At 35.8% G+C, this 57,671-nt stretch carries 58 protein-coding genes and 1 tRNA gene (2 of these 59 cut by a window edge); 42 read left to right on the forward strand and 17 right to left on the reverse strand.

All coding sequences use genetic code 11. The features are described from left to right. From rpsH to Q8S25_RS14245, 11 genes are all read left to right on the forward strand, one after another. Positions 1–183: the 3' end of a 30S ribosomal protein S8 gene (gene rpsH / locus Q8S25_RS14195; RefSeq protein ID WP_295186386.1), read on the forward strand. It extends 216 nt beyond the left edge of the window; 183 of the gene's 399 nt are visible here — the last part of the coding sequence; its start codon lies beyond the left edge, outside the window; its stop codon occupies positions 181–183. A 78-nt stretch (positions 184–261) separates the two neighbouring features. Next, positions 262–816 carry a 50S ribosomal protein L6 gene (gene rplF / locus Q8S25_RS14200; protein WP_305538782.1) on the forward strand — a complete coding sequence of 185 codons (555 nt, stop codon included), beginning with the start codon at positions 262–264 and terminating at the stop codon, positions 814–816. Between the two features lie 49 nt (positions 817–865). Beyond that, positions 866–1,216, forward strand: coding sequence for a 50S ribosomal protein L18 (gene rplR / locus Q8S25_RS14205; protein ID WP_295186390.1), 351 nt, complete (start codon positions 866–868; stop codon positions 1,214–1,216). A gap of 30 nt (positions 1,217–1,246) precedes the next feature. Continuing rightward, positions 1,247–1,768: a 30S ribosomal protein S5 gene (rpsE, locus tag Q8S25_RS14210; protein ID WP_026751413.1), complete on the forward strand. Its 522-nt coding sequence runs from the start codon at positions 1,247–1,249 to the stop codon at positions 1,766–1,768. 5 nt (positions 1,769–1,773) lie between these two features. Continuing rightward, on the forward strand, positions 1,774–1,956 hold the full coding sequence (gene rpmD / locus Q8S25_RS14215) for a 50S ribosomal protein L30 (RefSeq protein ID WP_295186393.1): 183 nt from the start codon (positions 1,774–1,776) through the stop codon (positions 1,954–1,956). Between the two features lie 122 nt (positions 1,957–2,078). Next, entirely contained in the window at positions 2,079–2,528 is a 450-nt protein-coding gene (rplO, locus tag Q8S25_RS14220; RefSeq protein ID WP_305538783.1) for a 50S ribosomal protein L15, read from the forward strand. 75 nt (positions 2,529–2,603) lie between these two features. After that, positions 2,604–3,950 carry a preprotein translocase subunit SecY gene (secY, locus tag Q8S25_RS14225; protein WP_295186396.1) on the forward strand — a complete coding sequence of 449 codons (1,347 nt, stop codon included), beginning with the start codon at positions 2,604–2,606 and terminating at the stop codon, positions 3,948–3,950. Positions 3,951–4,018: 68 nt separating this feature from the next. Next, on the forward strand, positions 4,019–4,846 hold the full coding sequence (gene map / locus Q8S25_RS14230) for a type I methionyl aminopeptidase (protein ID WP_305538784.1): 828 nt from the start codon (positions 4,019–4,021) through the stop codon (positions 4,844–4,846). Between the two features lie 3 nt (positions 4,847–4,849). Continuing rightward, a complete protein-coding gene (locus Q8S25_RS14235; protein ID WP_305538785.1) occupies positions 4,850–6,076 on the forward strand; it encodes an NAD(P)/FAD-dependent oxidoreductase in 1,227 nt (408 codons plus the stop codon). 80 nt (positions 6,077–6,156) lie between these two features. Further along, positions 6,157–6,585 carry a CBS domain-containing protein gene (locus Q8S25_RS14240; RefSeq protein WP_305538786.1) on the forward strand — a complete coding sequence of 143 codons (429 nt, stop codon included), beginning with the start codon at positions 6,157–6,159 and terminating at the stop codon, positions 6,583–6,585. A 122-nt stretch (positions 6,586–6,707) separates the two neighbouring features. Next, positions 6,708–9,278, forward strand: a complete 2,571-nt coding sequence (locus Q8S25_RS14245; RefSeq protein ID WP_305538787.1) for a zinc-dependent metalloprotease — start codon at positions 6,708–6,710, stop codon at positions 9,276–9,278. Positions 9,279–9,351: 73 nt separating this feature from the next. Here Q8S25_RS14245 and Q8S25_RS14250 read toward each other — a convergent pair whose 3' ends face one another. Both Q8S25_RS14250 and Q8S25_RS14255 read right to left on the reverse strand, forming a co-directional pair. Beyond that, a complete protein-coding gene (locus Q8S25_RS14250; protein ID WP_305538788.1) occupies positions 9,352–9,681 on the reverse strand; it encodes a hypothetical protein in 330 nt (109 codons plus the stop codon). A 37-nt stretch (positions 9,682–9,718) separates the two neighbouring features. Continuing rightward, positions 9,719–10,105 carry a hypothetical protein gene (locus Q8S25_RS14255; protein WP_305538789.1) on the reverse strand — a complete coding sequence of 129 codons (387 nt, stop codon included), beginning with the start codon at positions 10,103–10,105 and terminating at the stop codon, positions 9,719–9,721. A gap of 177 nt (positions 10,106–10,282) precedes the next feature. Here Q8S25_RS14255 and rpsA point away from each other — a divergent pair, with 177 nt between their 5' ends. The 9 genes from rpsA to Q8S25_RS14300 all read left to right on the forward strand — a co-directional run bounded on the left by rpsA (position 10,283) and on the right by Q8S25_RS14300 (position 17,228). Next, positions 10,283–12,175: a 30S ribosomal protein S1 gene (rpsA, locus tag Q8S25_RS14260; RefSeq protein ID WP_305538790.1), complete on the forward strand. Its 1,893-nt coding sequence runs from the start codon at positions 10,283–10,285 to the stop codon at positions 12,173–12,175. 143 nt (positions 12,176–12,318) lie between these two features. Continuing rightward, complete coding sequence (locus Q8S25_RS14265; RefSeq protein ID WP_305538791.1) at positions 12,319–13,125, forward strand: outer membrane protein assembly factor BamD; 807 nt, start codon at positions 12,319–12,321, stop codon at positions 13,123–13,125. Continuing rightward, positions 13,118–13,462 (forward strand): DNA-directed RNA polymerase subunit omega, encoded by a 345-nt coding sequence (locus tag Q8S25_RS14270; RefSeq protein WP_295186415.1) that lies wholly within the window; start codon positions 13,118–13,120, stop codon positions 13,460–13,462. Before Q8S25_RS14265 ends, Q8S25_RS14270 begins: the two co-directional genes overlap by 8 nt. An 86-nt stretch (positions 13,463–13,548) precedes the next feature. Then, entirely contained in the window at positions 13,549–14,475 is a 927-nt protein-coding gene (locus tag Q8S25_RS14275) for a DUF4835 family protein (RefSeq protein WP_305538792.1), read from the forward strand. Next, on the forward strand, positions 14,472–14,831 hold the full coding sequence (locus Q8S25_RS14280) for a DUF4296 domain-containing protein (protein ID WP_305538793.1): 360 nt from the start codon (positions 14,472–14,474) through the stop codon (positions 14,829–14,831). The genes Q8S25_RS14275 and Q8S25_RS14280 overlap by 4 nt, the downstream gene beginning before the upstream one ends. Beyond that, entirely contained in the window at positions 14,831–15,523 is a 693-nt protein-coding gene (locus Q8S25_RS14285; RefSeq protein ID WP_305538794.1) for a CoA transferase subunit A, read from the forward strand. The genes Q8S25_RS14280 and Q8S25_RS14285 overlap by 1 nt, the downstream gene beginning before the upstream one ends. 31 nt (positions 15,524–15,554) lie before the next feature. Next, positions 15,555–16,214, forward strand: coding sequence for a 3-oxoacid CoA-transferase subunit B (locus Q8S25_RS14290; RefSeq protein WP_305538795.1), 660 nt, complete (start codon positions 15,555–15,557; stop codon positions 16,212–16,214). A gap of 75 nt (positions 16,215–16,289) precedes the next feature. After that, positions 16,290–16,760: a redoxin domain-containing protein gene (locus tag Q8S25_RS14295; RefSeq protein ID WP_305538796.1), complete on the forward strand. Its 471-nt coding sequence runs from the start codon at positions 16,290–16,292 to the stop codon at positions 16,758–16,760. A gap of 108 nt (positions 16,761–16,868) precedes the next feature. After that, positions 16,869–17,228, forward strand: coding sequence for a T9SS type A sorting domain-containing protein (locus Q8S25_RS14300; RefSeq protein ID WP_305538797.1), 360 nt, complete (start codon positions 16,869–16,871; stop codon positions 17,226–17,228). 4 nt (positions 17,229–17,232) lie between these two features. Here Q8S25_RS14300 and Q8S25_RS14305 read toward each other — a convergent pair whose 3' ends face one another. After that, positions 17,233–18,408, reverse strand: coding sequence for a class I SAM-dependent rRNA methyltransferase (locus tag Q8S25_RS14305; protein ID WP_305538798.1), 1,176 nt, complete (start codon positions 18,406–18,408; stop codon positions 17,233–17,235). A 93-nt stretch (positions 18,409–18,501) separates the two neighbouring features. Between Q8S25_RS14305 and Q8S25_RS14310 the strand changes: the two genes are divergently transcribed. Both Q8S25_RS14310 and dnaJ read left to right on the forward strand, forming a co-directional pair. Beyond that, complete coding sequence (locus Q8S25_RS14310; protein ID WP_305538799.1) at positions 18,502–19,071, forward strand: nucleotide exchange factor GrpE; 570 nt, start codon at positions 18,502–18,504, stop codon at positions 19,069–19,071. Between the two features lie 15 nt (positions 19,072–19,086). Next, complete coding sequence (gene dnaJ / locus Q8S25_RS14315; RefSeq protein ID WP_305538800.1) at positions 19,087–20,256, forward strand: molecular chaperone DnaJ; 1,170 nt, start codon at positions 19,087–19,089, stop codon at positions 20,254–20,256. Here the strand turns inward: dnaJ and Q8S25_RS14320 are convergent. The 5 genes from Q8S25_RS14320 to Q8S25_RS14340 are packed head-to-tail and all read right to left on the reverse strand — an operon-like array spanning position 20,249 to position 25,736. Beyond that, entirely contained in the window at positions 20,249–21,997 is a 1,749-nt protein-coding gene (locus Q8S25_RS14320; protein WP_305538801.1) for a VWA domain-containing protein, read from the reverse strand. The genes dnaJ and Q8S25_RS14320 overlap by 8 nt on opposite strands. 47 nt (positions 21,998–22,044) lie before the next feature. Further along, a complete protein-coding gene (gene hpt / locus Q8S25_RS14325; RefSeq protein WP_305538802.1) occupies positions 22,045–22,587 on the reverse strand; it encodes a hypoxanthine phosphoribosyltransferase in 543 nt (180 codons plus the stop codon). Positions 22,588–22,589: 2 nt separating this feature from the next. Next, entirely contained in the window at positions 22,590–23,651 is a 1,062-nt protein-coding gene (locus Q8S25_RS14330; RefSeq protein ID WP_305538803.1) for a glucosaminidase domain-containing protein, read from the reverse strand. Positions 23,652–23,656: 5 nt separating this feature from the next. Continuing rightward, complete coding sequence (locus tag Q8S25_RS14335) at positions 23,657–24,295, reverse strand: O-methyltransferase (protein WP_305538804.1); 639 nt, start codon at positions 24,293–24,295, stop codon at positions 23,657–23,659. Beyond that, positions 24,282–25,736, reverse strand: a complete 1,455-nt coding sequence (locus Q8S25_RS14340) for a sodium:solute symporter (RefSeq protein ID WP_305538805.1) — start codon at positions 25,734–25,736, stop codon at positions 24,282–24,284. Before Q8S25_RS14340 ends, Q8S25_RS14335 begins: the two co-directional genes overlap by 14 nt. 78 nt (positions 25,737–25,814) lie before the next feature. Here Q8S25_RS14340 and Q8S25_RS14345 point away from each other — a divergent pair, with 78 nt between their 5' ends. Further along, a complete protein-coding gene (locus Q8S25_RS14345; RefSeq protein ID WP_305538806.1) occupies positions 25,815–26,354 on the forward strand; it encodes a TIGR00730 family Rossman fold protein in 540 nt (179 codons plus the stop codon). Here the strand turns inward: Q8S25_RS14345 and Q8S25_RS14350 are convergent. After that, on the reverse strand, positions 26,335–26,931 hold the full coding sequence (locus Q8S25_RS14350) for a hypothetical protein (protein WP_305538807.1): 597 nt from the start codon (positions 26,929–26,931) through the stop codon (positions 26,335–26,337). The genes Q8S25_RS14345 and Q8S25_RS14350 overlap by 20 nt on opposite strands. Positions 26,932–26,954: 23 nt before the next feature. Beyond that, positions 26,955–28,379 carry an FAD-binding oxidoreductase gene (locus Q8S25_RS14355; protein WP_305538808.1) on the reverse strand — a complete coding sequence of 475 codons (1,425 nt, stop codon included), beginning with the start codon at positions 28,377–28,379 and terminating at the stop codon, positions 26,955–26,957. Between the two features lie 121 nt (positions 28,380–28,500). Here Q8S25_RS14355 and pckA point away from each other — a divergent pair, with 121 nt between their 5' ends. Next, positions 28,501–30,105, forward strand: coding sequence for a phosphoenolpyruvate carboxykinase (ATP) (gene pckA / locus Q8S25_RS14360; RefSeq protein WP_305538809.1), 1,605 nt, complete (start codon positions 28,501–28,503; stop codon positions 30,103–30,105). A gap of 68 nt (positions 30,106–30,173) precedes the next feature. Here the strand turns inward: pckA and Q8S25_RS14365 are convergent, their stop codons facing one another. From Q8S25_RS14365 to trpS, 3 genes are all read right to left on the reverse strand, one after another. Beyond that, the gene (locus Q8S25_RS14365; protein ID WP_305538810.1) at positions 30,174–30,536 is read right to left on the reverse strand and encodes a hypothetical protein; all 363 of its coding nucleotides are present in this window, start codon (positions 30,534–30,536) and stop codon (positions 30,174–30,176) included. Positions 30,537–30,554: 18 nt separating this feature from the next. Continuing rightward, positions 30,555–31,190 (reverse strand): deoxynucleoside kinase, encoded by a 636-nt coding sequence (locus Q8S25_RS14370; RefSeq protein ID WP_295186454.1) that lies wholly within the window; start codon positions 31,188–31,190, stop codon positions 30,555–30,557. A gap of 62 nt (positions 31,191–31,252) precedes the next feature. Further along, entirely contained in the window at positions 31,253–32,263 is a 1,011-nt protein-coding gene (gene trpS, locus Q8S25_RS14375; protein WP_305538811.1) for a tryptophan--tRNA ligase, read from the reverse strand. Here trpS and recG point away from each other — a divergent pair. The 8 genes from recG to Q8S25_RS14415 are packed head-to-tail and all read left to right on the forward strand — an operon-like array spanning position 32,262 to position 44,094. Beyond that, positions 32,262–34,463 (forward strand): ATP-dependent DNA helicase RecG, encoded by a 2,202-nt coding sequence (gene recG, locus Q8S25_RS14380; protein ID WP_305538812.1) that lies wholly within the window; start codon positions 32,262–32,264, stop codon positions 34,461–34,463. The two genes, trpS and recG, sit on opposite strands and share 2 nt — an antisense overlap. 12 nt (positions 34,464–34,475) lie before the next feature. Next, positions 34,476–38,144, forward strand: coding sequence for a PKD domain-containing protein (locus tag Q8S25_RS14385; protein ID WP_305538813.1), 3,669 nt, complete (start codon positions 34,476–34,478; stop codon positions 38,142–38,144). After that, positions 38,144–39,169 carry a PorP/SprF family type IX secretion system membrane protein gene (locus tag Q8S25_RS14390; RefSeq protein WP_305538814.1) on the forward strand — a complete coding sequence of 342 codons (1,026 nt, stop codon included), beginning with the start codon at positions 38,144–38,146 and terminating at the stop codon, positions 39,167–39,169. The genes Q8S25_RS14385 and Q8S25_RS14390 overlap by 1 nt, the downstream gene beginning before the upstream one ends. A gap of 43 nt (positions 39,170–39,212) precedes the next feature. After that, positions 39,213–40,502, forward strand: coding sequence for an aminopeptidase P family protein (locus Q8S25_RS14395; RefSeq protein WP_305538815.1), 1,290 nt, complete (start codon positions 39,213–39,215; stop codon positions 40,500–40,502). Between the two features lies 1 nt (position 40,503). Beyond that, positions 40,504–41,265, forward strand: a complete 762-nt coding sequence (locus Q8S25_RS14400) for a phosphatidylcholine/phosphatidylserine synthase (RefSeq protein ID WP_305538816.1) — start codon at positions 40,504–40,506, stop codon at positions 41,263–41,265. Then, positions 41,262–41,510, forward strand: a complete 249-nt coding sequence (purS, locus tag Q8S25_RS14405) for a phosphoribosylformylglycinamidine synthase subunit PurS (protein ID WP_304759116.1) — start codon at positions 41,262–41,264, stop codon at positions 41,508–41,510. The genes Q8S25_RS14400 and purS overlap by 4 nt, the downstream gene beginning before the upstream one ends. Before the next feature lies 1 nt (position 41,511). Next, a complete protein-coding gene (rsmI, locus tag Q8S25_RS14410) occupies positions 41,512–42,177 on the forward strand; it encodes a 16S rRNA (cytidine(1402)-2'-O)-methyltransferase (RefSeq protein ID WP_305538817.1) in 666 nt (221 codons plus the stop codon). 54 nt (positions 42,178–42,231) lie between these two features. Continuing rightward, a complete protein-coding gene (locus Q8S25_RS14415) occupies positions 42,232–44,094 on the forward strand; it encodes a M1 family metallopeptidase (RefSeq protein WP_305538818.1) in 1,863 nt (620 codons plus the stop codon). A gap of 49 nt (positions 44,095–44,143) precedes the next feature. Here Q8S25_RS14415 and rsmG read toward each other — a convergent pair whose 3' ends face one another. Together rsmG and Q8S25_RS14425 are read right to left on the reverse strand one after the other, a co-directional pair. Next, a complete protein-coding gene (rsmG, locus tag Q8S25_RS14420) occupies positions 44,144–44,800 on the reverse strand; it encodes a 16S rRNA (guanine(527)-N(7))-methyltransferase RsmG (protein ID WP_305538819.1) in 657 nt (218 codons plus the stop codon). Next, the gene (locus tag Q8S25_RS14425; RefSeq protein WP_305538820.1) at positions 44,770–45,894 is read right to left on the reverse strand and encodes a glycosyltransferase; all 1,125 of its coding nucleotides are present in this window, start codon (positions 45,892–45,894) and stop codon (positions 44,770–44,772) included. Before Q8S25_RS14425 ends, rsmG begins: the two co-directional genes overlap by 31 nt. 37 nt (positions 45,895–45,931) lie before the next feature. On the opposite strand from Q8S25_RS14425, the gene tgt reads away from it, so the two are divergent. From tgt to Q8S25_RS14450, 5 genes are all read left to right on the forward strand, one after another. Continuing rightward, positions 45,932–47,071: a tRNA guanosine(34) transglycosylase Tgt gene (tgt, locus tag Q8S25_RS14430; protein WP_305538821.1), complete on the forward strand. Its 1,140-nt coding sequence runs from the start codon at positions 45,932–45,934 to the stop codon at positions 47,069–47,071. A 182-nt stretch (positions 47,072–47,253) separates the two neighbouring features. After that, a complete protein-coding gene (locus Q8S25_RS14435) occupies positions 47,254–48,345 on the forward strand; it encodes an LptF/LptG family permease (RefSeq protein ID WP_305538822.1) in 1,092 nt (363 codons plus the stop codon). A 97-nt stretch (positions 48,346–48,442) separates the two neighbouring features. Beyond that, complete coding sequence (locus Q8S25_RS14440) at positions 48,443–49,765, forward strand: citrate (Si)-synthase, eukaryotic (RefSeq protein WP_305538823.1); 1,323 nt, start codon at positions 48,443–48,445, stop codon at positions 49,763–49,765. 450 nt (positions 49,766–50,215) lie between these two features. After that, positions 50,216–50,887: a flavodoxin reductase gene (locus tag Q8S25_RS14445; protein WP_305538824.1), complete on the forward strand. Its 672-nt coding sequence runs from the start codon at positions 50,216–50,218 to the stop codon at positions 50,885–50,887. An 11-nt stretch (positions 50,888–50,898) separates the two neighbouring features. Next, positions 50,899–51,762 (forward strand): alpha/beta fold hydrolase, encoded by an 864-nt coding sequence (locus Q8S25_RS14450; protein ID WP_305538825.1) that lies wholly within the window; start codon positions 50,899–50,901, stop codon positions 51,760–51,762. Between the two features lie 229 nt (positions 51,763–51,991). Here Q8S25_RS14450 and Q8S25_RS14455 read toward each other — a convergent pair. Beyond that, positions 51,992–52,065: transfer RNA gene (locus Q8S25_RS14455), tRNA-Ala, on the reverse strand. A gap of 104 nt (positions 52,066–52,169) precedes the next feature. Here Q8S25_RS14455 and Q8S25_RS14460 point away from each other — a divergent pair. Further along, on the forward strand, positions 52,170–53,303 hold the full coding sequence (locus Q8S25_RS14460) for a site-specific integrase (protein WP_305538826.1): 1,134 nt from the start codon (positions 52,170–52,172) through the stop codon (positions 53,301–53,303). A 133-nt stretch (positions 53,304–53,436) separates the two neighbouring features. Here Q8S25_RS14460 and Q8S25_RS14465 read toward each other — a convergent pair whose 3' ends face one another. Then, positions 53,437–54,378, reverse strand: a complete 942-nt coding sequence (locus Q8S25_RS14465) for a hypothetical protein (RefSeq protein ID WP_305538827.1) — start codon at positions 54,376–54,378, stop codon at positions 53,437–53,439. 103 nt (positions 54,379–54,481) lie between these two features. On the opposite strand from Q8S25_RS14465, the gene Q8S25_RS14470 reads away from it, so the two are divergent. From Q8S25_RS14470 to Q8S25_RS14485, 4 genes are all read left to right on the forward strand, one after another. Next, on the forward strand, positions 54,482–55,219 hold the full coding sequence (locus Q8S25_RS14470; protein WP_305538828.1) for a hypothetical protein: 738 nt from the start codon (positions 54,482–54,484) through the stop codon (positions 55,217–55,219). 10 nt (positions 55,220–55,229) lie between these two features. Next, a complete protein-coding gene (locus Q8S25_RS14475) occupies positions 55,230–55,595 on the forward strand; it encodes a hypothetical protein (protein ID WP_305538829.1) in 366 nt (121 codons plus the stop codon). A gap of 86 nt (positions 55,596–55,681) precedes the next feature. Then, complete coding sequence (locus tag Q8S25_RS14480; protein WP_305538830.1) at positions 55,682–56,869, forward strand: AAA family ATPase; 1,188 nt, start codon at positions 55,682–55,684, stop codon at positions 56,867–56,869. A gap of 581 nt (positions 56,870–57,450) precedes the next feature. Then, positions 57,451–57,671 carry the 5' portion of a hypothetical protein gene (locus tag Q8S25_RS14485; RefSeq protein WP_305538831.1) on the forward strand. Its footprint extends 127 nt past the window's final position, so only the first 221 of its 348 coding nucleotides appear in the window; the start codon lies at positions 57,451–57,453; the stop codon falls past the right edge of the window.

Genomic DNA, 57,671 nt, shown 5'->3' on the forward strand with positions numbered 1-57,671 from the left:
GCTATCCGTTCTTTAGAAAGAGTTAGCCGTCCAGGATTACGTCAATATGCAAAGCCTGCTGAAATCAAAAGAGTAATCAATGGTTTGGGTGTTGCCATCCTTAGTACATCTAAAGGTGTTCTAACCGATAAGCAAGCGAAAGCTCAGAACGTAGGTGGAGAAGTGTTGTGTTATATTTCTTAAAATAAAAGGTTCCGACAATTAAGCCTCTTAGTCGTGGCTGAACACGGATCAATGTTCATAATAAATTAAAAATCGACTATGTCTAGAATTGGTAAACAACCGGTAGTAGTTCCGGCAGGTGTTACAATCACCGTAAGTGCGGATAATGTTCTTACTGTTAAAGGTCCTAAAGGCCAGTTAACACAGAATATTGATAGAGATATCACTATTGAGGTTAAAGAAGGTGAAGTTGTTTTCACCAGACCTACAGATCAAATTCGTCATCGTGCAATGCACGGTTTATACCGTTCATTAGTGAACAATATGGTTAAAGGTGTAACCGAAGGTTATAAGAAAGAATTAGAATTAGTGGGGGTAGGTTTTAAAGCCGCTAACACTGGAAACTTATTAGATCTTGCTTTAGGATATTCTCACAATATCATCATTGAGATTCCAAGTGAACTTAAAGTTTCAACTACCACTGAAAAAGGTCAAAACCCTAAAGTATTCTTAGAAGGAATTGATAAGCAGTTGATAGGACAAGTTGCTGCTAAGTTGAGAAGCTTACGTAAGCCTGAGCCATACAAAGGAAAAGGTGTTAAGTATGCAGGTGAAATTTTAAGAAGAAAAGCAGGTAAATCAGCAGGTAAATAATTAAACTAACAAATCCACCGGCCGAATCGGAGGTATAAAATAAACAACAATGGGTAAATTAATACAAAGGCAGAAAATCAGGTACCGCATCCGTAAAAAGATTGCAGGTACTGCTGTAAAGCCACGTCTTTCTGTATTCAGAAGCAATGCCGAAATCTATGCACAATTAATTGATGATGATAATGGTGTTACCATTGTTGCTGCATCTTCAAGAGACAAGGATATTGCTGCACAGAAGGTAACTAAAATAGAGAAATCTAAAATGGTTGGCGCTGCAGTAGCAAAAAAAGCATTAGCTCTCGGATTAACTAATTGTGTATTCGACAGAGGTGGAAATCTATATCATGGCCGTGTGAAGTCTGTAGCAGACGGAGCAAGAGAAGGTGGCTTGGTATTCTAAATTACTAACATCAATTTAATCGCTCAATAAATGTCTAAAGTAAGCGTAAATAAAGTAAAAGCGGGTGGCGACATCGAACTGAAAGATAAGGTAGTTGCTATTAACCGTGTGGTAAAAACCACAAAAGGTGGCCGTACATTTAGTTTCTCTGCTCTTGTAGTAGTAGGAAACGAAAATGGTATTGTTGGTCAAGGTCTTGGTAAAGCAAAAGAAGTACAAGAAGCAATTGCTAAAGGTATTGAAGATGCAAAAAAGAACTTGGTTAAAGTACCAGTTATGCACGGAACTATTCCTCACGAACAGTGGGCAAAAGATGGTGCTGCTAAAGTATTGATTAAGCCAGCTGCACACGGAGCGGGTGTAATTGCGGGAGGCAGCATGCGTTCTGTTTTAGAAAGTGCTGGAATTACCGACGTACTTGCTAAGAGCCTTGGTTCTGCTAATCCACACAACGTGGTTAAAGCTACCATTAAAGCTTTAAGCCTTTTAAGAGAACCAGTTCAGGTTGCAAAAGGCCGTAACATCAAATTGAGCAAAGTTTTCAACGGATAATATTTATGAAAAAGATAAAAATCACTCAAATAAAAAGCGGCATCGACAGATCTGAGCGCCAAAAGCAAACGCTTATTGCACTTGGTTTAAAAAAGTTGAATGCTTCTAAAGAAGTAGAAGCTACTCCACAAATACTAGGCATGGTTAACAAAGTTAGCCACTTGGTAAAGGTTGAAGAAGTTGCTTAATTAAGAAATTTTCAAGTCAGTAGTTTGGATATACCGCTTCATGCGGATATCTTTACTCCTGACTTTTATTTATTATAAACAATGCGAGGGGTGATACCCCGTAAGTTCAAAATCAAGTTAACATGAAACTACACAATTTAAAACCTGCTGAAGGTTCTGTAAAAAGAGAGAAAAGAATAGGTCGTGGTGAAGCATCTGGTAAAGGTGGTACATCTACAAAAGGTAACAAAGGTGGTCAAAGCCGTGCTGGTTACAAAAGTAAAATGGCTCACGAAGGTGGTCAAATGCCAATTCAGCGTCGTATTCCTAAGCGTGGATTTAAGAATATCAATAGAGTAGAGTACAAGGTATTCAACCTTGGTCAATTAGATCAGTTGGTAGAGAAATACGGTTTCACTGAAATTTCTTTAGAGAATTTATACATCAACGGTTTAATCAGCCGTACAGATAATGTTAAAGTATTAGGTAATGGCGAGCTGAAATCAAAACTCAGTTTCAAAATTAACGCCATCAGCGAAAAAGCAAAAACTGCTATTGAAGCTGCAGGCGGAACTGTTGAGATTATCAAATAATTTTAACGTAATTTGCCAGACGCATCGTGTATGCGTCTTTTGGTTTTAAGTTATAACGCCATTTAATTTAGTGAAGTGAAAAAATTAGTTCAAACTTTTAGGAATATTTGGACCATTGAAGAATTACGAAATAAAATTATCGTAACCCTTGCTTTGGTGTTAACTTATCGTTTTGGTACGCACATCGTTTTACCGGGTATTGATCCTAATAAAATTGAAGCTGCTGCCAACTCTGCAAAGAGTAATGGATTGCTAGGCATATTTGATATGTTTGCGGGTGGTGCTTTTTCTCAAGCATCAATACTTGCATTAGGTATCATGCCTTATATCTCTGCTTCTATCTTTATGCAATTGATGACAATTTTAGTTCCTCAATTACAAAAAGTTCAAAAAGAGGGGGAGAGTGGACGTAAAAAAATTAACCAGTGGACACGTTACTTAACAGTAATTGTAACACTATTTCAAGCAGGTGCATATGTTGCTTACTTAAATAGTCCTGGTTATGCTGAAGCAATTTTACCTGCATACAAGCCATTTTTCTGGTTTTCTACTGTAGTAACTTTAACTGCTGGTACTTTATTTGTAATGTGGTTAGGTGAAAGAATCCAAGACAAAGGATTGGGTAATGGTACTTCTATCATCATTATGGTAGGTATCTTAGCCCGCCTTCCTCAAAGCATCATACAGGAGTTTGGTGCCAAAGGTGTTAGTGGCGGTGGTGGTTTATTAATATTCTTGATTGAAATTGCTGTATTGGTTTCCATAATTATGGGACTAATTATTTTGGTGCAAGGTGTTAGGAAAATACCAGTTAACTATGCCAAACAAATTATTGGCAGCAGACAATTTGGTGGAGCCCGTCAATTCTTACCTGTTAAAGTAAATAGTGCAGGGGTTATGCCAATCATTTTTGCGCAAGCAATTATGTTCCTTCCAACTTTAGTTTCATTCACTAATTTGGATTCTGCATCTGGGATTGTTAAAATTTTCAATGACCATAGTAATGCTTGGTATATGTTAATATACTCTGTAATGGTAATTGGATTCACTTTCCTTTACACAGCACTTATTTTCAATCCTAAGCAAATTGCTGAAGATTTAAAACGTAATAATGGATTTGTACCTGGTGTTAAGCCTGGTCAACCAACTGCAGATTATATTGGTGCAATTATGGATAAAATAACTTTGCCTGGTGCTATATTCTTAGCATTGGTAGGTATTCTTCCTGGTTTTGCTCAAAGATTAGGTGTTACCCAAGGTTTCAGTACATTCTTTGGAGGTACCTCACTACTAATTATGGTTGGTGTAGTTTTAGATACTTTGCAACAAATTGAAACGTATTTGTTAATGCGTCAATACGATGGATTAATGAATAGCGGTAGAGTTCAAGGAAGACAAGGTGTAACTAGTACTACTATCTAATATCAAATAAAACAACGAACTTTGTAAACCTGTTTGGCATTGCTAAACAGGTTTACTTTTTATTACAAATGACCAGAAGAAATAAAGAAATGATTATCTATAAAACTGAATCGGAAATTGCACTAATGAAAGATGCTGCTATGTTGGTGAGTAAAACACTTACCGAAGTAGCTAAAGTGCTTAAGCCTGGTATGACTACATTGCAAATAGATAAATTATGTTCAGATTTTATTAAGCAACACAATGCCATTTCTTCTTTTTTAAATTACAGAGGATATCCATTTACTATTTGTGCATCGGTGAATGATGTGGTGGTGCATGGTTTTCCAAACGAAATTCCTTTAAAGAATGGGGATATTGTTTCAATTGATATGGGCGTAATACTCAATGGTTGGCATGGCGATCACGCTTATACTTTTATTATGGGTGACGCGGATTTAGACGCTATCAATTTGGTTAAAGTAACAAAAGAGTCTTTGTATAAAGGAATAGAGAAAGCGATCGTAAACAATCGCATTGGAGATATTGCATATGCAATTCAAGAACATACCGAAATTAAAAATGGGTATGGTGTTGTTAGGGAGTTGGTAGGTCATGGACTTGGAAGAAGTTTACATGAAGATCCTCAAATGCCTAATTATGGTAAAAGAGGATCTGGTCCTAAATTAAAAGAGAATTTAGTATTGGCAATTGAGCCAATGATTAATTTAGGTTCACGAGAGGTATATACCGATGATGACGGTTGGACAGTTAGAACAAGGGATGGCAAGCCTTCTGTTCACTTTGAACACGATGTATGTGTGAAGCGCAACAAAGCACTTATTTTATCTGATTATAGTATCATTGAAGCTGCTGAGAAATCCAATCCAAATTTGAATACCAGTTATTATTCATAGCGAATGAAAAACCTTATTGTGATTGGTGGAGGTGCTGCAGGTTTTTTTTGTGCAGTGAATGCCGCAAGATTAAATCCAAATCTTAAAGTTACCATTTTAGAAAAATCAAATAAGCTTTTATCTAAAGTTAAAGTTAGTGGTGGAGGAAGATGCAATACAACACATCAGCTTTTTGAAATACCTGAACTGGTAAAAAAATATCCAAGAGGTGAACAGTTTTTAAAAAAAGCATTTTACCAATTTAATACACATCATACTATAGAGTGGTTTGCCAACCGTGGCGTTGAATTGCATGCAGAAGCTGATGGTAGAATGTTTCCTGTAAGTAATAATTCTGAAACTATTATAGCGTGTTTGTTAAAAGAAGCAGATCAATTTAAAGTCAAAATTGAAATGCAAACTGAGGTAAAAAAAATCACTAAACTGGATACTAAATTTCAGATTGAAACGAATAAATTAGGACTAATTGAAGCAGATTATATCTGTATTGCTTCAGGTGGATTACCCAAGATGGAAATGTTTAATTGGATTAGTCAATTAGGACATGCCATACAATCGCCCGTACCATCACTTTTTACTTTTAATATGCCCAAGCATCCCATTACTTCATTAATGGGACTATCTGTTGGCAATGCTGTAATTAAAATAAGTGGAACCAAATTAAAAGAACAAGGGGCTTTATTGATTACCCATTGGGGACTAAGTGGTCCTGTTGTATTAAAATTGTCTGCATGGGGTGCAAGGCAATTGGCCAATATGGGTTATCAATTTTCTATTCAAGTAAATTGGTTAGGTGAAACCACTGATGCATTATTAAGATTGGATTGGTCATTTTATCGAGAGCAATTTTCTGCAAACAAAATAGGCAGCAAATATCCATTTGCTTTGCCTGCAAGGTTATGGCATTTTCTATTAGATGAGGCAGGTATTTCTGCAGATACTAGATGGGGCGAAATTAAAGCTGCAAATCAAAACAAATTGATTCAACTACTTACGAGTCATGTTTTCGATATTAATGGTAAAACAACATTTAAAGAAGAGTTTGTTACTAGTGGAGGAGTGCAGCTTTCGAATATTCATCCTCAAACCATGGAAAGTAAATTGGTTCCAGGCTTGTATTTTGCGGGTGAAGTAATGGATGTTGATGGAATTACTGGTGGATTTAATTTTCAGCATGCTTGGACTAGCGGCTTCAATGCAGCAACCGCAATTGCACAATCGGCTCAATAAGTTTTAGGAAATTCCCTTTTTAGCAGCAAGTATTGCATTTTAAAAATAAATGTCTTAACTTATAGCTAGAAAATTACCCTATGAGTAAAGTAAGTAATATCCTTGCTAGAAAAGGCACCAATGTTGCCAGTGTTAGCCCAAACACGTCTGTTATAGACGCATTGAAAATGATGGCAGAGAAAAATATTGGCTCTGTTGTTGTTTCAGAGAATGATCAATTTTTAGGCATCCTTACAGAAAGAGACTATTCACGAAAAGTTATTTTAATGGGGCGGAATTCCACCAAAACGCCAGTAAGCGAAATCATGAGTGCCGATTTTCCTGCTGTTGCAATGACTGATTCTATTGAACATTGTATGCAGTTGATGAGTGCCAGACATATTCGGTATTTACCAGTAATGGTAGACAATAAGTTGGCAGGAATTGTTAGTATGAATGATGTGGTAACTGAAACCATTTTAATTCAGAAGGAAACAATTACTCAATTGGAGAATTATCTTCAATCTTAATAATTCCATTCGTACCTGTTTATTTACTTCAACTAGGTGTTTTTTACCAATTATAAAACATTCTGTTAATTCATTCTTTTTTGTTAACAGAATGCATATTTTGTAAATTCTAAACAAATTATATGAAAAGATACTTCTTGGGCACTGCATTGCTTTTAGTAGGAGTTACTACAATGGTTCATGCACAACAACCGCCAACCCCAGCTGCAAAGCCTGCAGCTGATACCACCAAACCCGCTGCTCCAAAAAAGCCAACTGTTGCCGATAAAACAAAAGGCAATAAAAAAATTGAAGGGTTATTTACTGTTTACCAAGATACGGTAACTGGAAGCTTACAAATGTATATCCGCAAAGATCAATTAGAGAAAGAGTTTATTTATCAGAGCTTTTCTATCAGTGGCCCTACCACTTTATTTTTAAATCAAAGTATGCATAGAAGTACTGCGGTTTATAAAATAAAAAGAGCTTTTGACAAACTAGAGTTTTCTGAAGTAAATACCAACTTTTATTATGACCCAAATAATCCCGTTAGTAAATCTGCTAATGTAGATAAACCAGAAGCGGTATTCTTTAATGATAAGTTTAGTGTAGAAGACGAAAATGGATACTTAGTTAGTGTGGATGGTTTGTTTCTTACTGAAAAAATGGATCCGGTTAAACCTCAAATGGCACCGAGTCCTATGGCCATGTTCACCTTTAACTTAGGCGGCTTAAATCTTACCAAATCAAAATATGTAGACATCCGATCTTATCCAAACAATACGGATATTGTTGTAGACTTATCATACGATAATCCTACAACATTGGCATCAGGTGGTCCAGATGTAGTGGATCCAAGATATGTTCGGGTTAGAATGCAGCATAGCTTTTTAGAAATGCCTAAAAATGATTTTAGGGCAAGAAGAGATGATCCTAGAGTGGGTTATTTTATGCAGCAACGTACCAATATGACTAGTGTTGGTGTAACTCCTTATAAAGACATGATTAATCGTTGGTTTTTGAAAAAGAAAGACCCATCTGCTGCAATAAGTGAGCCTGTAGAACCCATTGTTTTTTGGGTAGAGAACACTACGCCTTTAGAATACCGTCAAACAATTGTTGATGCAGGCTTAAAGTGGAATGAAGCATTTGAAAAAGCAGGGTTTAAAAACGCCGTGCAAATGAACATCATGCCCGATGATGCTAAGTGGAACCCTGCTGATATTCGTTATAATGTAATTAGATGGGTATCTTCTGCTCAACCTTCCTATGGAGCAATTGGGCCAAGTTTTGTGAATCCAAGAACAGGTCAAATTTTGGGTTCTGATATTACCGTTGAATGGTATTCTGGAAGTGCAACTCCAATTAGTGATGAATTGTTTAATGGTCCTTCTATGCCACAATTGGTATTTCCAGGAATGGAGCACCAACATTTGTATAATTGCAATATTGGATCAGAATTAAAAATGCAATACACTGCTGGCTTAACTACATTAGAAACCATGGATGCTAGTGCTGCAGAAATAAAAGAAATGCACCAGCAATTTCTAATTTATTTAATCATGCATGAAATGGGGCATACACTTGGATTAAACCACAATATGAAGAGTAGCCAAATGTTGTCTCCAACAGAAGTGCATAACAAGTCTATTACTCGTAAAATTGGTTTGATTGGTTCGGTGATGGATTATCCGGCAATCAACGTTTCTTTAGACAGGTCTAAGCAAGGAGATTATTATACAACCAAAGCAGGTCCTTATGATATTTGGGCTATTGAATTTGGATATACTCCTTTTAATGAAACAGAAGAAGAAGCAATGCTCACCAAAATCTTATCTAAGAGTACCGATCCTAAATTGGCATTCGGTAATGATGGGGATGATATGCGTGCGCCGGGTAAAGCAATTGATCCTCGTATCAATGTTAACGATATGAGTAACGATGCTGTTGCATATGCAGAGGATAGATTTAAGTTGGTAAATAATATAATGGGTAAATTGATTCAAAAATATACCAAGCCTGGTCAATCTTATGCTGAGCTTCGCAATAGATATTTAATGTTGCAGGGTCAAAGAAGTGGTCAAATCAATGCCGTGAGCCGTTATATTGGTGGTGTTTATATTGATAGAAGTTTCCCTGAGCAAAATTCTACTAATAAGCCTTATACACCTACTCCTTTTGCAACACAAAAAAAGGCGATGGATGTGTTAAACAAATATGTATTTGCTCCGAATGCATTTGAAGCCGACACCCAATTGTTTCCTTACCTACAAATGCAACGTAGAGGGTTTAATCAACCTGGAAACGGAGAAGATTTCAAAGTGTCTAATACTTTCTTAGGTTTACAAGTTAATGGTGCATTGGCACATATCTTAAATCCAATTACACTGCAAAGAGTTAATAATACTCGCTTGTATGGAAATGAATACAGTGTGGTTGATATTATGAGTGATTTAGTAAAAGGAATTTTTGATGCAGATATCAATGCCAATGTAAACGTGTATCGCAGATATATACAAATCAGTTTTGTAAAGGGTGCGGTAGGATTAATTGCGCCTAATTCTACATTGGATGAAGTATCAAAGTCTGCTGCATTGTATACTCTGAAAAAGTTGAGAACAAAATTGGCTGCGGCGGTTTCACCAAATGAGGATACCAAAGCACATAGAGCTCATTTGCTGTTCTTGATAGATAAAGCTTTAAAGGCTGATTAATTTGAATAGATCAAATATAAAATCCCGTTCCGATTTATCGGAACGGGATTTCTTTTTATGCAAAGCTTTTGTATTATTGTTTTTTCTTTGTTGATGCTGTTTTTTTAGCGGTTGGTTTTACCAATTGTTTATTTTCTTTATAACGCATATCTGGGGTACCATCTGCTTTTCTTGGTCCTGGTGCAATAGCATTCAATTTTTCTTTATTGGCTTTGTAGCGCATGTCCATAGTTCCATCCGATTTAGTGGGATGTAAGACCTCATCATTTTTCCCATTTGGTTTAATGCCTTTTTGAAAGGATTGAATTTTCTTGATGTCTTCAGTACGTTGGCTTTTTTGTTGTGCTTGAACGGGCAAAAAAAAGGATGCCACTAAAATTAGCGGGATGCAAAATCGATACATAGTTGAATTATTTACCAACTAAAATACAGAAATGGGTTTAATATCTTTTGGGATAAGTTTGGGCAATCCTAGCTTCTTTTCTTTCTATATTATTAGAAGGAGTTTTATATCCAGGTGAACCAATTCTTTCTGCCGCACCACCTGGTCCAGCTCTGTATTTAGCTTCAGGGTTGGTATTGCTGGCGTTGTTTTGAAGAAACTGCATCCGCTTACGAATGCGGTCCATATTTTCTTTATTTCTTTTAGCTTTTTCAGCATCCGTTAAAACAGGGCCTATATTTTTTGCCTTTTTGCCCATTGACATAGCTTTGGCTCTTTCAGCTTTATTTGCAAGTATTTGGGCTTCCATGGCTTTTTTTTGGGCACGCATGGCTTTTTCAACCCTTGGGTCGTAAGATTGTGCATAAGAAAAAACACCGATCATGCACCCTAATAATAGGAATAGCGGTTTAATTTTCATAAGAAAATGGTCATTGGACTACTAAAATAAGTAAAAATTAATACAAATGCAATAGCTGGCAAGTATTTTAGGGCTTTTATAGGGTAAAATTTGGGAACTTTGATTAACTTTGCACCCCGATTAAAACCATCGGGTTATTGTATGATCTTATTTAACAAACAACTAAACGCAGATGCTCAGGAGAACGTTGCCGCTTCAGAAGAAGCCGTTACTGTTCCTACTGCGACAACAAATGCACCTGAAGTAGTTACCGCTCACGACGATTTCGATTGGACTATTGACAAAAGAAATGTTAGTCACTATGCAGAATCAGAGCGTGTAAAGTATGACAAAGTGTACGACAACACTTTTATTCAAATTGAAGATGGCGAAATCATCAACGGTAGCGTTGTTGCTTTAACTAAAACCGATGTTGTAGTAAACATTGGATTTAAGAGCGATGGTTTGGTTTCTTTAAATGAATTCCGTGATTTGCCAGGATTGGCAGTAGGTGATGAGGTAGAAGTAATGGTGGTAGAAAAAGAAGACCGCTCTGGTAATCTTCACTTAAGCCGCAAGTCTGCTCGTATTTACCGTGCTTGGGAAAGAATTGTGGAAGTTCACAAAACCGGTGAAGTTGTAACAGGTACTGTTACCAGCAAAACCAAAGGTGGATTGATTGTAGATGTGTTTGGTATGGAAACATTCTTGCCAGGATCTCAAATTGATGTGAAGCCTGTAACTGATTACGATCAGTTTGTTGGTAAAACAATGGAGTTTAAAGTAGTGAAGATTAACGAAACTATTAAGAACGCTGTTGTATCTCATAAAGCATTAATTGAAAGTGATATTGAAGCACAACGTGCAGAAATCATGAGTAAGTTAGAGAAGGGTCAAGTACTAGAAGGTATTGTTAAAAACATTACCGACTTTGGTGCATTCATGGACTTAGGTGGTTTAGATGGTTTATTGTATATCACCGATATTTCTTGGGGTAGAATTTCTCACCCAAGTGAAGTGGTTAAGATGGATCAGAAATTACAAGTGGTTGTATTAGACTTTGATGACGATAAAAAACGCATCAGCCTAGGACTAAAACAATTGACTCCACACCCATGGGATGTATTACCAGAAGGATTGGCTGAAGGTTCTGTTGTTAAAGGTAAAGTAGTAAATATTGAAGATTATGGTGCATTCTTAGAAATTCAACCTGGTGTTGAAGGTTTAGTGCACGTATCTGAAATCACTTGGGCTAACACACCAATTAATGCAAAAGAATTCTTCAAATTAGGAGATGAGCATGAAGCTAAAGTGGTTACTCTAGATAAGGATGCTCGTAAAATGAGCTTGAGCATTAAGCAAATGACTCAAGATCCTTGGAATACCATCGAAAATAAATTCCCTGAGAACAGCAAGCACAAAGGTTTAGTAAAAAACATTACTCCTTACGGTGTATTTGTTGAGCTAGAGCCAGGAATTGGTGGAATGATTCATATTAGCGACTTAAGCTGGTTGAAGCGTTTTAATCACCCAACTGATTATACCAAAGTAGCTGATCAAATTGATATTATCATTTTAAGTATCGATAAAGAAAACCGCAAGCTTCAGTTAGGTCATAAGCAACTAGAAGAAGATCCTTGGAATTCTTTAGAAGAAACATTTGCAATTGGATCTATCCATGAGGGTACTGTTACCCGTAAGGATGATAAAGGTGCATTGGTTCAATTACAATATGGTTTAGAAGGTTTTGCTCCTAACCGTCATTTAAACAAAGAAGATGGTACTCAGGTTAAAGCTGATGAAACTGCACAATTTGTAGTAATTGAATTTGATCGCAACGAAAAGCGCATTGTTTTAAGCCACGCTCGTATTTGGGAGCAGCATATTGCTGAAGAAAAAGAAGCAGCGAAGAAAGAAGCGAAAGCTGAATCTGATAACACTAAGAAAGCGGTTAAAAATATCCAGGCTAAAGTTGAAAAAGCTACCCTTGGAGATTTAGGCGCTCTTGCTGAAATCAAGGCTAAATTGCAGGAAGGAGAGGGTGATACTAAGTAATATCACCTGAAGTTGTAATAGAAAAGGCTGTCCGGTTGTAAAACGCTGGACGGCCTTTTTAGCTATTAATTAACGCCCGGTACCATCAACTTGAGAAAAACCCTTCTTAAATTGCTATTTTATACGTAATTTCGCCAACTTCTATGGGTAGAATTGTAACTATTTTATTGTTGACCGTTTTCTTGGCTTCGTCTTGCACTACAAAGTTTGCTAAAATAATGAAGAGCAAGGATTATGAGTATAAGTACAAAATGGCCGAGCAGTACTATGCCAACAAAAAGTACCAGGAAGCATTAAGGCTCTTTGAAGATATATTTCCGTATTTAAAAGGTACCCAGCGGTATGAAGATTTGTATTACAAATACGCCTATTCATATTACTACATTAAGGATTACCTGAACGCGGAAAATATGTTTAAAAGCTTTGTAGAAAACTTTCCTGCAAGCACTAAAAGTCAAGACTGCGAATACATGCGGGCTTATTGCTTTTATAAACAATCTCCTAAGGTAGAATTAGATCAAACTAATACTACTAAAACGATGGGTTTAATGCAGGCATTCATTAGTACGCATCCTACTTCTAATAGAGTAAAAGAAGCAACGGACATTATTGATTTGTGCAGAGAGAAATTAGAGCGTAAGGAATTTCTAAGTGCTGAGTTGTATTATAATTTGGGATTTTATAAAGCAGCTGCAATTGCTTTTAGTAATGTAGCAGATAATTTTCCTGATTCTAAAAAGTCAGATGAATACAAGGTGCTCATGATTAAGTCGTACTTCAAGTATGCTGAAATGAGTTATGAGGAAAAACAAAAAGAGCGTTACGAAAAAGTGATTTCTGAGTGCAATGAATTTGCGGATCGTTTCACTGATAGTAAATTTTTAGAAGAAGTTAGCAAGTATAAAACACAAACCCTTAACATACTTAAAAAAACGGGAAAAAATGAGTAAATTAAGAAGGCAAATGAGTGCCAACACCGCTAGTGTGGTAGAAACCAAAAGCCTAATCTCCATAAAAGAGAAAACAGGTAATCTGTATGAATCAATTGCTATTATTGCAAGAAGAGCCAATCAGATCAATATTTCCCTACGCGAAGAATTGCATAATAAGCTAGAAGAGTTTGCAAGCCATACTGATAGCTTAGAAGAAATTCATGAAAATAAGGAGCAAATTGAAATTTCCCGTGCGTACGAGAAAATGCCTAACCCTGCAATTCTGGCTACAACAGAGTTTATGGAAGGTAAAGTATACCATAGAAGAAATATTGATACCGACTTATTTAGATAAGCCAATTCTTTCTAAAATGATTTAAACGACAGTATAATACTGTCGTTTTTTGTTACTTTTAGTTTCTGTTCAAATTAACTTTAATTATGCGTAAGCACTTGTTTTTATTGATAGTTGCAGTTGTTTCATTGTTGAATACAGCAGTATACGCCCAAGAATTAAAAGCAAAAGTTACGGTAATGGCAGGGCGGGTTGCAACTACTGTAGATAGAAAAATATTTACTACACTACAAACCCAGCTCAATAATTTCATGAATAACAGAAAATGGACTGGGGATGTATTTAGAGAAAATGAAAAAATTGAATGCAGCTTTATTGTAAATATTGAATCGGCTGTTGAGCCTAATATTTATAAAGCTTCATTAACCGTACAAGCCGCTAGGCCCGTATTTAATGCGTCTTATCAAGCAGCGTTGGTCAATTTTATTGATCCTGAATTATTGTTTAAATATGTTGAATTTCAACCAGTAGAATTTAATGAAAACCGAGTACAAGGCACTGATGCTGCTGCTGCTAATTTAACAGCTGTGTTGGCTTATTATGCATACATGATTATTGGATTGGACTATGATTCTTTTTCTCCAAAAACAGGGGAACCCTATTTTAGAAAAGCACAGAATATAGTAAACAATGCTCCGGAAGGACAACGTATTGCGGGTTGGAGAATGTTTGATGGATTGAGAAACAGGTATTGGTTAAATGAGAATTTGATTAATACTAAATTCAATATTATACACGACGTAGTACATACTTATTATAGGTCTGGATTAGATAAGTTGATTGAAAGTGAAAATGAAGCAAGGGCAAATATATTACAAGCATTAATTCAATTAAGTGCATTTAATAAAGAGAATCCCAATACGATGGTACTTCAATTTTTCATGCAAGGCAAAGTGAATGAATTGATAGGTGTATTTAAGAAAGGGACTGCTGAAGAAAAGTTGAAAGCAATTGAAATTTTATCTCTATTAGATATACCTAATGCGAATAAGTATAAAGATGAATTAAAGTGAGAAAAAGAATTGGTTTATATTTTTTTGTGTTAGCTATTGCATGCGCTGGCGAAAAAATGCCCAAGCAGGTAATTCCCATTAATGATATGTCTAAAATCATGTGGGATCTCATGAAAGTGGATGAGTATTTTATAAGAATTACTGTAAAGGATTCTTTAAATAAATTAGCGAAAGAAAATATTCGTTTATACGACCAGGTTTTTCGTAGTTATGGTATTGAACGAAAAAAATTTTACGATAGCTATGCCTACTATACTGCACACCCTGAACAGTATAAAGTTTTAATTGATTCAATGGAAGCTATTTCTACCAAACAAAGGGCTTCTCTTTTATTAAAAACACAACCTACTAAATAATGAACAAGGTTTTTAAAGATGCAATTGAAGCAACAGCCGATATTAAAAATGGTGCAATAATTATGTTAGGAGGATTTGGTTTGAATGGAATTCCTGAAAACTGTATTGCAGCATTGGTTAAACACAATGTTTGTGAACTAACATGTATTTCAAATAACGCTGGTGTTGACGATTTTGGTTTGGGCTTATTATTACAGACCAAACAAATTAAGAAAATGATAAGTAGTTATGTAGGAGAGAATGCCTTATTTGAAAAGCAATTATTAAGTGGTGAATTGGAAGTAGACTTGGTACCGCAGGGAACTTTAGCTACAAGCATTCAAATGGCCGCAATGGGTATACCCGCCTATTTTACACCTGCAGGTTATGGAACAGAAATAGCCATAGGAAAAGAAGTAAGAGAATTTGACGGAAAAATGTATTTGATGGAAAAAGCCATTCACGCTGATTTTGCCATTGTTAAAGCTTGGAAAGGAGATAAGGCAGGCAATTTAGTGTTCAGAAAAGCAACCCGCAATTTTTCAACATCTATGGCGAAAGCTGGTAATATTACCATTGCTGAAGTGGAACATTTGGTAGAACCTGGCGAAATTGATCCTGATGAAGTAGATGTAGCTGGGGTTTACATACACCGCATTTTTCAAGGAAGCAATTATGAAAAAAGAATCGAGCGAAGAACTACTAAGATTTAATTCATTACAATCATTTAATTAAGTCAATATTATGGCATTAGATAAATTTGGAATTGCTAAACGAATAGCCAAAGAATTAAAAGATGGAATGTATGTGAATTTGGGAATTGGTATCCCCACTTTAGTAGCCAATTATATTCCCCAAGATATCACCGTAGTATTTCAAAGTGAGAATGGAATTTTAGGAATGGGTCCATACCCGGAAGAAGCTGCAATTGATGCTGATTTAATTAATGCTGGAAAAGAAACTGTAACTGTTATTAATGGAGGTGCTTTTTTTGACAGTGCAGAAAGTTTTGGTATGATTAGAGCCGGCAAAATAGATTTGACTGTACTTGGCGCTATGGAAGTAAGTGACCAGGGAGATATTGCCAATTGGAAGATACCTGGCAAAATGGTGAAAGGAATGGGAGGCGCTATGGATTTGGTAGCTAGTGCCAAAAACATTATTGTGGCCATGATGCACACCAATCCAAAGGGGGAAAGCAAACTATTGCCTAAATGCAGCCTGCCTTTAACTGGTGTAGGTTGTGTTAAGAAAGTGGTGACTGAATTGGCTGTATTAACCATCACACCCAATGGTTTTCAATTATTAGAGCGAGCTCCTGGTGTTTCTGTAGAAGAAATAATTGCAAAAACTGCAGGTAAATTGATTGTTCCTGATTTTGTACCTGAAATGGTAATTGAATAAAAGCAAAATTTCCAAACTATTTGTTGAATAAACTGTTTAATAATTACAAATTCATAAACCATAAAATAAATCATAATGAGTATTCAAGTTGGCCAAAAGGCTCCAGCGTTTACCCTGTTTAATACAGAAAAACAAAAAGTAAGTTTAGCAGAACAACAAGGAAAACCAGTGGTATTATTGTTTTTCCCATTGGCTTTTACTGGAGTTTGTACTGCCGAGCTTTGTAATGTAAGAGACAATATTGCATTATACAATAATACTAATGCACAAGTATTTGGCATTTCAGTTGATTCTCTTTTTACTTTAGAAAAATTTAGTAAGGAGCAAAACCTGAATTTCCCGCTTTTAAGTGATTTCAATAAGGAAGCTGCAACTGCATTCGGGGTGTTGTATGAAACTTTCCCTGCTTTTGAAATGATGGGCGTGAGTAAGCGTGCAGCATTTGTAATAGACAAAGAAGGCGTAGTTCAATATGCTGAAATTTGTCCTACTCCAGGCGATTTACCTGATTTTACTGCAATTCAAGCAACATTAGCTGCATTATAATTTAATTGTATGTCTACGGCATTGTTTTTCAAATTATTGAAACACAATGCCGTGGGTATTTTTGGTATTTCCCCAAATACTATTTAACTTCATAAGACAATAAGTTGAATGAAGATTTTTTACAGATCAATTTTATGGGTATTCTTTGCTATTGGCTGCAGTTGTATTGTAGTGAATGGTAATCCTGTAGATTATGCTGCCGCTGTAAATTCCGATAATAAAATCCAACGTTTTTATCCCAACCCCGCTACACAATACATCCATTTTCAAATGGACCCTTCGGTAGATAAATCATATACCCTGGAAGTTTTTAATTTTATGGGAAGAAAAATGAGTTCACAACGAGTGAATGCAACTAAACTGACCATTTATTTTGATGATAATTATTTTCGTGGGTTGTACATCTATCAATTAAAAGATCGGTCAGGAAGAATTATTGAGTCGGGCAAATTTCAAGTATCCAGATAAGTAATTATCTATCTGTAACTTCTACAATTAAAAATTTTAAATAGTTGGTATTTTCCATACCCCAAATAATTGGGTGGTCACTGGCTTGTGCTTGAAATGTAACTTGTTTAATTCGCTTTCGTGCATCTTTAGCAGCTGCATTAATTGTATGCAGAAACAGTTCTGGGTTTACCAAATTAGTACAGCTAGATGTAACGAGGAAGCCTCCATTACGTATCAGTTTCATTCCCCTTAAATTAATTTCTTTATACCCTGTAACCGCTTTTTGAATATTCTCTCGGCTCTTTGTAAATGCAGGTGGATCTAACATCACCACATCATACTGTGGTCCATCTTTCCCCCAATCTTTTAGTACATCAAATGCATTCATTGCTTTAAATTCTACTATTTTTTCCAATCCATTTAACGCTGCATTTTTATTGGCTTGGGCAACTGCTTGTTCAGAAATATCAATTCCTAAAACAGATTTCGCTCCATAATGCGCTGCATGAATTTCAAAGGTCCCAGTGTAAGTGAATGCACCCATTACTTCTGCTCCCTTAACAATATGTTGAATAGCTCTTCTATTGTCTTGTTGGTCTAAAAAATACCCGGTTTTTTGACCATTCTCTATGTCTACATAAAACTTCAATCCATTTTCGTTAATGGTGATATTGGTGTCGAATGGGGCTGATAAAAATCCTTTCTGCTGTTCTAGGCCTTCTAAAGTTCTAACGGGCACATCGTTGCGTTCATATATTCCTTTTGGCTTAAAAATAGTCTCTATGGCTTTGACGATGGATGGTTTCCAAATATCAATTCCCAACGCTAATGTTTGAATTACAAAATAGTCGTTGAATTTATCTATAATTAAAGCGGGCAACAAATCTGCTTCACCAAATACCAATCTACAGTTTTCGGTATAGCCTGTTTTTTGGCGGTATTGCCATGCTTGAAGAATTCGTTGATAAAAAAAAGCTTCATTAATTTCTTCTACTTTTCTGCTCAACAAACGGACTACAATTTGTGATTGGGGATTATAGTACCCTACTCCAGCCAGTTTTCCATCGGCAAATCTTACTTCTACAATTTCTCCTGGTGCTGGATTACCTGCAACTCGGTCTACTTCATTGCCATAAATCCAGGGGTGTCCATTCGCTATTCTTGGGGCTATTTTCTTTCTCAGGTATACCTTAATCATTTGGCAAATATAAGTCGGCTAGAACTGTCAATTTTTCCCTTTTCTTTGCGTGGCAAAATTATTGCCTATATAGGCTATCAAATAATTTATACTATGGAAGAGCAAGAATTGCAGAATAATAGCGAAACAACCGAAAAAACAGCAGAAATGAATATTAATGCTGACGAAACTGCAGCTGGAACTGCCCATTTAAATGAACCAGTAGCAGAAGAGACAGCAATGGCCAAATTAGAAGAAGAATTGGCAGAACAAAAGGATAAATACCTACGTTTAATGGCTGAATTCGACAATTTTAGAAGAAGAACGGCTAAAGAAAGGTTAGAATTGATTCAAACTGCTGGGAAAGACGTGATTGTTTCTTTGCTTGACGTTTTGGATGATTGTGATAGAGCCGAGAAGCAATTGAATGGCAATGATGATATTGCGGTTCAAAAAGAAGGTATTTTATTGGTATTTAATAAACTTCGTAGCAACCTACAGCAGAAGGGCGTTAAAGTGATGGAAAGTATTCAAACAGATTTTGATGTAGAAAAGCATGAAGCCATCACAGAAATTCCTGCACCTACAGAAGAGTTGAAGGGTAAAGTAATTGATGAAGTAACCAAGGGTTATTTTTTAAACGATAAACTGATTCGCTTTGCTAAAGTGGTTGTAGGAAAATAATCCAATTTAAAATTTATGGCAAAAAGAGATTTTTACGAAATACTAGGTGTATCTAAATCTGCTTCGGCTGATGAAATAAAAAAAGCTTACCGCAAAACGGCAATGCAATTTCACCCTGATAGAAATCCAGGTGATAAAGCAGCTGAAGAAAAGTTTAAAGAAGCAGCGGAAGCTTATGAAATATTAAGTGATGCAGATAAGAAAGCCAAGTACGATCGGTATGGTCATGCTGCATTTGGTCCTGGAACCGGTGGTGGAAATTATGGTGGCGGTGCAGGCATGAATATGGATGATATTTTCAGCCAGTTCGGAGATATTTTTGGTGATGATATGTTTGGAAGCTTCTTTGGAGGCGGAGGTAGACAACGTGGTGGTGGAGGAAGACAACGAGGTACAAGAGGGTCTAATTTACGTATTAAGCTTAAGTTGAACTACGAAGAAATTGCCAAAGGAGTAACCAAGAATGTGAAAGTAAAAAAGCATGTTGTTTGTACTACTTGTACAGGCAGTGGTGCTAAAGATAAAAATAGTACACAGTCTTGTTCTACATGTGGAGGTTCTGGTCAGGTAAGAAAAGTAACCAGTACTTTCTTAGGACAAATGCAAACCGTTTCTACTTGCCCGAGTTGTAATGGAGAAGGCACAACTATCACGGCAAAGTGCGGCTCTTGTAAAGGAGAAGGACGTGTATATGGCGAGGAAACCATCAGTATTGAAATACCAGCAGGTGTTCAAGAAGGAATGCAGTTGAGTATGAGTGGTAAAGGAAATGCAGGTGAAAGAGGTGGATCCAATGGAGATTTGATTATTCAAATTGAAGAAGAATCACATGAAGAACTTCACAGAGACGGATTAAATGTTGCCTATGATTTATATATCTCTATTCCTGATGCAGTATTTGGAACACAAGTAGAAGTACCAACTATTGACGGTAGAGCTAAAATTAAAATTCCGGCAGGCACGCAAAGTGGAAAGATATTTAGATTAAAAGGAAAGGGATTTCCTGAAGTACAAGGCTATCATAGAGGTGACCAATTGATTAATGTAAATGTTTGGACTCCTCAAAACATAAGCGCAGAAGAAAAACAAGCTTTAGAGAAATTTAATTCGAGCGGTAACTTTAAACCCAATCCTGTTAAAGGAGAGAAAAGTTTTTTTGATAGAGTAAAGGAAGCATTTAGTTAATGCGAGGTTTTTTTCTCTTTGATGTGTTATATATTTTATCTGCTTTCTGAATCAAATAAAGCAATTCATTTTGAACTGGATTCAAGGGATTGTATGCTGTTGCTGCTAATGACATTATTTCACTGTAAGTAAAATCTCTGGTATATTTAGATTTGCGCAGTATGCCAGCAAATGCAGCTATAGTAATTGCTCTCCGGGTTGCAGAATCTACCAAATCAATTGGTATGTAATTGTTTTTAAGTTGAAACAATTGTATTTGTGTTGATGGGTTTATTGCAGATTCATAAGCTATTTTTATTTCTGCAATTTTATGGGGAATCTCATTAGGTGTTAATTCAATTTCGAATAGTGCAAGCGATACATGGCCGCTACCAATTTCGCCACCAATTAATGTTGCCGAACTATCTGAAATGGCATCTTTTTTATTGTCGAATCCAATTAGTCTATAAGCAGTTACGACTTCTTTATTGAAAGCAATTTGTAAAATGGTATTTTTTGCAACAGAAAAAAGGGTAGAAGTAAATTCCTTGACCAGTACTTTTTCGGCTTCTGCAATCTGATCAATGTAAGCAAAATTACCATTCCCTTTTTTAGATAGGGTTTCTAATTTACTGTCTTTATAATTGCCCATTCCAACGCCCAAACAAGTTAAACTAATTCCATATTCCTTATAGCCTACAATTAAATCTTCAAGTTCTTTCTCTGTTCTCTGCCCAACATTAAAATCGCCATCTGTTGCCAAAATAACGCGGTTATTCCCCCCTTTTATAAAGCTTCCTTTAGCCAGATTATAAGCTACTTTAATTGCATTTTCGCCTGGTGTATCACCATTGGCACTTAATGAATCTATTACATCATTGATGATTTTTTTTTCTGTACCACTAGTGGGATAGAGCGCAATGGAAACATTTCCTCCATAAGTTACAATGCTTATAGTATCTATGTTTCGTAAATTAGCTGTTAGTAATTTAAATGCAGATTGTAAAAGTGATAATCGATTGGGATGATCCATAGAGCCAGATACATCAATAAGAAAAACAAGATTGCTAGGCGGAATTTTTTCTAGGTTTAATTTTGGGGCATATACTTTTGCTAAAAGCAATTTGTTTTTGGTATTCCAAGGGCAGTCTGTTACAATAGATTCCATTGAAAACAACTGAGAAGTGTTTTTATTCGAATGCTCAAATGAAAAATAGTTAAGCATTTCTTCCGTTCTTACCGCATCAATTGGTACAAACATTTCATTAATTAAGAAACGCCGTATATTACTAAATGCTGCTTTATCAATATTTAAAGAAAAACCTGTTTGTGGATATTGATTGGTTTTAATAAATCCATTTTCTATCAATCCGCTATAACTTTCTCCCATCCCAGCATATTGTATTGTTTCTGCCGGTTTTAAGTCTGTAATAACAGAAGATAAATTTTTCTGGTACAGTCTTGCAGTACTGGGTAGCATTTCTAAAACAATCTGTTGAAATAGACTTGTATATGCCAGTATTCTGGTAGGTTCATATCCTGGTAATGATAAGAAAATACTATCTTCTGATTTGTTAAGTGGAATGCCAAAATCTCCGTCTTTCCCACTGAAAAAAGGAACAGTTCCTTTAGACTTTAAATGGATATTTACACCTTCAAGCTTTTTACCTCTATTGTCTTTTATTTCACCCCTTAAATAATATTGGGCACCAGTATTAGTAGTGTAAAAGAATGAAATCAATATGATGAGCAATCGATACATCCTAAACAATTTAAGAAAACTTGCTGATTTGTACTTATTAGCGCTAACTATTCAGTTTCTTTTAGCTGATAAATTTCTTTCAGGTTTCTACCAAATCCGTCATAGTCCAATCCATAGCCAAGTACAAATCGGTCGGGAATACTAAAACAACAATAGTCAATTTGTACAGGGTAAATGGTAGCATCTGGTTTATGCAATAGAACCGCCATTTTAATGGAAGCGGGTTGTTGGTGATACAATTGAGGTATAAACTCATTCATCGTTTTACCCGTATCTATAATATCTTCTAATAAAATTAAATGTCTGTCTCTTATATCGGTATCTAATCCTATTGCAGTAATTACATTTCCAGTAGACTTGGTTCCCTTATAAGAAGCCAATTTAATAAAACAAATTTCTGCCTCAATGCTGATTTGCTTAAACAAATCAGCTGCAAACATGAAAGAACCATTTAAAACACCAATGAATAATGGGCGCTTTCCTTCGTATTCTTCGCTAATAATTTCTCCTAATTCTTTAATTTTTTCTTGAATTAATGATTCGGGTAAATAGGGCTCAAATGTTTTATTAAACAAAGTAATATTCGCCATGCTTATTTTTTGTTTGGAGTTGTTTTGATTTCTACCGGACTTTTTAAATATACTTTGCTGCCAGGTGTTGGAAGGGTAGACCGATTCCATTTATTGTACAATAAAATGCTTTCTAATCTTACGCCAGTTATTTGTGAAATATCGTTTAAGGTTTCTCCTTGCTTTACAATGTGAAATTCATTCTCCCCTTTCTTTTGTTTTCTTTCTATATAAATGAGTTGGTCTTCTTTAAGAATATCTACTTCAGTCATGTCGTTGTACAATAGCAGCTTTGATAAGGAAATATTGTACTGATTAGCAATAGCAAGTAATGAACTGCCAGCTTTAGCCAATAACACGCCCGTATTGTTGATGGTAAATAATCCTTCAGGATAATTTAAATGACCATATTTACTATTTTGTTGGTCATTGTTCCTTTTTGCTGCTGGAATATAAGTTTCAGATTCGGTTATATCAGATTCACTCTCTTTATCTTGTATAGTTGTAATTGTTTTTTCAATTGGGGTAGCATCTACTGGTGTAGTTGCTATGATTGGCAGTGTTGGACTTTTTATTCTAGCCAGTGCAATAGAATTATACTGATCTAATTGATAGTCCTTAATTATTTTAAGTAGTTTTTGAGGATAAGTGGGGGCGGTTGCATAACCAGCTTTTTTTAATCCTTTTGCCCAGGCTTCAGTATCAGTTGGACTTAAATTAAATAAGAATTGATAATGAGTCCTAGTTCTTAAAAAATCTGAATGGTCTTTAAATGAAGCTTCTGAATTATCATATACCCTAAAACATTCTCCTTTTGCATCATCATCATGAAATGTTCGGGCACCGGTCCATTCTGGTTTGCATTTAATACCAAAATGGTTGTTCGATCTTTTAACTAAAGCACTCTCACCTGATTGAGATTCCAAAACAGCCTGTGCAAGTGTAATGGCAGCAGGAACGCCAGAACGAATCATTTCATTGATGGCAATTTCTTTGTATTGATCAATGTATGCAATTGTTTTACTATTCTGCCCATGCATTTGAAAAAATAGGAATAGCAAAATTATGGTAACGGTCAATTTCATTTTTCTCATTTCTTTTTAATGATGGTTAATCCATCTCTGATAGACAACATCACTTGTTCTGTTCTGGGGTCCTGCTGAACATGCTGGTTGAAAGCGTGTACAGCTTTGGCGTTTTTCCCTTTTAATGGCTCTTCTAGTACTTGCCCATGAAACAATACATTGTCTGCTATAATAATCCCCTCTTTTGCTAAAAGCGGAACAACCATTTCATAATAGTTGATATAGCCTGTTTTGTCGGCATCAATAAAAACCAAATCCCATTGATAGGGGAGTTGCGTAATGATTTCCATAGCATTGCCTATATGCAAAGTTATTTGCTTATTTGCATTCAATTTGCTAAAATTTTCAGCTGCAGTAGCAGCATCTTCGGGCCTAATTTCAATGGTATGTATCATGCCATCTTCTGGAAGACATCTTTGCATACAAAGGGCGCTATAACCTGTAAATGTGCCTATTTCTAATACATGCTTTGGTTTAAGCATTGCACAAATCATACTTAAAAATTGTCCTTGCACATGCCCGCTAAGCATATGCGCCATTGGATGTTTAGCAGTAGTAGCCTTATTTACCTCTTCTAATGCTATTGGTTCAGGACTGGTAAATTGTGCTATATAGGTTTCTATAACGGGGCTAATTAGTTCCATTTCCCTTTTTTGATATCAGTAGAAGACCTAAAAATGTAATACTACCATTAATGATTAATAGTTCTAGCCCAACTTCATAAGAGCCCAATAAGGACTTTTGGTATTTATCTAGAATAAAACAAATAATAGGTGCTGCAATACAAACATAGGGAACCAATGCATCGTTTACAATTCGTTTGGTGATTATTCCAAAAGTGAATAACCCTAAAAGAGGTCCATAGGTATAAGCTGCAATTTTGAGCAATAGACCAATCATACTTGGATCGTTCACCCATTTGAAAATGAGTACAAATACTAGAAATATAGCAGCAAATGTTAAGTGAACTCTTTGTCTGATTTTTTTCTGAGCAGCTTCGGTTAAATCGGCCCTTCTTTGTATACCAATAATGTCTATGCAAAAAGTGGAAGTAAGTGCGGTAATAGCGCCATCAGCACTAGGAAAGAGGGCAGATATTAATGCAATGATGAAAATGACCGAAACAACAGGCGGCATATGTTCCATTGCTAATACAGGAAAAATTTTATCGCCAGAAACTGCAATGTTTAAATTCTCCGCATATAAATACAATAAGCCTCCTAAAAACAAAAAGATTACAATTACAGTAGCCAATGTAATAGCCATAGACATCACATTTTTTTGCGAATCTTTTAATGTTTTTACCGATATATTCTTTTGCATCATTTCTTGGTCCATACCAGTCATAGTAACTGTAATGAACGCACCAGCAATAATTTGTTTTAAGAAGAAAAATTTGCTGTTGGGGTCTGTAAAAAATATTTTAGAATAGCCTCTGTCGTTCATTGCTTGTAAACTATCGCCAAAGCCCATATTAAGCTGATTCAGGATATAAAATACACAGATCACTAGACCAGCCAGCATACAAGTAGTTTGAAGGGTGTCAGTATAAACAATGGTTTTTACTCCCCCTTCAAAAGTGTACAATAAAATCATTACTAAAATGATTAAAGTGGTTGCCCAGAATGGAACATTAAAACTGTTTAAAATGGCTTCTTGTAAAATATTTACTACTAAATACAAGCGGGCAGTTGCCCCCAATGTTCTAGATAGTATAAAAAAGGAAGAACCTGTTTTATAAGAATTAAAACCCATTCTAGAACTTAAGTAATTATAAATTGAAGTAAGGTTGAGTTTATAGTAAAGGGGTAAAAGAATATAGGCAATCATTAAGTAACCAAATAAATACCCAATGGTAATTTGCAAATAGGCAAAAGATTCTTTAGCAACCGCGCCTGGAACACTTACAAACGTAACTCCGCTTAAAGAAGTACCCACCATTCCAAATGCCACCAGCATCCAGTTACTATTCTTATTCCCGATGAAAAAAGAGTGGTTGTCGCTATTTCTTCCTGTATACCAAGCAACGGCTAATAAAATCAAGAAATAACCAATAACAAATGAAAACAGCAATAAGGGCGACATATGGTATTTGTTTCGTTAAAAGAATTTTGTAAAGTAGTAAAAATAATTCAGGTATTTTGTCTGTCCTAATGGTATAGTATGAAAATTAAAAATATAGCTGTTTTCTGTGGTTCTAAGTCTGGAAATGATCCTGAATTCTTGTTGCAAACAATTGAATTAGGAAAATTAATGTCCCAGGAAAAAATAACACTGGTATATGGAGGAGGTAATAAAGGCCTCATGGGTGCGGTTGCAGATGCTGTAATGCAAGGAAACGGCGAAGTGATTGGGGTTATTCCTGAAGTGCTGTTAGAGTGGGAACACCAACACAAAGGCATTACCGATTTAAGGGTTGTTGCCGATATGCATGTACGAAAAAAATTGCTCTATGAACTTTGTGATGCGGCCATTATTTTGCCAGGCGGAAATGGAACTTTAGACGAGTTGTTCGAAATGCTCACTTGGAATACACTTAAGATTCACAATAAAAAAATTGTGATATTAAACTGCAATGGATATTATGACCATTTAATAGCACATATTGATACAATGTACCAACAAGGGTTCCTGTATGAAGACTGGAAAGAGCGATTGCTGGTAGCTTCTACCGCTGCAGAAGCTATCTCTTTCTTGCGTTAAGGTACATGCCAAAACCTCCTCTAAATACAGGTTGCGGGTCTCCAAATTGATCACGGTAAGGAGAATTAATTGCTTGATTTAAATCGATCATGATGGTAAAATGAGAAAAGCGATTTCCAATTTCTCTAGTACCATAACCAATTCCAGCTAACATACTGGGAGCTTTAAGTTTATATTTAAAAGTTTGACCTGTGTTTTCATCTGTTTGAGAAGAACTGATCCAATTGTATTCTGGTTGAATTTGTAAGTGTAAAAAACTGATAGGCCATACCCTTAAAAATGCACCACCACCAAAGTTGAAATTTTTGTATTTGATAGAATTAAAACCAGTTGCGCTTTGCGAGTAATAATTCAAGTTCATAGCCACACCAATATCTAACCATTCATTTAAACTATAACCCACTTCAGGGTTAAGTCCTAAATTAAAAAAGCGATTAGACAGACCAAGGTTTAAGCTGGTGCCAATAAATACTCTCGCATTGTCAAAACCCACTGGTTTTTCTGGAGCTTCTAACTGCGCGTGTAATTTGCTGAAACTGCCAAGTACTAAAATCAATATCCACCATCCCTTTTTCATATGCATTGTTTAAATAAAATTACTCAATCCTTAGCATCAAATATTTTTCCAACATTTAAAATATTGTTAGGATCAAAAGCTTTTTTAATATCTCTCATAAGTTGAATAGAATTCAAGCTAAATACCGTTTCCATATATGGTTTTTGAATAAGTCCAATACCATGTTCTCCACTAATGGTTCCACCTAAACTTTTAACTAATTGAAATAAGGCCTTTAGTATTTGGGTCATTTCTGCGTTACCATGACTGTTCTTAATGGTAGGGTGGTTGATGCGAATATGTAAATTACCATCGCCTGCATGGCCGTAACAAACCACTTTAAAACCATATTTATTTCCCAACTCTTTTACTCCTTTAATTAGTGAAGGTAATTCAGCCCTTGGCACAACGGTGTCTTCTTCAATTGTATAACCATCTAATTTTACCGCTTCGGCAGCCCTCCTTCTGAGCTTCCACAATTCTGCTTTCTGTTGGGCATCGTCTGCAAATAAAATATCTCCCGCATCAAATTCAACTAAGAGTTCTGCAATGGCTTCCACCTCTTGCATTAATACGTCCATATTGTTGCCATCCACTTCTATAATTAAATGCCCCTCTGTTGTTTCTGTAACTGGAACAACAGTACTGTCTACCATTTTACTTACAATTTGTAAAGCGTTAATTTCAATCAATTCCAAAGCGCTTGGAACAAATCCTGCTCTAAAAATGGCACTTACTGCAGCTCCTGCTTTTTCAAGAGAAGCAAAAGGAACCAACATTAATAAATCATATTTAGGGTAAGGGATTAATTTTAAAACTATTTTGGTAACAATACACAATGTACCCTCACTACCTACTATGAGTTGGGTAAGATTATACCCTGTTGCATTTTTGAGCACATTGGCGCCGGTCCACATGATTTCACCATTGGGGAGTACCACTTCTAAATTGAGCACATAATCTTTTACCACACCATATTTAACCGCTTTGGGGCCACCGCTATTTTCTGCAATATTGCCTCCTATAAAACAACTTCCTTTACTACTTGGATCTGGTGGATAAAACAATCCTTTTTCTTTCACTGCATTTTGTAAAACTTCGGTAATTACTCCAGGTTCTGTAGTTACTTGTAAGTTCCTTTCGTCTATTGATAAAATTTTATTGAGTTTTTCAGTTGAAAGTAAAACACCCCCAAGATGTGGTAAAGCGCCACCGCTTAAACCAGTACCAGCCCCTCTAGGTGTAACTGGAATAAAGTGCTGGTTACAAATTTTCATTATAGCCGCAACTTGCTCGGTATTAAAAGGTTTTAAAACTATTTCAGGCAAGTATACAAGGCGTTCAGTTTCATCGTGCCCATATTCCGTTAAGCTCGTTTCATCCATTAACACGCTTGATTCCCCCACAATTGATATGAATTGGTCTACAATATCTTTTGTTAATAGACCCCGCTGCTTTTCGCCAACCATGAATTAAATTTTGGTAAAAATACGACCCAAAGGGGGTAAAAATTGTGTAATTAGTACACAAATAATATGTTCAAATAATTAAACAATGTACTTTTGCATACTAACTAACGATTGTTTGTATATGTCATTACCAACTTTAACCGTAGACGCATCAAAATTTTTAGCCTTGGGATTAACCAACGAGCACGGGGTACATTATCAATTATCTCCTGAAACTTTAGTGAATCAGGCTTTATTAAAAGGGCAGGGTGTATTAAACGATACCGGTGCACTTTGTATTAATACCGGAGAATTTACTGGAAGAAGTCCACAAGATAAATTCATAGTAAAAGATGAAATAACAGCAGATACTGTTCATTGGAATAATTTCAATATTCCTATTGATGAAAAATACTTTCATCAATTAAAGAAAAAAGTATTGGATTATTTAGGGCAACAAGAAGAAGTGTGGGTGAGAGATGCATATGCTTGTGCCGATGATAACTACCGGTTAAATATTCGAGTAATTAACGAAAATCCATGGAGCAATTTATTTGCTTATAATATGTTCCTAAGACCAACTGAGAAAGAGTTGGAAAACTTTACACCAGAATGGCATATTATTCAAGCACCCGGCTTTAAAGCAGACCCTGCTGTAGACGGAACGAGACAACATAATTTTGCAGTTGTATCTTTTACGCATAAAACCATTTTAATTGGTGGTACAGGATACACTGGTGAAATGAAGAAAGGTATTTTCACTATACTCAATTATATACTTCCGCAACAAAAAAATGTATTAAGCATGCACTGCAGTGCTAATATGGGAAAAGAAGGTGATGTTGCTGTTTTCTTTGGTTTGAGTGGAACAGGTAAAACAACTTTAAGCGCTGACCCCAATAGAAAATTAATTGGAGACGATGAGCATGGTTGGACTAGTAATAGTGTGTTCAATTTTGAAGGTGGTTGTTATGCTAAAACCATTGACTTAAGTGAAGAAAAAGAACCTGAAATTTTTCATGCAATCAAACCAGGGGCTTTAGTTGAGAATGTGGGTTTTATAAATGGAACCAGTCAAATTGATTTTAGTTTTAAAGGCATTACAGAAAATACTAGAGTAAGTTATCCTTTGCATTTTATTTCGAATGCAATGGAACCAAGCATTGGTGGGTTACCCAAAAATATATTTTTCTTAACCTGCGATGCATATGGCGTTTTACCTCCCATTAGTAAGTTAAGTCCTGGTCAAGCAATGTATCAGTTTATTAGTGGCTATACTGCCAAAGTAGCTGGAACAGAAGCAGGTGTAACCGAACCAAAGTCTACATTTAGTGCTTGTTTTGGAGCACCATTCTTACCCTTGCATCCAGGCAAGTATGCAGAAATGTTGGGCGCTAAAATGAAAGAGAATGAAGTGAATGTATGGATGATTAATACCGGTTGGAGCGGGGGCTCTTATGGTACAGGTAGCCGAATGAAGTTAAGTTATACCAGAGCAATGATTACTGCAGCATTAAACGGCAGTTTAGACAATGTTGCTTATGAACCGCATCCAGTTTTTGGTATGATGATACCAACCACTTGTCCTGGTGCTCCTGCAGAAATTTTAAATCCTAAGTCTACTTGGTCAGATGCTGCAGCGTATGATGCAACAGCCAAAAATTTAGCACAACAATTCATTAAGAATTTTGAAAAATATGCAGCCGGTGTTTCGGCAGAGATTCTGGCGGCTGCTCCAATCGTATAACTATTGATTGCTTAACTGTTTGCGATTGTTTGCCTGAAGAGCCTCCTTCTGAAAAGAGGGAGGCTTTATTATTTTGAGGATAGAAAGTTACCAGGTAGGCGCATTCCTTTTTCGTCGTCTACCACTTTACGCATAACTTTTTTTAAGCCCTCTGGCAATTGTTCCAATTCTGTTTCAGTAAGAACATGCACTATTTCATGAAACTCATCTTCATCATCGTAATAGCCTACAAATAAATCGATGGATTGATTGGAATGCATTCGAAGTGAAATTTCTAAATCTTCTTCGTACTGGTGCATGCTAACAATAGCCCATTGGTCGTTGTCTTCAAAATTAAATAAAACTTCAACCGGGTCTTGGCTTACCACATGGGTTACCAATTTTTCAATTAATTCTCCTGAATGATTTTTTACTAGTTCTTCGTAGTTCATAGTGTATTGTAGTGCCCATTAAAAAAGTCCAAAAAGCATTCCATCAACTTTGCTGATGATTTCACCAAATTGTTCTTCGTTTTCAGCAAATTTATTTTTATCACAATCAATAATTAAAAGTTGTCCTTCTTTGTAACCATCAATCCATTTATTGTAATATTCATTCAATTTTTTCAAGTAATCTAAGCGAATATTTTCTTCATATTCTCTGCCTCTTTTCTGAATTTGCGATACCAATGTAGGAACAGACGCTTTTAAATAGATTAATAAATCTGGCGGTTGAACCATTGTTTTTAGTGTCTGAAAAAATTGATAGTAGTTGTCAAAATCTCTTTTACTCATCAAACCCATCTCATGTAAGTTAGGCGCAAATATATTGGCGTCTTCATAGATGGTTCTATCTTGAATTACTGTTTCAGTGCCATGTTGTATATCTAAGAGTTGATTCAATCTGCTGTTTAAAAAATAAATTTGCAAATTGAAACTCCAACGAGGCATGTCCTCATAAAAATCCATTAAGTAGGGGTTGGTATCTACATTTTCAAACTGTGGAATCCAGCGATAATGTTTACTCAACATTTCTGTTAATGTTGTTTTGCCCGCTCCAATATTTCCCGCTATTGCTACGTGCTTTGGTTTTTTAGGTTTTGCCATTGGTAAATGCTGTTAAAGTGTCGCAACTTAAGTAAACTAATCTGATTTTGGTTGTTTGAGTGCTAATAATTCAATCCTACTGCATCTCTTACCAGTTTTAATGTTTCAGAAGCCCTAGATCTGCCCTTGTCGGCTCCTTGTTTTATTATTCTGTGCAATTCTTCTGGATTGGCTAAAAGGTCAGAAGCTTTTTCTCTGATGGGTTTAATAAACGATACCATATCTTCCGCCAATTGCTTCTTCATATCGCCGTATCGAATGATACAATTTCCATTAGAACTGGCATTGAAATCATCTTCAAATTTGGTTAATGTATCTTCAGTACTTACCAATTTCATCATGGTAAATAAGTTTTGAATATAATCTGGTTTTTCAGCATTTGGTTCTGCTGGTCCCTGATCGGTTTTGGCTTTCATTATTTTTTTTCTAATAAGCTCATCATCGTCTGCCAAGTAAATGGTAGCATTTTGATTTTCACTCTTACTCATTTTGCCATTTCCATCTAATCCCATAATTCTGATTAATTCATCCCCATAATTAAATGCATAGGGTAAAGGGAATACTTCTCCATACCGATAATTAAAACGATCGGCAAAGTTTCGGGCCATTTCTAAATGTTGCTCTTGGTCTTTACCTACTGGAACTTTCACAGCCCTTTGAATGATGATATCCGCAGCTTGTAAAACAGGATAAGTAAGTAATCCGGCATTTACATTTTCAGGTTGCATTCTAACTTTCTCTTTAAAAGTGACTGTTTTTTCCAGTTCTCCTTTATAAGATAGCATATTTAAGTACAAATAGAGTTCAGCTATTTCCGGCACATCACTTTGTACATAAAATGCCACTTTTTGCGGATCTAATCCACAAGCAATATTTTCTGCAATAACCCTATACACACTATTTTTTAATTCTTTAGTATCCGGGTGAGTGGTTAAACTATGCCAGTTGGCAACAAAAAAATAGCAATTAAAATCGTCTTGCATGCGAACATAATTACGCATTGCGCCAAAATAATTTCCTAGATGAAGAAATCCGGTAGGCCGAATTCCACTTACTACAACCTCTTTTTCCATGTGGGCGAAGATAAATATAGTGTTTGGTTTTTTATGGTTGGCATCAAAAGAAATCGGAAATTGTAGCCGGAACCATATTAATATCATTATTTCAGCTGTAAATACCATACTCGCATCACCTATTGAATACCTTAAAGGGGTTGGACCGCTTAGGGCTGATATGCTTAAAAAAGAGTTGGAGGTATTCACTTTTAACGACTTACTTCAGCACTATCCCATCAGGCATATTGATAAAACCAAGGTTAGTAAAATAAGCGATATCAACTTTCAAACCGAATACATTCAGGTTGCAGGACGATTGATGCAATTTGATGTTATAGGAGAAAAGCGAGCTAGAAGATTGGTTGCGCAAATAAAAGATGCCACAGGTATACTTGAATTAACCTGGTTTCAAGGAATTAATTGGGTGCAGAAAAGTTTATATGTTGGTTCAGATTATTTGGTATTTGGTAAAACCACTTATTTTAATGGGAAGGCCCAAATGGTGCATCCAGAAATAGAAGTTTTTATTCCAACAAAAATGGGAGGGGCCGCATTTTTAGAGCCTGTATATCCATCTACAGAAAAATTAAAAGCAAGGGGATTAAATGGAAGACAACTGGCTAAGTTCACCTACACCTTACTTCAACAATTAACCCCTAATGATTTACCGGAAAATATTCCCGCAAGTGTATTAAAAGACTTAAAACTTTTGGGACGTTATGAAGCTATAGCTGGTATTCATTTTCCTACCTCAGAATTGCATTTTAAAAAAGCGATGGAGCGATTAAAGTTCGAAGAATTTTTTATTGCACAAATAAGATTACAGTTGGTACGATTGCAAAGAAATACCATTAGTAAAGGAGTCGTTTTTGAAAAAGTTGGGTCTAACTTTAATGACTTCTACCAACACTATCTTCCTTTTGCTTTAACTGGAGCTCAAAAAAGAGTCATTAAAGAAATTAGACAAGATACGGCACGTGGTAAGCAAATGAATCGATTATTGCAAGGAGACGTTGGAAGTGGAAAAACCATTGTGGCTTTATTGAGTATGTTATTAGCAGCAGACAATGGTTACCAGAGTGCATTAATGGCACCTACTGAAATTTTAGCACAACAGCATTACCAAAGTTTAACCAGTTTGTTAAAAGAAATGCCAGTTGAAATTGCACTCTTAACAGGAAGTACAAAAACAGCTGAACGAAGAAGAATTTTAAAAGGATTACAAGAGGATACCATTCACTTTGTGGTGGGTACGCATGCCATTATAGAAGATAAAGTACAATTCAAAAATTTAGGATTGGTAATAGTAGATGAACAACATCGATTTGGTGTTGCACAACGTGCAAGACTATGGACCAAGGCAGTTGTTCCACCCCATGTATTGGTAATGACTGCAACGCCAATACCAAGAACATTGGCCATGACAGCTTATGGCGATTTAGAATACAGCGTCATGGATGAATTACCCCCAGGAAGAATACCTATTACTACCGTTCACAGAAACGAAATGGCTAGAGCTAGTGTAATGGGTTTTGTAAAAGAAGAAATTGCAAAAGGACGTCAAGCTTATTTTATTTATCCATTGATTGAAGAAAGCGAAAAATTGAGTTATGAAGATTTGATGCAAGGCTATGAGCAAGTAAAAAGTTTTTTTCCTGAACCCAATTACCTAATTAGTATGGTGCATGGAAGGCAACCCTCTGATCAAAAGGAAACCAATATGCAACGTTTTGTGCAAGGCAATACCCAAATTATGGTAAGTACAACGGTAATTGAAGTAGGAGTGAATGTGCCGAATGCATCGGTTATGGTAATAGAAAGTGCCGAAAAATTTGGATTGTCTCAATTGCATCAGCTCAGAGGAAGGGTAGGTAGAGGTAGTGAAAAAAGTTTTTGCATTTTATTAACGGGTAGCAAAGCAAGCAAAGAAGCCAAAGAACGTATCAATATAATGTGCGCTACTAATGATGGCTTTAAAATTGCCGAAAAGGACTTAGAAATGAGGGGCCCTGGCGATATTGAAGGAACCAGGCAAAGTGGGGCTTTGAACTTTAAGCTAGCAAGCATTGTTAATGACAAAGGGTTGTTAGAAAAGGCAAAAGAAAAAGCAGAAAAAATTGTGGAACAAGATTTGTATTTAGATTCAACTGAGAATGCTATGTTAAAAAACTACTTGTCATCACAACAGTTAAAGCATGGCTGGAGTAAAATATCGTAACTTAAAGTAGAGATGTTGAAAAATATTGGATTGATATTGTTTTTTTTGATGGGAATGCTGGGCCTAAATGCCCAGGGTTATTTAGATTTTATTGAAAACAAAGGCCAATGGCCCAGCTCTATAGAATTTAAAAGTGATTTGCCTGCTAGTGCTTTTGCATTAACGAAAACAGGTTATAGGGTTTTGCAACATCAGGTAAATGATTACGCAAGTATTGCCGAAACTACCCACCCACATGGAACAAGCATTGGTTCAGGTATCAATAATCGAAATACTAATGAGCCAGGTAATACCCAAGAACCATTGTTAAATAAAACCTTGCGTTCTCATGTGTACGAAGTGAAATTTTTAAATGCCAATCCTAACCCCACTGTTATAAAAGAAAAGCCTTTGCCAGGGGTGAGTAACTTTTTTATTGGAAATGACCCATCTAAATGGGCAAGTAATTGTAAAACATATCAATCGGTTACTTACCAAAATATGTATCCCAATATAGACATACGCTATTATACCAATAATGGGGTGTTGAAATATGATATTATCGTGCACCCAGGAGGAGACCCATCTAAAGTCATTTTATATTTTGAAGGAGCTGAAGGGATATCTTTAAAAAATGGAGCTTTGCAAGTAAATACTTCTGTTGGTGTTTTACAAGAAACGGTTCCTTATACTTATCAATTAACTGGTGGAGAAAGAAAAGAAGTGGAATGTGGTTATGAGGTAAAAGGAAATTTAGTCAAGTTTAAATTAAGCAATCAATACAATAGAAACAGTATATTGGTGATAGATCCTCAGCCAGTATTCATCAGTTATTCTGGAAGTAGGGCAGACAATTGGGGTTTTACTGCCACATATGATTTACTCGGAAATTTTTATGCAGGCGGAATTGTTTTTAGTGCTGGATTTCCTACTACCAATGGGGCATTTAGTCAAACCTATGCTGGTGGTGTAAACGAAGGTAGTATCACAGGGTTCGATATGGGTATCTTAAAATTTGAACCAGGTGGAACCAACTTGATTTATGCAACTTATATAGGAGGAAATGGAAATGAGCAACCCCATAGTTTGGTTGCAGACGCTGCAGGAAATGTAGTCATTGCAGGAAGAACCTCTTCTGGGAATAATTATCCTACCGTTAGTACGTTTCCATTATACGGTTCTGGAGGAGGGTTATTCGATATCGTATTAACTAAATTAAATAGCGCTGGTACAGCATTAATAGGATCTCTTAGAATTGGTGGATCAGGAAGAGACGGCGTAAATATTAGACCCAACTATGAATCTCCATTAGGCCCTGAAACAACTAGAAGAAATTATGGGGATGATGCTAGAAGTGAAGTCATTTTTGATAATCAAGGAAATATTTTATTGGCTTCTGTTACACAATCAACCGACTTTCCAACAAGTGCAAATGCATTTCAACGAGTTCGTGGTACAACAAGAACTGCTCCTGATGCAAGATTTCAAGATGGGGTATTAATAAAATTGAATGCCAATTTATCAAGTGTAATATTCTCCAGTTTTTTAGGAGGTGGAGACGACGATGCTGCATTTGTTTTGGCCATTAATCCTGCCAATCAAAATATATATGTAGCAGGAGCCACGTCTAGTATAGATATGCCGGCAAGGCAAAATGCGGCGCCTAAATTTCAAAATACCAATGGTCCAGTGGATGGGTTTATCAGCATTATTACACCCGATGGCGCTAATATCATTAGTACGAGTTTTATTGGGACAGATCGGGTAGACGTAATATTTGGTATTCAATTTGACAGACAAGGTTATCCTTATATTGTGGGTACTACAACAGGAGTGTTCAATCCAATTAATTCACCTTATAATAATAATAATCCTGGACAAGCATCTGGCAAACAATTTATAGCCAAATTGCAACCAGACCTTTCCGACTTTATTTATCTAACTAATTTTGGTTCAAGCGGCGCTACCATTCCGAATCTTTCTATATCGGCATTCTTAGTAGACAGATGTGGTAATGTGTATGTATCAGGATGGGGTGGTAGTAATATCAATAGTTTTCAAACAGCACCATTGGCCAATATGCCATTAACTCCTGATGCATATCAATCTGGAACAGATGGAGCAGATTTTTATTTCTTTGTTCTAGAAAGAGATGCGCAAAGACAATTGTATGGTTCTTATTTTGGACAAACGGGTGGATTTGCGGATCACGTAGATGGCGGTACCAGTAGGTTTGATCCGAATGGCACTATTTATCAATCTATTTGTTCATGCAGAAGAACGGGAGATCCTAGTAGACCGATTGTTGGTACCGGGGGTGCATGGTCTACTACCAATAGAAGCAATTCATGTAATTTATTAGCCATTAAAATTGCATTTAATTTAGCAGGTGTTGGCGGGGGGATTAAAACCGCTATCAACGGGGTAGCGCGTGATACGTCGGGTTGTGTTCCACTCACCGTTGTTTTTTCAGATACACTTGAACTGGCAAAAACCTATCGATGGGATTTTAATGATGGTTCCCCAGAAGTAACAACCAATAATCCTTCTGTTACCCATACTTTTAATAATGTTGGGTTGTATAATGTAAGATTGATTGCCATTGATTCTGCATCATGTAATATTAGTGATACGTCTTATGTAAGAATGCGTGTAAGAGCAGACGAAGCCATTTTAGCTTTTACGCCCAATAAATTGTTGCCTTGCGAATCTTTAACTTATCGGTTTGATAATAATTCCATTGCTCCAAAACCCTTTGGTGCCAATGCTTTTCGTTGGGATTTTGGAGATGGAACCAGGCAAGTTGCTTCGTTTGGTCCGGTAACTCATACTTATGCTACAGCGGGTTCTTATAATGTGCGATTGATTTTAATTGATACCAGTTTTTGCAATGAGTTTGATAGTGTAGGCATTCAATTGCGCATATCCCCTTTGGTGAAAGCGCAGTTTGAAACACCCTCTTTAGGTTGTGTGCCGTATACAGCTGTATTCAACAATACATCATTAGCTGGTAGAACATTCCGCTGGGATTTTGGTGATGGCAATACTTCTACCCAAACGTCGCCACAACATTTGTATGCATCAGTTGGTACTTATACAATTAAATTAGTAGCCGTTGATTCCTCTACTTGTAATATTGCTGATAGTACGGTTTTTACAATTGCTGTAAGAGATAACCCAACTGCAGGCATAAGTTTTAGCCCCGATCCAACTGAAGCGAATACCCCTGTAACATTTACCAACAATAGCTTTGGAGCCAATAGATACAAATGGTTGTTTGGTGATGGAGATACATTAAATACGCTAAGAACTGACACAACAGTTCGTCATCTTTACAATGCAAGTGGAACTTATAATGCATGTGTGATTGCCTATAACGACGCTGGTTGTGCAGATACGAGTTGTGTGCCTGTTCCTGTAACCATTGTTCCTGGTTTTAATGTGGCCAATGCGTTTTCACCTAATGGAGATGGAACCAATGATAAAATATTCGTGCGAGGGTTTGGAATTGTAAAAATGACTTGGAAAATATACAATCGTTGGGGTAAGCTGGTTTATATAGGAACCAGTCAATCGGAAGGATGGGATGGCAGGTACAATGGAAAATTACAACCACAAGAAGTATATCATTACACGCTTGAATTAGAATTTAGTGATAAAGAGAGAGCTACTAAAAAAGGAGATATAACACTATTGAGATAATGCTAAAAAGAATTTACATATATAGTCTCTTTATTGTTGCAATATTTGGGCAACGCCAACTGCACGCGCAAGCATTAAATTATTCACAGTATTACAATGCTCCGTTGTTAACCAATCCTGCTAACACAGGGTTTAATCCAGATTACGATTATAGAGCTGGGATGAATTATAGAACCCAATGGGCTTCTGTTGGAACACCATATAAAACCATGGGGGTATGGGCTGATGCCAAATTATTTGCCAACCGTTTTGAAAATGGTTGGATGGGCATTGGAGGATCTATTATTAAAGATGTTGCAGGCGCCGGACAACTCACTTCAACTGGGGCTGCAGTATCAATAGCTTGGCATCAAATGTTGGGTTATAATAGTTTGTTGAGTGCGGGCTTTAGTGCAGGCATAACTTCAAAAAGAGTAGATCTTTCTAAACTTAATTTTGATAATCAATGGAACGGTAAATTCTTTGATATTACCATTCCTACATTTGAGCCCTTTGCATTTAGCCAAGTAGGTTATTTAGATTTGAACATGGGGCTGAACTATGCTTATTTTGCTTCCGAGAATTTTTATTTTAATGCTGGCGTCTCTATCATGCATTTGAATGGTCCTAAAGAAAGTTTTTTTGCTCCCAGTGTGAGTGATGCAAGGGTTCCAATGCGATATAATTTTTTCGCCAACGCCAGTTTAAAAATGGACAACTTATGGATTCTAAACCCCAACGTATATTATAGTTCGGTCATCAACAAAAGTGAATTGGTAATGGGTATGAATGCCAATAGAAATATCAGCGGAGATGGTATGCAACAAATGATTTTAGGACTTTATTATAGAACAGGAGACGCCATTATTCCAATGGTTGGATACCAAGTAAACGACCTGAAAATTACTGTTAACTATGATGCCACTATTTCTGGACTAAGTAATTTGAATGGGTCTAGAGGGGCTTATGAATTGTCTATCATTAAACAAGGAATTTTTCCAAGTTCACAGGGCAGGTCGGTTAAATGTCCTACAGTGCGGTTTTAAGTGCTCCAAACTTTATATATTGCGTGTCTCAATTAAGATACGCATGAAATACCAGCCACTAGATCCAGCTATTTTTATCAATAATCGAAAGCGATTTGTTAGCCATATGCTTCCAAACAGTATTGCTGTTTTTGTGAGCAATGATGAATGGCCCAGCAATGGCGATGCTTTGAATTCTTTTAAGCAAAACAGTGATTTATATTGGTTAAGTGGAATTGTGCAAGAAGATTCGATGGTAATACTTTTTCCAGATAATCCAGATCCTAAGTTCAGAGAAGTATTGGTGTTGGTTCGTCCCAACGAATTAAAAGAAAAATGGGATGGTAAAAGATTAAGATCGGGTGAAGCAAAAGCAATTTCTGGAATGGCCACGGTGGTTTGGTTAGATAGCTTAGATGCTTTATTACAAGGATGGATTCATTTAGCAGATACTATTTATTTAGACAGTAACGAAAATGATCGGAAAGCAACTGCAATTAGATCCAGAGAATATCGCTTTATTGATGAAATGAAAGCGCATTATCCATTGCATCATTTTATGCGTGCGGCAAAAATTATGAAAGAATTGCGTGCCATTAAATCAAAAGAAGAAATAGTGGTAGTGCAAAAAGCCATAGATATTACCGATAATACTTTTAGAAGGTTGATGAAGTTTATACAACCTGGCGTAAACGAATGTGAAATAGAAGCAGAAATTTGGCATAGCTTTTTAAGTCAAAGAGCTACTGGTCCGGCCTATGGAAGTATTATTGCCAGTGGTGACAATGCAAGAACCTTACATTATGTTTCTAATAATGCAGAATGTAAAGACGGTGATTTAATCCTGATGGATTTTGGTGCAGAATATGGAGGGTATTGCGCAGATTTAACTAGAACCATTCCAGTGAATGGAAAATTTACTCGCAGACAAAAAACAGTGTACAATGCTTGTTTGCATTTGCACAATTATGCCAAGTCTATTTTGAAACCAGGCATTAGTATTCTTGATTATACCGATAAAGTAGGGGAGGAAGCAACCCAACAATTTTTAAAAATTGGCTTACTAAAAAAGTCGGATGTTAAAAATGAAGACAAAGAAAACAGGGCATATCGCAAGTATTTATATCATGGAATATCTCATCATTTAGGCATTGATGTGCACGATTTAGGAACCAGAACAGCACCAATAAAAGCAGGCATGTTGTTTACTATTGAACCTGGTATATATATTGAAGAAGAACAGATGGGTGTGCGAATAGAAAACAATTTTTGGATTACCAAGAACGGTAATACCGATTTAATGAAAAATATTCCGATTACAGTAGAAGAGATTGAATCATACATGAAGCGATAATATGAAGCAACAAATTCCCAACTGTTTTACCCTAATCAATTTATTTTTAGGCGCAACAGCAATACTATATATTTTACAACCCGGTTTGGCTTACCATGCCGACGGAGATGGGTTGGTTACTATTCCTGAGAAAATGATGGTAGCAAGTTGGCTTATTTTCGGTGCTGCACTAATAGATTTTTTAGATGGATTTGTAGCACGCTGGATGAACTGTAGTTCAGAAATGGGGAAACAATTAGACTCTTTGGCCGATGTAGTGAGTTTTGGTGTTGCACCAGGTTTAATGGTGTTGCAATTCTTGCGATTTTCTTATGCCAGTAAAGAAGGGGGCTTAGATATTTCAATTGCTTTTTTACTCCCAGCATTGTTGATTCCTTGTGCAGGGGCCTTTCGTTTAGCACGTTTTAACTTAGATCAGTCTAAATCAACTGGATTCAAAGGCATCCCCATTCCGGCTGCGGGGATATTAATTGCCTCTTTTCCATTGGTGAACTGGTATGCAACTGATGCTTGGGTGTTAGACCTATTATTAAGCAAATGGCTATGGTATGGTTTAATTGTTTTGTTAAGCCTGGGTATGGTTTCCACAGTGCCCATGCTGGCACTTAAGTTCAGTGGATTATCGTTTAAGAAAATATTACCTTTTTTAATCATTTTAGCGATTGCCCTACCTGTGGCCTTCCTTTTTGGATGGCTGGCAATTTCCGCGGGATTTATTGCGTATGTAATTCTATCTTTGTTGTTTAAACCAACCGAATCATGAAGTTTGAAGTAGCCATTAATGTAATGCCATTGAAAGATTTATTAGATCCACAAGGTAAAGCCGTGTTGGGTGGATTGGCTAATTTGGGCATTACCGAGGTAAAAGATGTAAGAGTAGGTAAACATATTACTTTATCGGTTGAAGCAGCTTCAGCAGAAGAAGCAAAAGCCATTGCAGAAAATGCCAGCAAGCAATTATTGGCCAATCAAGTAATGGAACATTTTGAGATTACCATAAACGGTTAATTTGCTTTATTTAGTTCCTACACCTTTAGGCAACCTAAAGGATATCACCTTGCGTTCACTAGAAATCTTGAATTTAGTGGACCTGATTTTATGTGAAGACACGCGCACTTCTTCTAAATTATTGCAGCATTATAATATTCAGAAACCGCTGTCTCCTTATCATCAACACAACGAACATAAAATTGTATCGCATTTGGCCGATCAGTTAGAAGCGGGTAAAATAATGGCCTTAATTACCGATGCAGGAACACCTGGTATTTCAGATCCTGCTTTTTTATTGGTAAGAGAATGCATCAAAAGAAATATTCGGGTAGAGTGTTTGCCTGGTGCAGCAGCATTTGTACCTGCATTAGTGAATAGTGGTCTTCCTACCAATCGATTTGTGTTTGAGGGTTTTATTCCTATAAAAAAAGGCAGGCAAACCTTATTAAAACAGTTGTCAACCGAAGAGCGAACCATGATTTTTTATGAGAGCCCTATGCGATTAGTTAAAACGCTCGAAGACATGGCACAATATTTTGGGGAGGACCGCAACTGTTCAGTTGCTAGAGAGCTCACCAAAATGTTTGAGGAGAATAAAAGAGGAACGCTTAAAGAAGTAGCCGAATATTTTAAATCAAAATCGGTGAAAGGGGAAATTGTATTGGTGGTAGCAGGTGCAGACTAATACTTATTGCAATATATTTATACTCAATTACTACCTAACGATAATAAAATGAATATGCAAAAATTGACTTTTTCTTTTTTGGTGGGATGCTTGTTATTGAGCACTGTATTGTTGGCACAGCCCGATCGCTGGCAGCAAAAAATCAAGTACACTATTAATGTGAACATGAATGTAGAGACCAATCGATTTAGTGGTACCGAAAAGATTGATTATTTCAATCAATCTCCAGATACCCTTACTAAAATATTCATGCACTTGTATTGGAATGCATTTCAGCCCAATAGCAGTATGGACGTTAGAAGCAGGGAATTAGGAAAAACCAAACTAGCCGATCCAAGAAGAAACAACGATGGATTAGATTGGGATGCAAGAGTGAAAGATAGAATCAGCAAATTAAAGCCTGATGAAATCGGGTACCAAAATGTAAAATCTGTTTTAATTAATGGTGTTGCACAAAAGTTAATTGAGCATGAAACCATATTAGAAATTGTATTGGCTAAACCCATTTTGCCAAAGTCTAAAATAACGATGGATGTTGCATTTGAAGCTCAAGTGCCTGTTCAAATAAGAAGAAGCGGAAGAGACAATGCAGAAGGCATTCGTTATAGTATGGCGCAGTGGTATCCTAAGGTGGTAGAATACGATTACCAAGGATGGCATGCCAATCCATATATAGCACGTGAGTTCTATGGTGTATGGGGAGACTTTGATGTAAATATTACCATTGATAAAAAATACTTGGTAACCGCAGGTGGCGATTTATTAAATGCCAATGAAATAGGATTTGGATACGAAGCCAAAGGGGTTCAAGTAAAACCAGCAACTGGCAATACCTTAACCTGGAAATGGCAAGCGAATAATGTGCATGATTTTATGTGGGCAGCAGATCCAAATTATAAATTAATAACCAGAACTATACCTGGTGGCCCATTATTAAAAGTGGTGTATAAGCAAGTAGATTCTTTAGAGAATCGCTGGCAAAAAATGGCCGATACTTGTGCATTAATTTATCCAATCATTGCTAAAACATTTGGAGCTTATCCATACAAGACCTACACATTTGTACAGGGCGGAGATGGTGGTATGGAATATCCTATGGCTACTTTATTAAAAAGTGCCAGTATAGGAACCGCCATACACGAATGGATGCATAGCTGGTACCAGATGATTTTAGGTAGTAATGAATCTTTGTATGCATGGATGGATGAAGGCTTTACCGATTATTCAAGCACTAGGGCAATGGCTACCATGAGAAACAGTCCTGGCTTTTGGTACAATGGTTCTTACGGCGGATACTACAGATTAGCAAGAAGTGGATATGAAGAGCCTGCAAGCACACACGCCGATCATTTTAATACCAATTTTGCTTCTACTTCTTCAGCGTATAGTAAGGGTGCTGTTTTCATGGAGCAGTTGGGTTATATAGTTGGTGCAGATACCAGAGATAAAATTTTGCACGCTTATTTTAATACTTGGAAATTCAAGCATCCCAATCCAAATGATTTTATTAGAGTAGCAGAAAAAGTAAGTGGGTTAGAATTAGATTGGTATAAAGAGTATTGGATCTATAGTACTAAAACCATTGATTATGCAGTGGGAGACATTACTATGGTAGATAATAAAACCAGTATCACCATCAAACGCGTTGGTAAAATGCCTATGCCAATTGATGTATTGGTTACTTATAAAGATGGTACACAAGAAATGCACTATATGCCTTTGAATTTGATGTATGGTGCTAAGTCATCAGAAACCAAAGTGCCCACTACCGTGCATGCTCCTTGGAAGTGGACACATCCCGATTATAGCTTTACAACCAGTAGGGCTGTAGGAGAAATTAAATCAATTGAAATTGATCCAAGCCAACGATTAGCAGATATTAACAAGACGAATAATAAGCTAGTGATTCCTGAATAAGGAATGTTGAAATTATGAGAAACCGTCCTGAATAATTGGGACGGTTTTTTTATTTGGCTACGTGAATTATATATTTCTCCTCAAAATAAGACTCAGGAAATATTTTGAAAATCGGCATCATTTTAGGACGGGCACCACTCTCAAAAATTTCTTGATTGAGGTCGCCCCCTTTTAAACAAATCAAACCATTTCTTAACCCCCCATCTGTAATTGGCGTGGTAGGTTTTTTTATGAGTGGCATGCTCCACTTCAATAATTCTTTTAATGGTGCTACTGCTCTAGAAACGGCAAAATCAAATTTTCGGTTAGTAATGTCTTCGGCTCTGGTATGTTTGGTGGTGATATTTTTTATACCTGCACCTTCGCAAACAGCTTCTACTACTTTTAATTTCTTAGCAATGCTGTCTACCAAATGAAATTGAACTTCCGGAAAAAAAATGGCCAATGGAACACCAGGAAATCCGCCACCACAGCCAATATCAATGATATTCATGCCCTTGGAAAAGTCTGCAATAGCGGCAATGCTTAAGGAGTGTAAAACATGGTGTAAATAAATGCTATCTATATCTTTTCTAGAAACTACATTTATTTTAGCATTCCAATCTTTGTATAATTCTTCCAATAATCTATACTGCTCTAGCTGTGTGGGCGTAAAGTCGTCGAAGTATTTGGTTATTAGTTCCAGTTTTTGCGGGGCGCTTTCCATATAGCAGGTACAGTAAATAGGTAATAAAAAAACATCCAAATATCTAAGAACAAGAACCAAGGATATAGGTCTTTCTCATTCAGTTTGTTCATGCCTTTGTACAATACAATAGCTTGTACAATAAAGCGAAGTGCAAAAACACCAACGGCCAATTGCCAGTTGAAAAATACGATGCTCAATACCATTAATGGGTAAACCAAGAACAAGGAAAACGAATACAATCCCAATAAAAATTTATGTATTGGTTTATAATATTTACCTGTTGAATAGTGGCGATATTTTTGGGTCATCCATTCTCCCCAGCTATTTTTGGCATCACTTAATGTATGCGTATCGTGGTCTAATAAAATGGCTGTATTTTCTGCAGTTGCTACTTGGTTGATGAACAAATCATCGTCTCCACTTGGTATTTGATTAATGGAAGAGAAGCCTTTGTTTTTAAAGAAAATTTCTTTTTTATAACTTAAGTTTCTACCAACGCCCATATAGGGTTTGCCTGCCAACGCATAAGAGAAATATTGTAAAGCAGTGTGGAAAGTTTCAAAACGAATCAACTTATTTAGTAAACCAGGTTTCTTATGATAGGCACCATAACCTAAAACAATTTCTGTTTCATCTTCATATGCTCCTTGCATTTTCTTTATCCAGTTTTCAGATGCCGGAACACAGTCTGCATCTGTTAATAGGACAATTTCATACTTAGCGCTTTTAATCCCCATAGACAAAGGAAATTTCTTACCACTGATCATCTTAGCTTCTTGGGTAAGTTCTATCATATTCAGGTTCTTAAAAGAGCGCCTGAATTCGTCAATTACATATTTACTTTCGTCGGTAGAGTTGTCGTTTACTAAAACCACTTCATGCGTGGTGGCATAATCTTGTACTAGTACTCCAGGTAAATTTTTTACCAAATTATGGGCTTCGTCTCGTGCGCATATAATTACCGAAACAGGATGTTCAACTGAAGTTTCTTTTTCGATTGCTTTATAATAAGCCATTCTTCTAAAGAAATACAGGTAATAAAAAACCTGTATAGCTATAACAGTACAGAAAAGTCCGAAACAAATGGTCCAGACAATAGCGGGTATGATCATGCCGCAAAAATAGGGCAAAGACCACTACTTTTGTAGGATGGCCGCACTAAGTTTTACACTAAAAAATACCGCAAATGGATCTGCAGCAAGAGCGGGTGTTATTGAAACAGACCATGGAACCATTCAAACGCCCATCTTCATGCCAGTAGGCACCGTAGGGTCGGTAAAAGCAGTAACCCAACAGCAATTGAAGTTGGATGTACAAGCCCAGATTATTTTAGGCAATACCTATCATTTATATTTAAGACCTGGAACAGAAGTGTTGGAAGCAGCGGGGGGATTGCACCGCTTCAATGGATGGGACCGCCCCATTTTAACCGATAGTGGTGGATACCAGGTATTTTCTTTGGCAGCCAATAGAAAAATTAAGGAAGAGGGGGTAGTATTTCAGTCTCATATTGATGGAAGCAAGCACTTGTTTTCTCCTGAGTCGGTAATGGATATTCAGCGAAGTATTGGAGCCGATATCATCATGGCATTCGACGAATGTCCTCCGTATCCAAGCACGTATGAATATGCTAAAAAAAGCATGGAGTTAACCCATCGTTGGTTAAATAGGTGTATTGCACGATTGGCTGAAACACCTGATAAATATGGCTATACACAAAATTTATTTCCCATAGTACAAGGAAGTACTTACAAAGATTTGCGAAAAGCCTCTTGTGAATTTATTGCTTCCCGTGGAGCAGTTGGGAATGCCATTGGCGGATTAAGTGTAGGAGAGCCCGAAGACATGATGTACGAATTTACTGCATTGTGTACAGAGCACTTGCCTTTAGATAAACCTCGGTATTTAATGGGTGTAGGAACTCCATGGAATTTATTGGAGTGTATTGATTTAGGTATTGATATGTTTGATTGTGTAATGCCCACTCGCAATGGCCGAAACGGTATGTTGTTTACTACACAAGGCGTAATTAATATCCGAAATAAAAAATGGTACAAAGACTTTAGCCCCATTGATCCTGGGCTGCCTTCTGAAACCAGCCAGTATTATACTAAAGCATATTTGCGTCATTTATTTGTAGCAGAAGAAATTTTGGGATTACAAATCGCCAGCATACATAACTTAAGTTTTTATTTGTGGTTGGTGGGTGAAGCAAGAAAGCATATTCTAGACAATACATTCGGCAGTTGGAAGAAAGAAATGTTGGAGATACTAAAGCGGCGATTATAATCCCCTTGGAAAACAGCATGTGGATAAGCGTAAACTAAATTTATATTTATTCACTTATATACTAATTGTATTTAGTGTTGCAAATTCAGTGGTAGATTAGCATTACTTACTAATCCGCTACCTCTGAAGCCCTAAAATTGATACATCCATTTTCATGGATGTATTTTTCTATCTTTGAGTTAATGAAGAAGCTTGATTGGTACATACTCAAAAAATTCCTCACTACTTTCTTCTTTGCTATATTTCTTTTTGCTGTTATTGCTATTGTGGTAGATGTAAGCGAAAAGACCGATGATTTTGTGCGTTCACAGTTGGGTTTTAGGCGGATTATAACCGACTATTACGCAGGCTTTATACCACATATAATTGCCCTCTTATTTCCATTATTTGTTTTTATTGCTGTAATCTTTTTCACTTCTAAAATGGCGGGGAATAGTGAAATAGTTGCCATACTAGCTAGTGGAACTGGTTATTCAAGGTGGTTAAGACCGTATTGGATAGGGGGAATTTTAATGGCTACTTTATTATGGTTTGCCAATCAATATATAGTTCCCAAGGCCAATGTATTGCGCGGTAATTTTGAAGCGAAATACATAGATGCCAATTCTAGTTATAACGCGTTATTGGGTCAGTCGAATCATATTTATTTGCGCATAGACTCATTCACTTATGCGGGCATTCATTATTATGATACGCTGGTAAAAAGAGGCGGCCCAGTATTTTTGTACACGGTAAAAGACAATAAAGTAACCGAAAACCTGAGAGCAGAATCTATTATTTGGGATACGGCCAGTAAAAAATGGAAGTTGGATGTTTTATTAGATCGGAAATTGAAACCCATGCAGGAGATGGTGGTAAATGAAACCACACGATTAATGAATTTCAATTTTAAACCATCCGATTTAACGCGAGATAAATACACCAAAGACAAATTAACAACCCCAGAATTAACCCGATTTATTGCATTGGAAGAATTAAGGGGATCGGAGGGCTTGAATAGTTTGAAAGTAGAGCGATATAGGCGAGACGCTACTTGTGTAACAGTAATTTTGTTGACTTTGATAGGAGCTATAGTAGCGGGAAGAAAAGTTAGGGGCGGAAGTGGGGTGCATTTGGCAGTTGGTTTTGTAACAGCAGCATTGTTCATTATCACCGATCGATTCTCTACCATATTTTCTACTAAGGGTAATTTGCCACCATTAATGGCAGCCTGGATACCTAATATGATATTCCTAATAGTTGTAGTATATCTATACAGAACGGCACCAAAATAATTATTTGTGAAATTTTGAAACAAGACTGGCATTGATTTTGTTGTAGTTGCAACTTCAATTACCTTTGAAACATTAGATTATCTAACAATAGATTGCCATGGGAATAATCAAAGACAGGTTTAAAGCAAAGGCTGATATAGCCAGTGCCGAGATAAAATCAATTATTAAGGAACACGGAAATAAAAAAGTAGGGGAAGTAACCCTGGCCCAGATATACCAAGGAATGCGTGGTATTACAGGTTTGGTTACCGAGACCAGCTTATTAGATGCCCAAGAAGGAATTCGCTTCCGCGGACATTCTATTCCAGAATTGCAACAAAAATTGCCCAAGGCACCCAATGGCGGAGAACCTTTGCCAGAAGGATTATTCCATTTAATGTTGGTAGGAGACTTGCCTACAGAAGAAGAAGCCAACCATATTACCAGTGTATGGCAGCGCAGAAGCCATGTTCCCAATCATGTATTTGCAACCATTGATGCATTGCCGTTGAGCACACATCCGATGACCATGTTTGTGGTAGGGGTAATGGCCTTGCAAACAGAAAGCAATTTTGCTAAAGAGTATTCCAAAGGAATGAATAAGAAAGACTATTGGAATGCTACTTACGACGATGCTATGGATTTGATTGCACGTTTGCCAAGAATTGCAGCTTATATCTATAGAAGAAAGTACAAGAACAACGATCATATTCAACCCAATGGTTTGTTAGATTGGGCAGGCAACTTTGCCCATATGATGGGATACGACGATGAAAGCTTTAAGGAGTTGATGCGTTTGTATATGACCATTCATGCAGATCATGAAGGTGGAAACGTTTCTGCACATACCACCCATTTAGTAGGTTCTGCATTAAGCGATCCATTCTTGAGTTATGCAGCAGGAATGAACGGATTAGCGGGTCCATTGCATGGATTGGCTAACCAAGAAGTAATTAAGTGGATTTTTGAAATGCAAGAGCAACTAGGCACTGATAGTCCTAGCAAAGAGCAGATAGCACAATATGTTCAAGATACGCTTACATCTGGTAAAGTAGTACCAGGATATGGCCACGCAGTTCTGCGTAAGACCGATCCAAGATTTACTGCACAAATGGAGTTTGGTAAAAAGCATATGCCCGATGATAAATTGGTGAACACTGTTTGGAATATTTACGAAACAGTTCCACCTATTTTACAATCATTGGGAAAGATTAAAAATCCTTGGCCGAATGTAGACGCACATAGTGGAGCATTATTGGTACACTACGGATTTGTAGAGTATGAGTTCTATACAGTATTATTTGCCGTAAGCCGCGCGTTAGGTGTTATGGCTAGCTTATGTTGGGATAGGGCATTGGGCTCACCATTAGAGCGTCCAAAGAGTGTTACCACCGAGTCGGTAAAATTATGGTTAGAAGGTAAAGATCAAATTTGGGAGTAAATTGGTTATTCAACAGCGCATGCTGTTAAGAAATATTGAGACAGAGCCCGACTATAAAAATGGTCGGGTTTTTTTGTTGGTAAGATTTGTATATGATTAGCCTATTACTCTATTGTCTCGAAACTTGTTTTATTGTAATTATGTTTGTCCAATTGAACAAATACTGCTCCAACTATTTTGTGATAAGTCAGTTGTTTCGTTGTCATTTCTTTGTACAAGTTGTCCATACGAAAAAGTCGTCCAAAATAGTAAAAGTGTTATAATTAATTATATGTCTCATTTTGGTTGCCAAGCTGCTTGTAAAAAAATAGCACAAAGCGCAAAATGCTTGTCATCTATAGGAGTTTGAATAATGTAACTCTTATAGAAAATTATGTAAAGCTGCTCAGTAGCCCAATGAGTACTTTTACAATTATTACAAATCATTAGAATTTTTTAAACAAAAATACAATGGGCAATCATCTTCTAAAAATTACTTCAATTAACAATATCACATATAATGTTTTGCGAATTGTTACCAATAAACCTAATGGATTCAACTTTAAACCTGGTCAGGCGGCTAATATAGCTATTAACAAAAGTGGTTGGCTAAAAGAAGTAAGACCGTTTACATTTACGAATTTACCAGCCAATAATTCTTTAGAGTTTACCATAAAAACATATCCAGAGCAGGAAAGCGTCACCAACGAGTTGTTAAAATTAAAACAAGATGACGAGTTAGTCTTACATGATGTTTTCGGAGCAATTACTTATAAGGGTGAAGGTGTATTTATAGCCGGTGGTGCTGGCATCACACCATTTATTTCTATTTTCAGAAATTTAAAAGCAAAAAATGAGTTAGGTAATAACATGTTATTGTTTGCTAACAAAACAAGAGCTGATATTATTCTTGAAAGCGAATTAAACGATATGCTGGGTGAAGCATTTGTCAATATCCTATCAGACGAAGAGGTGCAGAATTACCATTATGGCAGAGTAACAGAAGAATTTCTAAAAGAGAACGTGACTGATTTTAATCAACAATTTTATATATGTGGTCCACCACCAATGATAAAAGATGTGGAAATGCAGCTAATCAATTTAGGGGTAACCCAAGACCATATTACAAAAGAAATATTTTAAAATTGAACACCATGGAAACACTAAATCAAGGTTTTAATTTAACTATCCCAGTAAATAATTTTCATCTATCCTACGACGATGTGGGCGAAGGAAGCACTCCAATTATTTGCTTACACGGATTTCCTTTCGACAAAACGATGTGGAAGGGGCAGCTTGATTTTTTGGAATCCAAAAATCGAATAATTGCCTGCGACATTAGAGGTTTTGGAAAATCAACCGATGAGACGTCGTACTTAAGCATTGACTTGTTTAGTGAAGATTTAATAGCATTTATGGATGCGTTAAACATTGATAAAGCAATAATTTGTGGGTTATCAATGGGTGGTTTTATAGCACTTAATGCACTGAAAAGATTCCCTGATCGCTTTGAGGCATTAATATTATGTGATACACAATGCATTGCTGATTCTCTAGAAGTACATGAAAAAAGATATGAGATAATTGATGAAATTAATACTAATGGAGTTGCTAATTTTAATGAAGGATTTATAAAAAGTGTATTTCACAAAGATTCAATAACGAATAAAAAGGAACTAGTTGAGAAACTGCGTGGTGTGGTATTTGCTAATTCTGAAAATATTATCAAAAAAGGATTGGTAGCACTTGCTGAGCGATCTGAAACTTGCTCCACTTTAAATGAAATAGCCATTCCCACCTTGATAATTTGCGGCAGCGAAGATGAAGTGACACCACTGGTTCAATCTGAATCAATGCTTTCAACTATTAAAGACTCAATTCTTCACGTTATTCATAATGCAGGTCATGTTTCCAATCTTGAGCAGTCCCAAGAATTCAACGAACAGCTTCTCAATTTCTTAATTTTTTTAAACGACTTGAATTTTAAGAAAAATAATGGGGAAAAGAGGATAGTTTAATGATCATTTATTTGAAAGGTTAACTCGCAGGAATTGTTATTTGCTTTTGTTTATAGCCTCCCCGGTTTTGCGTAGTTTGGATAATCTGTGATCCTACTGGAGGCTTGGCCACTAAAGCCGGATAGCAAAATTTTCACAAGAACCGGTGTAATACTTGTTCAGTTTTTCAGAGTAAATAATGTAAACTGTGTAGTGCATAAAAAAAGCCCCTATAAAAGGGGCTTTGAAGTGGAGAGTATCGGGGTCGAACCGACGACCTCTTGCATGCCATGCAAGCGCTCTAGCCAACTGAGCTAACCCCCCTTAAGAGTGCAAATGTATAGGCTGATTGTATTATGGCAAAATATTACTTCTGAAAACCCTTTAGACCCCCAAATCTGACCCTTCACCTCAAAATTGGGTATCAAATGGGTATCAAAAACCAAAAAGGAACAGTTTCAGTAGAAAACTTCAGGGGCAGAATCAGGTTAAGATGGAGGTATCAATCAAAAAGATATTCCTTAAACCTCGCCTCTTATAACAAGATTAACCTTTTACCTGCTCGAAAGATTGCTCTATTAATTGAACAGGATATTTCACTTGACAAATTTGATTTTACTTTAAACAGGTATAAAGCCAGTACTTCAAAATCAAACCCCACAGAAAAAAGTATGGTTGAATACTTTGAGGAATGGACAACCACCTATAAACAAATGGATTGTGAAAAGCATACAAACTATAATTCTGTGAGAAATATGCTCAAAAAATGGGGTAAAGTGGAACAAACAAACATTCATATAAAGCTTAATACAGAAACCTTTTGTGGTGCAACTTATAATAGGAGGCTTACCATGTTGAAGGATTTTGTAAAATGGCTTGTAAAGGCTCAAATTTGGACGTTTAATCCATTAGAGGATATAAACCCTAAGAAATACAAAAAAGCCAAGCAGCCTAAGCGCAAGCCCTTTACAGAAGATGAAATCAGTAGTATTTTAAAGGCTTTCAGAAATGATACATATACTCCTAAATTTTCTGCCTATAAACACTCTCATTATTACCCTTTTATTTATTTTATTTTCAAAACTGGAGTAAGAAACGCAGAAGCAATAGGCTTAAGGGTTAGTAGTATAGATTTGAATAGCAAGCAGATTCATATTAAAGAAGTTTTGGCAAGGTCAATAAAAGGAACAAGTGCAGCACTTAGAATCAGAAAAGAAACAAAAAATGGCAAAGAAAGAATATTGCCATTAACTCCTGATTTACTCGATATCCTTAATCCACTTATAAAAGGAAAGCAAAAAGACGACTTAGTATTTCAATCCCCAAATGGGTTGGCAATAGATGATAATAACTTTCAGCCAAGGGTTTTCAAAAAGGTCTTAAAAGGGTTGAATATCGAAGAAAGGGTTTTATATGCTTGTAGACACACTTTTGGGAGCAGATGTATAGATTCAGGGATTACACCAGTTATGACAGCATTTCTAATGGGCAATAATCCTGAAACTGCATTAAGGAACTACACTCATCAGATAAATATTCCTAGCAATTTGCCAGAGATTTAAATGTACCAATTTAGCTTCTACAGCTATGGTTAATAATGTTTATGATGTTAATAGGCAGAAAAGAACAATCAGTAGGGTAATTGCTTTGGATAATGGGTTTGTTTAGCTATTTTTATTCTTTTTCGTTTATTTCCTATTCTTCTATTCTCGCAAATGAGTATTTGTTAGTTTCATTAATGTTATCTACACCAATTAAAATTGTCAAATCTTCATTATACTTGAAAGTTAAATTAAAATAAATATCATCGTATTTTATATTTGTTTGAATTTCTATATTTTTTGTTATTTCATTTAGTTTATAGCTTGTAATTGTAAACCATTCTTTAGCTATTTCTTCTGAACTTATTTTATATACTATCCTATTATGGATTTTTACATTAAAAATTTCCTCTTTATATAAAGGATTTTTTAAACTTACAAACCAACTTCCATTTAAAAATTCAACATTGTTTTTGTTTTCATGAATTTCTTCTTCATCTTGATATTTGCTCAATTTAATTTTTTCAGAATCTAAACTTGCTTGAAGAAGAATCATTTTATTATTCAAATCATTTATTTCTTTCTTTTTTTCATTTATTGATGCATGAAAGTCATTATTTTCCTGCTTTAATTCATTTAGTTCATTGACCAATTGTTCGTTTCTTTCAATGATTTTACTTTCCTTCTCAAGAACGTCTTCTAAAGTTTTAGTTCTTAATTCATATATCTCACGCAGTTTAATGTATTTCTCAACAGAAATTTTACTACCCTTTGCAACTTTAATTTTAGAATTAGTTCCCCATTTCTTAAACCAAACATCTGCTATTTCAATTCCATTTCTCAAAAATGGATAGAATAATGAATATGAAAATGCTGAAATTAAAGGTAACCAAAAGCTTTTCCATGTGCTTAGAAGTGAATTTGCATAATCTATATAAACATTATAATAGAATATTGTAAATCCACTTACATCATACTTAAATATTGTAGTAATAAACATCCAGTTAAATGCTAACCACGATATTATAAAAGAGGAGAAAAAAGGACTTGATATTCTTTCTTTCAAGTCTTTAAAAAAATCATATACTTTATCCATCAACTTAAATTGTAATATAAATCTAATGTATATTTAGTAATAACAAAATAGTCAGTCAATTCTCTATAGATTTGGCTGACTGACCAAATTCAAATTATTCAAAATGCTAAAAATTTTACTCAATAAATATTACCCACAATACTTACAACTTACTGAATTTAAAAACATTAAGGCTTTTGAGACTTATTATAGTAAATGGTGGAATGAAAGGAAAGATGAATTGCAAGAATCTTATTCAGATACAGATGATGGGCGAGAGTTTTGTTTTTATGATAGGGAAAATGGGGAGGAAATTAATAAACTAAGATTCATTAAATCAAAACTTCAAATTTCTCTTATAGCTGCTAACATTTGTACGATTATAAAAGAGAAAAACAGTATGGATTTCCAGTCAGTAATGTTCAAAAACTGTATATCTGAAATAGATTTAATGCACTTTGAACTTGGAGAAAAGAAATTCTTAACTGATAAATACCCCTTTATTTTGGATGAGTTAAATAAAATTAAAGACAGCTTGATTTTGAATTTTGGTTATCTTATTTCAAAAAAAGACAATCTTAATTTTGGAGCTCATACACCCAAGATACAATGGTTGGGAAGAACCAATCTTTTAACTACACTCTTATATGATTTATGGCAAGGTCAGGATAATGGTTCAAAATTACCTTCTTCTAAACCTCTTATAAAAGCTCAGCTAAAGGAATTGACAGAGCTATTAGTTAATAATTTTATTGATGAAAAAGGGAATCCAATGAAAGCAAGTACTATTTCTGATTATCTTAATACTTCTAAACCTAATAAACGAGCAAAGAAAGGAGTACGTTTAGAAATTCCTATTTAATATTTCATATATGAGCTTAATTATAAACTTAGCTAGTAAAATAGCAAGCACTAATCAAAAATGCATTTTTATTAAGACTAGTCTTGGAAAAGATGTATTTCTAAAAAATTACGTGCTTTGTTTTCTAAGAAATGAGTTGCCAGTCAGTATTAAGGATTTGTTTCTTCATTCATTAAATCTGCCAGACTATATTTTGAAAAGTGGAGATGTTTTGAAAGTCTATATTGGGAAGGGAGAGAATGGAATATTAAAATCAAAGAACAATACAGTTTATAAGATATTTTGGGATTTAGATGAAGAAATATTTTCTCATAAAGAAGTATTTTATTCAATTGAATATGTAGAGAGAATTGATATCAAAAGAGGCATGTATTAACTATGTATTTTGTCCTAATAGGATAGTGTTAGGATTTTTTACCTCTTCCCCAACTTGCAGCTTTGTGTAAACAAAATCAAAAAATAATGTTTACAAAAGAAACAACCCCTGCAACAGTCAATCAGTCAAAAGAAGTACTTTCTAATCTGACTGATAATCAAAAAGAGTATCTAAAATCATTAAAAAATGTCTTTTTCGACCCTGAAAATGACCCAGAGCAATGTCTAGAAGTATTAATGGATTATAAAGAAGGGTGGGAGGGAAATATAATAGAAAATTCAGAAGAAGATATCCCTGAAGAAAAAATAACGAGTGATGATGATTTGACCTTTAATGAATATACCATTACTGGAGATAAATTAGTTCAAATAGCTGTAGACTCAATTCCCCATTTGTGGTATCCATATTTCCCAACTACAGGGCTTGTTGGAATTAGTGGAGCAAGTGAAGCAGGTAAAAGCACCTTTGCAAGACAATTGGCTTTAGCTATTTGCAATGATGAAAATACTTTCTTGGAACACCCACTTTACTTACAGCATAAAAGTGTATTGTATATTTCAACTGAGGATGACCAAACAAGTATGAGTGTTCAGATAAAGAAGCAAACATTGAGCAGATATAGAGATGGGTTATCAAGGTTTAAATTAGGGTTAAATATTGCTAATGTATTCACTTATATACAAAATGAATTAACCAAGCAAAAGGCTGATTTAGTAGTGATAGATGTATGGGCAGATTTATATGGAGAAAGTTCTAATGAATTATCTAAGGTGAGAAAGAATCTGAATAATTATTCAAATCTCTGTAGGTCTTTCAAGACTTGTATCTGTATTATCCACCATAATACTAAACACTCAAAAGATAATGAGCCAAGTAAGACTAATTTGAATGGCTCACAAGCTATAGAAGCTAAGCTAAGGACACTTTTAGAATTAAGAGAAATTAATGGCACATCTAAGCAACTTTCAATAATAAAAGGCAATTATATTCCTTTCGAATTGAAGAAGAAAAGGCTAATATTATCTCAAGGAGATGATTTGAATTTGGATTTTCAAGCAGAGCAACTTTACGAAGTTGAACAAGGAAAGAAAAGTCAGAATTCTTTTGATGAAGTTTGTAAAGAAAGAGCCATTCAGCTATATACTGTTGAAGGTTACAGTCAGCATAATACCTGTAAGATTTTAGTGAAAGAATTTGGGGATAAAGCACCCTCCTATGGTAAAATGAATCCATGGTTAAAGGGCTATAAAAAAGGTCAGGCAAAAAAAGAGTAGGATATTGATTGACTGATAATTTTCCAAAGACAGATTTATTCTGTCTTTTGGTGTTATGAATAGTTTCTAATTACTATTGTAAAGTACTAGTATATTGTAAAGAATTGAACATTTTATTTTTATTACATCCATTTAGAATATTTTCTCTATGAGTTTAGTAAATGACAATTATCCAGCAGGTGCTTCTCTTTCTCTATTTATACATTATAAAAGGAGCCAACTGATTATTGACAAATAGAATAAACATTATATAGTTATTTCAAAAAAACAGTGTTTTAACCCATTATAAATAAGTATTTCTACTTGATAATTTTAATGCAAAAGCAAAGTTTGGAAAATGAATAAACACTCAGATATAACTGCTTTAAAATTATACCCCCTCTATTTTTGATACCCCACTTCAAAAAGTACCCCCTACCTAATTTTTCTTTAAAAGACTTTCTAGAGTCCACTCCCCAAAAACCAGGCTCAGGTTTGGGCAAGCCTTGATATACCCCCTATACATGTCATGGAGGTAGACAAGGCTACTCATACATTGAATATTCAGTGTATTTATTTATTCATCATTAAATACAAAGAAGATGGTAACAGTTACAAACTATGCAGTTCGTACAACAAAAGATGACAAGAGATTTATTACTCTAGAGTTATCTGGAAAAGTCGAGTTAGTTCAGTCCCAAGAGACTGGTAAATTTTATGCTACTCGTAGAAGGTGTTCAATCCCTTCAACCTTTGATGAGCATGTTGCAAAATCAATTATTGGTACTGAGATTGAAGGAGAAATTGTTCGTGTACAATCAGA

Origin of the sequence: Sediminibacterium sp. (assembly GCF_030695065.1) — a bacterium.
GTDB lineage: Bacteria > Bacteroidota > Bacteroidia > Chitinophagales > Chitinophagaceae > Sediminibacterium.

Bases quoted from the DNA above. Each gene is read 5' to 3' on its own strand.
- rplF (WP_305538782.1), top strand. From the start codon at position 262: ATGTCTAGAATTGGTAAACAACCGGTAGTAGTTCCGGCAGGTGTTACA.
- rplR (WP_295186390.1), top strand. From the start codon at position 866: ATGGGTAAATTAATACAAAGGCAGAAAATCAGGTACCGCATCCGTAAA.
- rpsE (WP_026751413.1), top strand. From the start codon at position 1,247: ATGTCTAAAGTAAGCGTAAATAAAGTAAAAGCGGGTGGCGACATCGAA.
- rpmD (WP_295186393.1), top strand. From the start codon at position 1,774: ATGAAAAAGATAAAAATCACTCAAATAAAAAGCGGCATCGACAGATCT.
- rplO (WP_305538783.1), top strand. From the start codon at position 2,079: ATGAAACTACACAATTTAAAACCTGCTGAAGGTTCTGTAAAAAGAGAG.
- map (WP_305538784.1), top strand. From the start codon at position 4,019: ATGACCAGAAGAAATAAAGAAATGATTATCTATAAAACTGAATCGGAA.
- Q8S25_RS14235 (WP_305538785.1), top strand. From the start codon at position 4,850: ATGAAAAACCTTATTGTGATTGGTGGAGGTGCTGCAGGTTTTTTTTGT.
- Q8S25_RS14240 (WP_305538786.1), top strand. From the start codon at position 6,157: ATGAGTAAAGTAAGTAATATCCTTGCTAGAAAAGGCACCAATGTTGCC.
- Q8S25_RS14245 (WP_305538787.1), top strand. From the start codon at position 6,708: ATGAAAAGATACTTCTTGGGCACTGCATTGCTTTTAGTAGGAGTTACT.
- Q8S25_RS14250 (WP_305538788.1), bottom strand. From the start codon at position 9,681: ATGTATCGATTTTGCATCCCGCTAATTTTAGTGGCATCCTTTTTTTTG.
- Q8S25_RS14255 (WP_305538789.1), bottom strand. From the start codon at position 10,105: ATGATCGGTGTTTTTTCTTATGCACAATCTTACGACCCAAGGGTTGAA.
- rpsA (WP_305538790.1), top strand. From the start codon at position 10,283: ATGATCTTATTTAACAAACAACTAAACGCAGATGCTCAGGAGAACGTT.
- Q8S25_RS14265 (WP_305538791.1), top strand. From the start codon at position 12,319: ATGGGTAGAATTGTAACTATTTTATTGTTGACCGTTTTCTTGGCTTCG.
- Q8S25_RS14270 (WP_295186415.1), top strand. From the start codon at position 13,118: ATGAGTAAATTAAGAAGGCAAATGAGTGCCAACACCGCTAGTGTGGTA.
- Q8S25_RS14275 (WP_305538792.1), top strand. From the start codon at position 13,549: ATGCGTAAGCACTTGTTTTTATTGATAGTTGCAGTTGTTTCATTGTTG.
- Q8S25_RS14285 (WP_305538794.1), top strand. From the start codon at position 14,831: ATGAACAAGGTTTTTAAAGATGCAATTGAAGCAACAGCCGATATTAAA.
- Q8S25_RS14290 (WP_305538795.1), top strand. From the start codon at position 15,555: ATGGCATTAGATAAATTTGGAATTGCTAAACGAATAGCCAAAGAATTA.
- Q8S25_RS14295 (WP_305538796.1), top strand. From the start codon at position 16,290: ATGAGTATTCAAGTTGGCCAAAAGGCTCCAGCGTTTACCCTGTTTAAT.
- Q8S25_RS14300 (WP_305538797.1), top strand. From the start codon at position 16,869: ATGAAGATTTTTTACAGATCAATTTTATGGGTATTCTTTGCTATTGGC.
- Q8S25_RS14305 (WP_305538798.1), bottom strand. From the start codon at position 18,408: ATGATTAAGGTATACCTGAGAAAGAAAATAGCCCCAAGAATAGCGAAT.
- Q8S25_RS14310 (WP_305538799.1), top strand. From the start codon at position 18,502: ATGGAAGAGCAAGAATTGCAGAATAATAGCGAAACAACCGAAAAAACA.
- dnaJ (WP_305538800.1), top strand. From the start codon at position 19,087: ATGGCAAAAAGAGATTTTTACGAAATACTAGGTGTATCTAAATCTGCT.
- Q8S25_RS14320 (WP_305538801.1), bottom strand. From the start codon at position 21,997: ATGTATCGATTGCTCATCATATTGATTTCATTCTTTTACACTACTAAT.
- hpt (WP_305538802.1), bottom strand. From the start codon at position 22,587: ATGGCGAATATTACTTTGTTTAATAAAACATTTGAGCCCTATTTACCC.
- Q8S25_RS14330 (WP_305538803.1), bottom strand. From the start codon at position 23,651: ATGAAATTGACCGTTACCATAATTTTGCTATTCCTATTTTTTCAAATG.
- Q8S25_RS14335 (WP_305538804.1), bottom strand. From the start codon at position 24,295: ATGGAACTAATTAGCCCCGTTATAGAAACCTATATAGCACAATTTACC.
- Q8S25_RS14340 (WP_305538805.1), bottom strand. From the start codon at position 25,736: ATGTCGCCCTTATTGCTGTTTTCATTTGTTATTGGTTATTTCTTGATT.
- Q8S25_RS14345 (WP_305538806.1), top strand. From the start codon at position 25,815: ATGAAAATTAAAAATATAGCTGTTTTCTGTGGTTCTAAGTCTGGAAAT.
- Q8S25_RS14350 (WP_305538807.1), bottom strand. From the start codon at position 26,931: ATGAAAAAGGGATGGTGGATATTGATTTTAGTACTTGGCAGTTTCAGC.
- Q8S25_RS14355 (WP_305538808.1), bottom strand. From the start codon at position 28,379: ATGGTTGGCGAAAAGCAGCGGGGTCTATTAACAAAAGATATTGTAGAC.
- pckA (WP_305538809.1), top strand. From the start codon at position 28,501: ATGTCATTACCAACTTTAACCGTAGACGCATCAAAATTTTTAGCCTTG.
- Q8S25_RS14365 (WP_305538810.1), bottom strand. From the start codon at position 30,536: ATGAACTACGAAGAACTAGTAAAAAATCATTCAGGAGAATTAATTGAA.
- Q8S25_RS14370 (WP_295186454.1), bottom strand. From the start codon at position 31,190: ATGGCAAAACCTAAAAAACCAAAGCACGTAGCAATAGCGGGAAATATT.
- recG (WP_305538812.1), top strand. From the start codon at position 32,262: ATGTGGGCGAAGATAAATATAGTGTTTGGTTTTTTATGGTTGGCATCA.
- trpS (WP_305538811.1), bottom strand. From the start codon at position 32,263: ATGGAAAAAGAGGTTGTAGTAAGTGGAATTCGGCCTACCGGATTTCTT.
- Q8S25_RS14385 (WP_305538813.1), top strand. From the start codon at position 34,476: ATGTTGAAAAATATTGGATTGATATTGTTTTTTTTGATGGGAATGCTG.
- Q8S25_RS14390 (WP_305538814.1), top strand. From the start codon at position 38,144: ATGCTAAAAAGAATTTACATATATAGTCTCTTTATTGTTGCAATATTT.
- Q8S25_RS14395 (WP_305538815.1), top strand. From the start codon at position 39,213: ATGAAATACCAGCCACTAGATCCAGCTATTTTTATCAATAATCGAAAG.
- Q8S25_RS14400 (WP_305538816.1), top strand. From the start codon at position 40,504: ATGAAGCAACAAATTCCCAACTGTTTTACCCTAATCAATTTATTTTTA.
- purS (WP_304759116.1), top strand. From the start codon at position 41,262: ATGAAGTTTGAAGTAGCCATTAATGTAATGCCATTGAAAGATTTATTA.
- Q8S25_RS14415 (WP_305538818.1), top strand. From the start codon at position 42,232: ATGCAAAAATTGACTTTTTCTTTTTTGGTGGGATGCTTGTTATTGAGC.
- rsmG (WP_305538819.1), bottom strand. From the start codon at position 44,800: ATGGAAAGCGCCCCGCAAAAACTGGAACTAATAACCAAATACTTCGAC.
- Q8S25_RS14425 (WP_305538820.1), bottom strand. From the start codon at position 45,894: ATGATCATACCCGCTATTGTCTGGACCATTTGTTTCGGACTTTTCTGT.
- tgt (WP_305538821.1), top strand. From the start codon at position 45,932: ATGGCCGCACTAAGTTTTACACTAAAAAATACCGCAAATGGATCTGCA.
- Q8S25_RS14435 (WP_305538822.1), top strand. From the start codon at position 47,254: ATGAAGAAGCTTGATTGGTACATACTCAAAAAATTCCTCACTACTTTC.
- Q8S25_RS14440 (WP_305538823.1), top strand. From the start codon at position 48,443: ATGGGAATAATCAAAGACAGGTTTAAAGCAAAGGCTGATATAGCCAGT.
- Q8S25_RS14445 (WP_305538824.1), top strand. From the start codon at position 50,216: ATGGGCAATCATCTTCTAAAAATTACTTCAATTAACAATATCACATAT.
- Q8S25_RS14450 (WP_305538825.1), top strand. From the start codon at position 50,899: ATGGAAACACTAAATCAAGGTTTTAATTTAACTATCCCAGTAAATAAT.
- Q8S25_RS14460 (WP_305538826.1), top strand. From the start codon at position 52,170: ATGGGTATCAAAAACCAAAAAGGAACAGTTTCAGTAGAAAACTTCAGG.
- Q8S25_RS14465 (WP_305538827.1), bottom strand. From the start codon at position 54,378: ATGGATAAAGTATATGATTTTTTTAAAGACTTGAAAGAAAGAATATCA.
- Q8S25_RS14470 (WP_305538828.1), top strand. From the start codon at position 54,482: ATGCTAAAAATTTTACTCAATAAATATTACCCACAATACTTACAACTT.
- Q8S25_RS14475 (WP_305538829.1), top strand. From the start codon at position 55,230: ATGAGCTTAATTATAAACTTAGCTAGTAAAATAGCAAGCACTAATCAA.
- Q8S25_RS14480 (WP_305538830.1), top strand. From the start codon at position 55,682: ATGTTTACAAAAGAAACAACCCCTGCAACAGTCAATCAGTCAAAAGAA.